This is a genomic window from Levilactobacillus spicheri DSM 15429 (assembly GCF_001435095.1).
GTDB classification, from domain to species: Bacteria; Bacillota; Bacilli; order Lactobacillales; family Lactobacillaceae; genus Levilactobacillus; species Levilactobacillus spicheri.
Genome location: NZ_AZFC01000015.1, coordinates 1 through 57,671, shown reverse-complemented (window position 1 = coordinate 57,671; position 57,671 = coordinate 1). Strand labels below are relative to the sequence as shown.

The following is a 57,671-nucleotide window of genomic DNA, read 5'->3' as shown; positions in this document are numbered from 1 at the left end:
CTTGCTAGGAATCGAGCCGAACAAGCGGCCATCGGAGCCCGCCTTGGCCGCGAGTTCCACGACCGTCTTCTTGTCTTCCAGACGGTCCTTCAAGGCCTTGGCGGCTGCCAATTCCTCGGCGTCCCGCTTGGCTTCGGCCTTGCGTTCGGCGTTGAGTTGACTCATCGCTGCCTGGTTCGCGGCCTTGGCTAAGCCCCGCTTGATCAGGTAGTTTTGCGCGTACCCGTCTGGCACGTTCTTGATTTCGCCGCGCTTACCCTTGCCACGAACATCTTTGATAAAGATCACTTTCACGTCGTTCACTCCTCAGTTGTTTCATTATTAATTTAATCGTACGTCAAAACGCCCCATGACGCAATTAACTTTCTAGCGGCCATCCCGCAAAACGTGCGCGACCACCACCCGGCGCTTATTCGGTGACGGGGTCCTGCTTGTGGTTCAGGATATCCAGCAGTTGCTGCTTGACCTCGGCCACCGTCTTGTCGCTGATCTGGGTCGCCGCGTTGGAGAGGTGGCCCCCACCGCCCATGGCTTCCATGGTCAGTTGGACGTTGATCCGCCCCAACGACCGGGCGGAGATGCCGACCCGGCCGTCCGCCCGGCGCGTGATGACGAACGACGCGTCGACGCCGGACATGTTCAGCAAGTCGTCGGCCGCCTGGGCCGCGGTGACGGGATCGTAGGTCTGGTCATCCTCACCGGCGACCAGCGCGATGTCCTCGTTGACGAACTCGACCAGTTCAATCAGATGATTGCGTTGCAGGTAACTGTCGACGTTTTCCTTCATGTACTGCTGCATCTTGATGGCGTCCGCCCCGGCCGACCGCAGGTAACTCGCGGCGTCAAAGGTCCGGGTCCCGGTCCGTAACGAGAAGTGCTTGGTGTCAACGAAGATCCCCGTCAGCATGGCTGTCGCCTCGACCTTATTGATCGGTTCGCTCTCCTGGGACTGGTACTCGAACATTTCGGTGATCAGTTCACAGGTCGAGCTGGCGTACGGTTCGATGTAGACCAGTAATGGGTTCTCGGGGAACTCCTCGCCCCGCCGGTGATGGTCGATGATCATGACCCGGTTCTCCAGGCGGTGGTACAGGTCCGACGAGATGCTGATCGACGCCTTGGAGTGGTCGACCATCAGCAGCATGCTTTGGTCGGTGGCCAGCTCCAGCGCCCGTTTCGGGGAAATGATGGCGTCCACGATATCCGGATAATCCTGCAGGTCATCCAGCAAGCGCTGCACGTCGGAATGGACCGTCTCCTGGTCCAACACGATCCAGCAGGTCTTGTGGTTCATCTTGGCGATCCGGCGAATCCCCAGGCAGGCCCCCAGCGAATCCATGTCCGGCTGGGTGTGGCCCTGAACGAAGATCTGGTCGGACTCGTTCATCAGTTCCTGTAAGGCCTGTGAAATCATCCGCGCCCGGACCCGCGTCCGTTTCTCCATCGGGTTGGTCTTCCCACCGTAGTAGCGGGCCTCTTGGTCGGCCGCCTTGACCACGACCTGGTCGCCCCCCCGACCTAACGCGAGGTCGAGGTTGCTTTGAGCCTGGTCCGCCAACTTGTTTAAGTTCGGGTCGCCGTACGCGATCCCGATACTCAGGGTCAACGGGAAGTTTTGCTTCGAGGTGGTCTCCCGGATGGTGTCCAGAATCTTGAATTTATCGGCTTCGATGGCCGCCAACGACTTGGCGTAGGCCAGGATGAAGTAGTGGTCATCGTCCAGCTGCTTCAGGTACATGTCGAACTGTTGGACCCACGAGGAAAGCTCGTTGGTCACGTAATTCCGCAGGTTCGAGATGTCTTGGTCGGTCATGGACTGGGTGATCTCATCGTAGTTATCCAGGAAAATCTGGCCGATGGCGATTTTTTCGTTATCGTACTGTTCCTGAATCAGCTGGTAATGGGTCACGTCGTAGAGGTACACCGCGTGAAAGTCCGGCTGGACGTACAGGGTGAACCGGTAGTCGCGCCACTTGACCGTAGTCAACGTCTTGGGCGCCGTGGCCGTCACCAACTGGGACAGCTCGGGATCCACGTCCGCCAGGGGCCGGCCGAGGATGTTTTGGTCCTCGAAGTAGTGTTGCAGGTAGGGATTTAACCATTCGACCTGGTCACTATCGCCTAAGATCATGACACCGGGCGGCATCCGGATCAGGGCTTCCTGGCCCCCCTGCTGAATCCGAAACGATAAATCGGAAATGTATTGTGTGGTGTCGGCACCGATCTCAGCCATGGTGTTGAACACGCCGAGAGTGGCGAGGCCGACTAAGACTAAAACAACGATACCAAAGATCCAATTAAGTAAGAACGACAGGACTATCCCGAGAATGGCCAAGCCAGCCGTCATAAGCGCGATTCCCCGGAGGCGTCGGTTCTGTAAGAACTCGGACACCGCGAATCGCGAAAATAGTTTGTTCATTACTTTCTCCTCATCTGATTCGTGCAAAAAGTCTGTTGGCGTGGTGCTCAACCGGTGCCATACCGGTCGGTTCCAACCGCTTCCAATAATACTCCTATTTTATCACAGTCCGGGGTAATCACAAAATCTCCTTCTCAACGAAAGCCCGGTCTGACGGGCCTGCGCTGGATTTTGGACGCCCTTAACTCCGGGCTTGACCTTGACGCAACGACAAGCCGTATAGTAGGTTACAAGCAATCAGGAAGGAGACGTACCATGACCACCTATGCCATTCAAGCACTGGCCCAGCTCGCCGGGCTCAGTACCCGCACGCTGCGATACTACGACCAGATCGGCCTCTTGGTCGCACACCGCAATCCACTGAACGGGTACCGCGAATACGACGCCCAAGCGGTCGACCGCCTACAGCGGATCCGCTACTGGCAGGCCTTCGGGTTCACCCTCAGCGAGATCCGGGCGCTGCTGGCCCAGACGCCCGCGCAACAGGACGCGGCCCTGCGCCATCAGCGCGACCAGCTGCGGCAGGAACAGGAACGGCTGACCCGGTTGCTCACCAGTCTGGACCGCACCCTCGCGGCCCATCAAGGAGGAGATTCCATGACCGATACCGAAAAATTCGCCGCTTTTAAGCAGGACCAGGTGGCCGCCAACGACCGCCAATACGGTGCCGAGGCCCGGCAGCGCTACGGCAACGCCGCCGTCACCAGTAGTCAACAGAAATTCGCTCAGCTCAGCGCGGCCGACTACCAGGCCATGCAGGCCGTCGAAGCCGACCTGCTGACCCAACTGACCCAGGTCACCCAGACCCAGGACCTGACCTCGCCCGCCGCCAAACGGGTCTTCCAGCTCCATCGACAGTGGCTGTGTTTCACGTGGAACAATTACACGCCGGCCCAACACAGGGGATTGGCCCAGCTCTACCTGGCGGACGACCGTTTCCAGGACTATTACCGCCAAAAGACCGGCCAGGAAGCCGCCGGCCGGACGTTGGCCGCCATCATCGACCAGTTCATCCCCGCTTAAGGCGGGACCAAAAGCGTCTAGGACCCTCGTCCTAGACGTTTTTCGTGAGCTCATTCAGTTCTAAAGTAGGCGTTGCTTGGCCGTTTTAGCCCTCATACTGGGCCATGAAGGCCTGTAAGACCTCCGGCGTATTCGCCGTGACCCCGGGGGCTAACCGGGCGCCGGCGTGCTGGACCAGCCGCTGGAGCGTCGCCTGGCTTTCGGCGATGGTGCTGCTGACGCTGGTCAGGAAGGGCACGATGGTCTTACCCCGGAGGTCGGTCGTCCGCAGGAACTGGTCGATCACCAGCGGCGGCTGGGCCCACCAGCTGGGGAACCCGAGGAAGACGGTGTCCACGTCGTCCAGACTGGCCGTCAACGGCATCAGCGTAGGCAACACTTGGGCTTCCCGCTCCTGTTGGGCCACCGTGACCAGTTGCGCATAGTCTTCGGGGTAGGCCGGTTGCCGGTGGATCTCGATCAGCGGTCCCCCGACTATCCGGTGAATCTCATTCGCGGCGTGGGCCGTCGTCCCGGTTTGCGAAAAGTACACTACTGCTGCGCGTTGCATGTCACTGACCCCTCCTCAATCATCAATACATCTAGAATACACTTTTTTGGAACCGGTATGGGCCAATTTGCTTACCCAATTTCTCCGGTTTGGGTCCTCCGGTTCCCGAGACATCCGCCTTGTATCCGATTCCATAAGGCTCTAAAATGATGATATACCTACTTAATGATTCGGAAAGGAAGAATCCCTATGTCAGACCAACCGCTTACCAGTCAACGTCACGCGACCCGGGCCTTTAGCGACCGCTCCGTGAACCACACCACCCTGCGCACCATCATCAAGGAGGCCCAGGCGGCCCCGTCGTGGGAGAACACCCAGCCGTGGAAGGCCTACCTCGCCACCGGCCAGGTCGCCAAGCATCTGCGGCAAAGCCACCTCGAGCGTAACCGCCAGGGTCAGAAGAGTTGGACCGAGGTCATGCCCCTGAAGAAGGACCAGTGGGCGGCCTTTCCCCAGGCCAACCTCGACGCTTGGCGGCAAAACATGCTGGCCTTCTACGGCGACGACGCCCCGAAGTTCGCGGCCGTGCAGCGGGACCTGTTCAACGCGCCCGTCCTGGCCTACCTGACGATGCCGAAGGACTCCTCCGCGTACTCCGCCTATGACCTGGGGGCCTTTGGCTACGGCATCCTCCTCGCGGCGCAGAACCACGGCCTGGGCGGCGTACCGGCCTACGAACTGGTCCGCTACCCCGAGGAGATTCACCAGGCCTTTGACATTCCGGACGACCAGGTGATCTTCATGGGGCTGGCGCTGGGATACCCCGCCGACAGCAAGCTCAATCAGCTGCGGACTACCCGGCGGCCGCTGGACGACATCCTCACCATCGCGGACTAACGATCCCTAAAAAGACGCGAATGCACCCTTGCGAACAACCAACCGTTGTCCGCAAGGGTGCTTTTTTACTCATTCGTCATGCTTCGCTTGGCTCCGCCGGTACAGCAGGTAGCCGTAGTACAGGCTGACCCCACCCAGTAGGCCGGCCGCCACCCAGATGGTCCGGGTCGTCCACAGCAGCTGGAGGAGCGCCGAGACCAACGCGCCGCCGGTGAAACACCCGACCAACTCGAAATAGACCCGGCTGGTCAGGAGCTGCTCGGGGTCACTGGTCAGGCTGTACGCCGCCAGCGCACTGGTCGCCTTTTTCAGGTTCCCGGTCGAGAACACATTGTTGTAGCCGTGGCCGACGATGGTCCCGAAGGTGGTGGTCTGCATCGCCATCACCAGCGCTAACGGCGGCACGACTACCAGGTTCGGCACCGCCGGGGGCAAGGCGCCGACCAGCAGGCACACCAGTAGGCCGCCCACCAGGCTCAGCAGGCGCCAATAGTGGGACCGGGGCTGGATGTGGTACTGCAGGACCCGGACCAGGGTCACGCCCAGCATGAAGCCCATGACCGTCGCCACCTTGGTCACCGCCCCGGGCAGGTTCCGCTGGGCGATGTCCACGCTCAAGAAGATCAGGTTACCGGTCTGCCCGGCCGCCAAGACGCCACCGCGTTGGACGAAGGTGTAGGCGTCGATGAACCCGCCGATGAAGGTCAGGGCGAGGCCAATCTCCCGACGTTGAAACAGGTGGGGATTCTGGATTTTCTGCATGAGGAGCCCTCCTTTAAGATGCTTTTAGCATAGGCGGGCGGGGGCCAAAACGCAAGTCGGCCCACAAAAAAAGACCCACCCCAAGAGGTCGGTCTCTTCACATTACTAGTCTTCGCTGACGAATGGCATTAAGCCCATGATCCGTGAACGCTTGATAGCAATCGTTAACTTACGTTGGTTCTTGGCACTCGTACCAGTTACCCGACGTGGTAAAATCTTACCCCGTTCGGAGATGAACCGACGTAATAAGTCAGTATCTTTGTAATCAATGTATTCGATGTGGTTGGCTGCGATGAAGTCAACCTTACGACGGCGACGGCCGCCACGACGTTGTCCTGCCATGGATAATTCCCTCCTCGTTTAGTGAGTTTTAGAACGGTAAATCATCGTCAGAAATGTCGATAGAATCGCCGGTGTTCGCAAACGGATCGTTGGTGTTGCCACCGTTGTTGCCGTTCGAGTTACCGGAATTCCCAGCCGGAGCGTTGTTGCTCGGGGCCGGATTCCCATTACCCTGTTGGGGACCATTGTTGGCACCGCTGGTGAATGGGTTGGCATTTTGACTCTGATTATTCTGAGGTGCGTTATTCGCAGGAGCGCCGTAATTGTTGCCCCCTTGGTTCGCGTTGCGTGAACGTGGTTCCAAGAAGGAAAAGTTTTCGACGACCACTTCGGTCACATAGACCCGTTGGCCCTGCTGATTTTCATAGTTTCGGGTCTGAACTCGGCCTTCAATGCCGACCAGAGAACCCTTGTGGAAAAAGTTAGCGAAATTCTCCGCGGACTTCCGCCAAATCACACAACTGATGAAATCAGCTTCCCGCTCACCTTGCTGGTTGGTGAACCGCCGATCAACGGCCAACGTAAAAGTGGCAACAGCAGCACCGCTTTGGGTGTATCGTAATTCGACATCCCGTGTCAGTCGGCCAGTAAGTACTACTCGGTTGATCATTGCTGAATAACTCCTCTCAAATTAAAAGTTAAAGTTAGAATTAGTCTTCGCGCTTAACGATCATATGACGTAAGATTTCGCCATTGATCTTGGCTAAACGGTCGAATTCGTTCAATGCTTCGTCATCGTTTGCGTTCAGCGTTACGACGTGGTAGATACCTTCGTTGTAACCACCAATTTCGTAAGCGAAACGACGCTTTGACCAGTCTTTTGAACTGATGATGTCTGCACCGTTATCCGTAACGATCTTGTCAAACCGTTCTACCAAGGCAGTCTTAGCAGCGTCGTCAAGATCTGGACGAATGATGTAGGTAATTTCGTATTTCGTAGTTTCCATGAATCGTACACCTCCTTATGGACTTCAGGCCCCCGCCAATTACGGGAGCAAGGAGAGTTGCTAGCGTTAGCCAGATACTCACAAGCTAGTAGTATAGCATAAAAATAGAATCGAGGCAAATCGGGGCCGACCGACTGGGGTGCCTGCTGTTACAAGGATAGTTCCGTAAACCGCCGCAGAAACTGTCGAAAAAGTTGAAAAAGGGTGGGGGGCTTCCTCGGGGACCAGTAAGATCGGTGGTAACGGTCGGTCGCTTGCTTCCGCTCAGCTGGGCCATGATGACCGTGGGCACGCTCTTGGCCCATCTGACACTCCAGCAATCTTGACGTTGGTGGTCATCCCGTTACCTTGGCTTAACTACCACCGTCCTCTGATCAACTGGCACGATGTATGACCGTGAATAGTTGTTTTTGAAAATGCCCGATAGTTGCTATTGGCGTCCTGCTTCGTTTGTGACGGTCATCATCTAGGTGAGCGGCACAGAGGCGACTTGCCGGCCGTGGTGAAATTGATGTAGGCTGGGGTTTTGTCCCAGCCTACATCAAGGCCGAGTTCTGGAGACCTGTGTGATTTTCACAGGGCTTCAGAATCGTGCCCACCTCGGCCGGCTTGCTCGCCGGCGTGAAGCGGCGGTCCTCATCAATCTCAAAAAAAGCGCCCCATCCATTCCGGATTAGGGCGCTTCGTATTCAATCGGTTAAACTTCGTGCGGTGTGTCGTCGTTATCTGGCGTCGCTGCGGTGTCGTCCGCGGCCGCTGGTGCGTCCGTGGCGGCATCGGCTGACTCGTCAGCACTCGGTGCGTCGTCTTCCTTGGCGACCTTGGCCATGGTGGCCACCTTGGCGTCGTCGTTCAGCCGGATCAAGTGAACCCCTAACGTGGCCCGCCCGGTCTCGGAGACGTCGGCGATGCTAAAGCGAATCATGACCCCCTTGTTGGTGATCAGCATGATGTCTTCATCGCCCGAAACGGTGGTCAAGCCCGCCAGCGGTCCGTTCTTCTCGGACACGTTCACGGTCTTGATCCCCTTACCACCACGCCCCTTGATTGGGTACTCGCTGGCCGGCGTTTGCTTCCCATAACCCTTTTCGGAAATGACAAACACCTTGCTGTCCGGCTTCAAGACACTGGCGCCGATGACGTAATCGTGGTCGCGCAGGCGAATCCCGCGGACCCCGGTTGCCGAACGACCCATCGACCGCACGTCGGCCGCCGCGAAGCTCACGGCATAGCCCAGGTGCGTCCCGATGATCACGTTGGCGTCTTCCTTGATGATTGCCACGTTCATCAGCTCATCGCCATCCTTCAGGTTCAGGGCCTTGAGCCCGTTGCTGCGGATGTTGGCGAATTCGTCGACGGGGGTCCGCTTGACCGTCCCCTGTACCGTGGTGAAGAACAGGTCGTCTTCGGTGTTCTCGCCCGGGTTGGCCACGTTGATGACCGCCTGGACGTGTTCGTCGGTGTTGATGCCCAGCAGGTTGATGACCGGAATCCCCTTGGCCGAGCGCCCGTATTCTGGGATCTCGTAGCCCTTCATCCGGTAGACCTTCCCGGTGTTGGTGAAGAACAGCAGCATGTCGTGCGTGGAGGTAGCAACTAGGTGTTCGATAAAGTCGTCCTCGTGCACGCCCATGCCCTGGATGCCCTTGCCACCCCGGTTTTGGGCCTTAAATTCGGTGGTTGGCAGCCGCTTGATGTACCCGTTGTGGGTCAGCGACACGACCACGTCCTCTTCGGCGATCAGGTCTTCGTCTTCCAAGCTCAGAACTTCGCCGACCATCAATTCGGTCCGGCGCTTGTCGCCAAACTTGTTTTGAATCTCCAAGAGTTCTTCGTAGATAATGCCCTGTTGGCGTTCCTTCGAGGCCAGGATCTCCTGGTAGTCCTTGATGGCCGCTTGCAGGTCCTTGTATTCCTTCTCGACCTTTTCCCGTTCCAGACCGGTCAACCGAACCAACCGCATGTCCAAGATGGCTTGCGATTGCTTGTCGGACAGGCTGAAGCGCGTCATCAACTCGTTCTTCGCCAGATCAGCGGTCTGCGACTGCCGAATGATGGTGATGATCTCGTCGATGTGGTCCAGCGCGATCCGCAACCCCTCGAGGATGTGGGCCCGCGCCTGGGCCTTCTTCAGGTCAAAGGCGGTCCGCCGCCGAATGACTTCCAGCTGGAAGTCCAGGTAGTACTGCAAAATGGCCTTTAAGCCCAGCACTTTCGGCGCGCCGTCCACGATGGCCAGCATGTTGATCCCGAACGAGGTCTGCATCAAGGTCATCTTGTACAGGTTGTTCAAGATGACCTCGGCGCTGGCGTCCCGCCGGACATCGACCACGATCCGCATCCCCGTCCGGTCGGACTCATCGTTGACATCGGTGATGCCCTCGATGCGCTTGTCCCGGGCCAGTTCAGCGATCCGTTCGATCAGCTTGGCCTTGTTGACCATGTACGGAATTTCCGTGGCCACGATCCGTTGCTTGCCGTTCTTTTCTTCTTCGATATCAACCTTGGCCCGCAGGGTAATGGTCCCCTTCCCGGTCTCGTAAGCCCGGCGAATGGCGGCCTTGCCCATCACGATCCCCCCGGTTGGGAAATCGGGACCCGGTAAGGCTTCCATTAAGTCAGCCAGCGTGGCATCGGGGTTCTTCATCAGAATGTGCAGCGCACTGATGACTTCCGTCAGGTTATGCGGCGGAATGTTGGTCGCCATCCCGACGGCGATCCCGGAGGCCCCGTTGACCAAAAGGTTCGGGAACCGTGACGGGAGCACGACGGGTTCGCGCTCACTGCCATCGTAGTTGTCTTGATAATCGATCGTATCTTTGTTGATGTCGCGCAGCATTTCCAGCGCAATCTTGCTCAACCGGGCTTCGGTATACCGCATAGCGGCGGCCCCGTCACCATCGACGGACCCGAAGTTCCCGTGCCCATCGACCAACATGTAGCGGTACGAGAAGTCCTGGGCCATCCGGACCATGGACTCGTAGACCGCCGTGTCACCGTGGGGGTGATACTTTCCGAGGACGTCCCCGACCACCCGGGCTGATTTCCGGAATGGCTTATCGGGGGTAATCCCCAGTTCGTGCATATCGTACAGGATCCGCCGGTGGACTGGCTTCAATCCATCCCGGACATCTGGTAACGCCCGTTGCACAATCACGCTCATCGCGTAGTCCAAGAAGGACGTCCGCATGGTCTGTGACAGGTCAACGTCGGTGATCCGTTTATTCTCAAAATCTTGATCAGCCAAAATTTACCCTCCGTTCCTACTTCCGCAAGCCACGCCCCGTTTTTTGTCAGCGGGGTCTTTCAAGTCTCCGGAACCGTCCTAGACGTCCAGATCGGCGAAGGTGGCGTTCTCTTCGATAAATTCACGCCGGGGAGCAACCTTGTCCCCCATCAGCATGCTAAAGACTTGGTCGGCGTTGATGGCGTCATCCGCATCAACCCGCAAGAGCCGCCGGTTGTCTGGGTTCATCGTGGTGTCCCAGAGTTGTTCGGCGTCCATTTCCCCAAGCCCCTTGTACCGTTGAATCTGTGGCTTTGGTGATGGGGATAATTGACCCAAGACTTCCTTCAGTTCGTCCTCGGAATCGATGTAGCGTTGGTACTTTCCTTGGCGAATCCGGTACAGTGGCGGCTGGGCGATGTAGACGAAGCCGGCATCCAGCAGCGGCCGCATGTAGCGGTAGATCAGCGTCAGCAGCAGGGTCCGGATGTGGGCCCCGTCGACATCGGCATCGGTCATAATGATTAATTTGTGATAGTTGGCTTTAGCGACGTCAAAGTCGTCCCCAAACCCGGTCCCCATGGCCGTGAACAGCGAGCGGATTTCTTCGTTCGCCAAGATCCGGTCCATCGAGGCCTTTTCCACGTTCAGGATCTTCCCCCGAATCGGCAGGATGGCCTGCGTCAGCCGCGAACGACCTTGCTTGGCCGACCCACCGGCGGAGTCCCCTTCGACGATGAACAGTTCGGAGATGTTCGGGTCCTTGGAGGTGTTGTCCGCCAGCTTCCCGGGCAGGTTGCTGATTTCCAGCCCGCTCTTCTTCCGGGTAACTTCCCGGGCCCGCTTAGCGGCGACCCGGGCCTTCGAGGCCAGACTCCCCTTGTCCACGATCTTGCGGGCCACGTCTGGGTGCTCCATCAAGAAGCGCATGAAGTGGTCGGCAAAGGTGTGGTCCACGGCCGTCCGCGCGTCGGAGTTCCCCAACTTGGTCTTGGTTTGCCCTTCGAATTGTGGGTCCGGGTGCTTGACGGAGACCACGGCGGTCAGGCCTTCCCGGACGTCATCCCCGGTCAGGTTCGGCTCGTTATCCTTCATCAGCTTGTTTTGCCGGGCGTAGTCGTTCACGACCCGGGTCAACGCCCGTTTGAACCCTTCTTCGTGGGTCCCACCTTCGTAGGTGTGGATGTTGTTGGTGAAGGTCAACAGATTGTTGTGGTAGTCGTCGGTATATTGCAGGGCGACTTCCACGGTGATGCCATTTTCCATCCCCTCGACGTAGATCGGTGGCTCGAACAGGGTGGTCTTGTTCTCGTTCAGGTAGTCGACGTAGTGGCGAATCCCACCTTCGTAGTGGAAGTCCTCTTCGGTCGGCTCCTCGGGCCGGTCATCGCGAATCGTGATGCGCAGACCCTTGTTCAAGAAGGCCAGCTCACGGATTCGCGTCGTCAGGGTCTTGATGTCGTACGTGGTGGTCTCCCGGAAGATGTCGGGATCCGGCAGGAAGTGGACCTTGGTGCCGTGGTCTTCTTCGGGCAGGCCGGTGGCCACGACGTGCATCGGTGTCTTAACGTGGCCGCGGGTGAAGTCCATCGCGTAGCGTTTGCCTTCCCGCGTGACTTCAACGTCCAGCTCGACGGACAGGGCGTTCACGACGGAAGCCCCGACCCCGTGGAGTCCCCCGGAGACCTTGTACCCGCCACCGCCGAATTTCCCACCGGCGTGCAGGATGGTGAAGACCGTTTCCAAAGCGGGCTTCCCGGTCTTCTTTTGCGTATCGACTGGGATTCCCCGCCCGTTATCGGTCACGGTGATGCTGTTATCCTTCTCCACCGTCACGTGGATCTCGTCGGCGAACCCGGCTAAGGCTTCATCGATCCCGTTGTCCACGATTTCCCAGACCAGGTGATGCAGGCCTTGTGAACTCGTGGTCCCGATGTACATCCCGGGACGTTTCCGAACCGCTTCCAGGCCTTCTAGGACCTGGATTTGGCTGGCGTCGTATTCACGGGCTTCTTCTTCTTTGGTTTCTTTTTCGTTTTCAGCCACTGTCTAATCCTCCTTACAGACTACTCGGTTGACGCGGAGTCAGCCGACGCATCGTCGGCCACCACGGTCCCGCCATTCACGTGAAAAATCGTCGGGTCCTTGATCAGCTGGCGGGTGATCCCGCTCAGGCTGGTGGTGGTAATAAACGTTTGGACTTTATCCTGAATCGCGGTCAGTAAGTGGGTCTGCCGCGCATCGTCCAGTTCGGACAGGACGTCATCCAGTAACAGGACCGGGTACTCCCCGGTCTCTTCTTTCATCAGGTCGATCTCGGCCAGCTTGACGCTTAAGGCCGTGGTCCGTTGCTGCCCCTGCGACCCGAACGTCTGCACGTTCTTGTCGTTGACCTGAAAATGCAGGTCGTCGCGGTGCGGACCAATCAGCGTGGTGCCCTGATACAGCTCCTTGTCGCGCTGCTTTTTATACAGGGCCGTGAGCGCCGCACAGATGGTCTTGGGGTCGCTCAGCTGGTCGGCCGCGACCTGGGTGGCGTAGTGAAACGCCAGGGTCTCGCGGTGCTGGGAGATCTCGGCGTGAATCGCCTGGGCCCAGTGCTCCAACTTCTTGAGCATCGTCAGGCGCTGGTAGATGATCTCCGCCCCGTAGGCCGCCAGCTGATCGGACAACACGCCTAAGAACAGCAGGTCGTGTTGCTTGTGGTGCTGCAGGTCCTTAAGGTACCGGTTGCGCTGCTTCAGCAGTGTCCGGTACTGACTCAGGTTGTACAGGTAGCGCGGGTTCATCTGGCCGAACTCCATGTCCATGAAGCGGCGCCGCACGGTGGGGGCACCCTTGACGATGGCCAGGTCTTCCGGCGCAAATAAAATCACGTTGAGCTGACCCACGTACTGGGATAATCGGGCCTGCTCAAGGTGATTGATTTTTGCACGTTTACCTTGTCGTGAAAAAGTCAGCTCCAACGGGGTCGTCCCGCTGGCCTTGACCACCCGACCGCGCAGTTGCGCCGTTTTGGCCTGCCAGTTGATCAAGTCGTGATCGTTCGCCGTCCGGTGGCTGCGGGTCAACGCCAACGCGTAGATGGCCTCCAGGAGGTTCGTCTTGCCCTGGGCGTTCTCGCCGAGGAGGACGTTAATCCCCCGCCCTAACTTAAGGTCGGCCGCCGAATAGTTTCGAAAATCGCGAAGCTGCAATTCTTGCAAATACATTATTCACCCTGCTTTGAGCGTATAAAAAATAATCCGGCATCGGGTACGTCAACGGAATCGCCAGGATAGAGCTTGCGGCCCCGCCGGTCGTCCGGCTCGTCATTGACCTTGACCGTGTTTTCCCGCAGGAACCACTTGGCCTGACCACCGGTACCGATGATGGATTCTTCTTTGAGCATCTGACCTAATGTGATGTAGGGCGTCTCAATGAAAACCTCTTTTTTCACAATTTCACCCCTTCGTTTTCTTTACTTATATTATACCCCTTTTATGGTAAAAGTACAGATTGACTACCCGATATTTGGCGTCTGAGGCCCCTTGCGTCCTTTTTGATGTTTTTGCCATAAATCGGGTAAATCTGCTCAGAATCAAAAATAGCGTGATTAGGGCCGTTTTTAGCCGTTTTTTGCCATTTCAACGCTTTCTTTCCACCCCACGGTCAGTTGTGAACGGCTAAACCGGTCGAACAGCCCCCGTTAATGCCCCAATTTAGGGAGTCAAAATTGCCGAAAATGGTTTTTGACAATCGCTCCCCTCCGCCGAGCAAGATGACCCGTAGTGGGCACGATTCCGAAGCCTAGAAGGGCACTAGTCTCCGGAACTCGACCTTGTTCTAAGCCGGGAAAGTCCCCCGGCTAAGAACAATTTCACTACGGGTCATCAAGTCGGCTCTGGTCCGCTAACATTGTGGAAACTGGCCACCAGAACAGAAGAAAGCAGCAACATCGTCAACTTCAGCAACACGATCGAAGCCATTAACGAGAATCTCGAGCCCATCAACGTGTCGTGATGTGATGGTCCAGCTGGGGGCGTTCCAAGCAACAATTGACGATAAAGTCCCCCCATTCTCTAGATTAATGGCGGACATAACACGTGAATTCACGTAAGGTGGTTAACCCGAAGCGACCTGTGGCGGTTGGCACGGATCCCGCTAGTCGTTGTGCCGAACGACTGGTTGCTTGAATGGATTGTCTCGTTAGGTAAGCATCCCCTTCAACGTGAGCGTAACAGAGGCGACTTGATGGCCGTGGTGAAATTGATGTTAGTCGGCGTTTTTTAGCCGGCTTACATCAAGGCCGAGCTCCGGAGACCTGCGCTTTTGGCAGGGCTTCGGAGTCGTGCCCACCACGGCCATCTTGCTCGCCGGCGTGAAGCGGCTGTCTTGATCCATCTCCATTTGCTGAACGCTTCAAAAATATGCGTAAAAAAGCGTGGCCCCCAAAGAGGGACCACGCTTCGTGAGATTGAGGATGATTCGTCGCCACTTGGACTTTGTGAAATTTCACAAAGTCCCCTAATCCGGACGAAATACCCGTTTTTAAGTCAAATTAGAACGTCCGCACCGGCGTGATCAATTGGATGAAGTTGCTGGTGTCTTCCGTTGGAACCAACGTGAACGGCCGCAATGCCGAGGTGAAGGCCACCCGGATCACGGTTTGGCCGAAGGAGCGCAGCGCGTCCTTCATGTAGTCGGGGTTGAAGGAAATCTCCAGGTCCGCTCCGTCCAAGGACTTCGGCGTCAGGGTTTCTTCGACGTTCCCGACATCCGGCGAGTTACTGAAGATGGTGACCTGGTTGTCACTCGGCTTCAGCGTCAGCTTGACCACGTTGTTCCGCGATTCATGGGACAACAGGGAGGCCCGTTCGACCGCCGCCAACAGTTCGGGTGCTTCGAATTCGACCGTGGTCGAGGCGTCCTTCGGAATCAACCGGGACGTGTCCGGGTAGTTCCCTTCCAACAACCGGGAGTAGAACGAGGTGTCACCCAATAAGAAGAGCACCTGGTTCTCGGAGAATTGCATCTTCACGTCACTATCGTCTTCGCCGATCATCCGGGACAATTCCGTCAGACTCTTTCCGGGGATGATGACGTCAAAGGCCGCGTCACTCGGCGTTGGCAGTTCGATCTGCCGTTGACTCAACCGGTGACTGTCCGTGGCGACCGCCAAGAATTGGTTATCGGCCAACACAAAGTGAACCCCGGTCAGGATCGGCCGACTCTCTTGGTTGGAAACGGCGATGACCGTTTGGCTGATCAGTTCCTTGAACACCGTGCCGGATAAGGTTACGGCGTCGCCGGCATCCACCTCGGGCAGGTGCGGATAGTTGTTCGCGTCCTGACCGTTGATGTTGAAGGCCGCGGGGCCAGATGTGATTTCGGTCTGGAAACCTTCCTTGACCGTGACCGTCATGGTCTTTTCGGGCAACTTCTTGACGATTTCACTGAAGAACCGGGCCGTTAAAACGATGGACCCGGGTTCGTCGATGGTCAGCCCAATGTCGGGATCGTCGGCGCGAATTAGAGTTTCAATGGAAATATCGGCGTTCGACCCGGTCAATAAGAGGCCGGCGTCACTGGCAACGATCTTGAGTCCCGTCAGAATGGGGATGGTGGTTTTAGATGAGATGGCCCGGGAGACGTTATTGAGTTCCTTAACGAATGCGGCCCGATTGATGGTAAATTGCATGAGTTGCAGCACTCCTTTTTTTCTGGTGACGTGGTTAACTTAATTAAAAGAAAAAACAGTAGCCGTAGTAGAGCGGTTGATTCTGTGGAAAAGGTTGCGAAACAGCCCGGGGCTTGAGTTATCCACCTGTGGATAAGTTGTGGATAACTTTAAAAAGCCGGCCGAGTTGTCCACACGCTCCGTGGTCCGCTGCCTCTATCATACACTAACGGGGCCCAAAAGAACCGGTGGGTGTCTGATTTCCCGCCGGCGTCGGTTCCGCCTGGTCTGATAAGCGTTAGGACAAAAGGTCTCAAACTTGTTTTTCGACCTTCTGGTGACGAAACGTGCGCCCAAAGGCAGCTGGTTCCGCTGAACATTGTCAGCTAACCGCCCTTTGTCCCATCTCTGATAAGGCTTAGCGTCGCAGTTCTTCCTTTAAATCGGCGATGTCTTTCTGAAGTTCGGTATCGGTCTTGAGTGACGCGGCGATCTTGTCGTAGGCGTGGATCACGGTGGTGTGGTCCTTGCCGCCGAACTCGTTACCGATGCGGGGCAACGAAGCGTCGGTCAACTCGCGGGACAGGTACATGGCGATCTGCCGCGGGATGACGATGGTCTTCTTGCGTTTCTTTCCCTTCAAGTCCTTGAGCGACACGTGGAAGTAGTCGGCCACGCGGTCCTGAATCACGGGAATCGTGATGGCGTCGCTAGCGTTCGCCAGGTTCAAGCCCTTGAGCGCTTCGGCGGCCAGGTCCGTGGTGATTGGCTGGTGCATCAGTTGATGGTAGGCCTGCACGCGGGCTAAGGCGCCCTCCAGTTCCCGGACGTTGGAGTCGATCTGCCCGGCGATGTAACTCAACGTGTCGTCGGGGATCTCGATATCGTCGGCGTCCGCTTTGTTGCGGAGAATGGCGATCCGGGTCTCCAGGTCCGGCGGCGTGATGTCCACGGACAACCCCCAGGCGAACCGCGAGACTAAGCGGTCCTGCAGCTTCGGAATCTCGTTGGGCAGCCGGTCGGACGTCAGCACGATCTGCTTGCCGTCGTCGTAGAGCGTATTAAAAGTATGGAAGAACTCCTCTTGGGTTCCTTCCTTATTAGCGAAGAATTGAATATCGTCAACCAATAGCAGATCGACGTTACGGTACTCCTGTCGGAACTCTTCCTGCGTGCGGGTCCGAATGGCGTTGATGAAGTCGTTGGTGAAAGCCTCACTGGTCACGTATTTGATCTTGGTGTCCGGGTGATCTTCTAACATCTTGTTCCCAATGGCGTGCATCAAGTGGGTCTTGCCCAGACCGACGCCCCCGTAGAAGAACAGCGGGTTGTACATGACGCCCGGTTCTTCGGAAACGACCAGCGCCGCGGCGTGCGCCATCTGATTGCCCTTGCCGATGACAAAGGTATCAAAGGTGTAGCGCGGGTTTAAGGCGGTTTCCTTCATAAAGGTCGGTGTGGTCTCGGTGGCGTCGGCCTGGTCGGCGTTGGCCCGAGAGACCTGGGGTTGCCGTTCATCTTCGAGAATCAAAACGGGTTGGATGTCCTGTTGGGTTGCTTCATAAGCGTATTCGACGAGTTGCTGGTCCAGGTGTTGGTGGGTCCAGTAATCGCGGTGCAGGGGTGACGGAAGTTCCAACGTCAACTTGTTTCCTTCTAAGGAAATGGGCTTAGCGGATTCGATCCAGGTCGCGTAAGCGGTCGAGGAACTGTTCTGCTTGAACAACTCTTCGATACTCGACCATAAAGTTGACATTTCTGGCACTGGTGTATCCCCCTATTCATTTTTTTTAAATGACCCTTTCGTCAGGTTCAAAATGCCCCCTGACGGAAAACGTAATTTCAGTGTAGCATGAAGAAAAAAAGTTTTCCACAGGGTGTTGATGGCCAGTTAGAATTGTTTCACAGCCAGTGAATTGAGTTATCCACAGGAACTTGAAAAAGTGTGGATAAAAATATTTAAATTTAGTTTTCCACACAGACATGTTCACGACAAACGTGATAGTATCAAGTGTTTCACAAGTTATCCACAGTTTCGACAGGATTTAAAAAATAAAAATTAACAGCCTGTGGAACGGTGGACAACTCGGTTCGCAACTCCGGAATAACTTTTTGGCTGGAATCGAGTTATCCACAGCCTTTGGGTATGAAACAAATTTAATTGGGGAGAAAAAAAGCGCTGAAATTCGAAGTTCTGGTTTTCATTGCGGCCGTTTTATGCTAATATGTTCTAGAAATGCATTTAGTCTGTCCGATTCACTCGGATAACCAAGTCAAATACCAATTTCTAAGGAGGTGTTTCCGACATGAAACGCACTTTCCAACCAAAGAAACGTCACCGTTCACGTGTACACGGTTTCCGCAAGCGCATGAGCACTAGCAATGGCCGTCAAGTATTAGCACGTCGTCGCCAAAAGGGACGTAAAGTCTTGTCTGCATAGGCCGCTGAAGCTTCAGTGGTCTTTTTATTTTATCTGAGTCGGTACTGGGACCCCAATGCCCCTCGGACTGTCGCGCCAGTCAACCGGCTGGTAGCCTTTGATCAATTCTGATCGTCAAATTTTGGAGATGCACCATGCGAAAATCTTACCGCATTAAGAAAGAAGCGGAATTTCAGCAGGTCTTTGAAACCAGAAATTCAGTCGCGAACCGGCAATTTGTGGTGTATTCAATGGAGAAGCCAGGGCAACCGCATTTTCGGGTCGGCATTTCCGTCGGCAAGAAGATCGGTAACGCGGTTCACCGGAATTGGGTGAAGCGCCGGATCCGGCAGAGCTTACTGGAGCTGAAGCCGGACCTGAAACAGGACGTGGACTTTCTGGTGATTGCCCGGCCGCGAGCGGATCAAATCTCGATGGCCGACGCCAAGCACAGTATGATTCATGTCCTGAAACTGGCAAAGTTGCTAGATTCCAACTATAGCGAGGAATAACCGTGAAAAAGTACAAACGTACCCTAATGATGTTGGGCATCGTGAGTTTGGTCTTTATCCTCTCCGCTTGTAGTAATAAACCAATCACGAATCAAAGTACCGGGATCTGGGACGGCCTGATCGTCCTGAACTTCTCGCGTGCGATCATCTGGTTGGCGCATTTCTTCGGCAACAGTTACGGTGCCGGGATCATCATGTTTACCATTATCATCCGGATTATCCTGATGCCGTTAATGATCTTCCAAACGCGCAGCATGCGGAAGACCCAAGAGGTTCAACCCCAACTCAAGGCCTTACAAAAGAAATACTCGTCCCGTGACCGCGAGACGATGCAGAAGTTACAAGCCGAACAGCAAAAGCTGTATTCGGAAGCCGGCATCAACCCCATGATGGGGTGCTTGCCAGCCGTCGTTCAATTGCCGATCATCTGGGCCCTGTACCAAGCCATCTGGCGGACAGCGGTCCTGCGGTCGGGCACGTTCCTGTGGCTGCAATTGGGCCACAAGGACCCGTACTTCGTGTTGCCGATCCTGGCGGCCGTGGCCACGATGGCCAGTTCCTGGCTGACGACCAAGTCCGCACCGGAGACCAGCTCGATGAACACGATGATGGTCTTCGGGATGCCGGTCGTGGTCTTCTTCACGGCCCTGAACGTGCCATCATCCCTGTCGCTGTACTGGACGGTCTCCTACGTGTTCCAAGTGGGGCAAACCCTCTTGATTCAAAACCCGTGGAAGATCAACGCCGAACGGGCAGCCAAGGAACGGGAAAAGGCCGATCACGACCGTTCCGTTCGCAAGGCCATCCGCAAGGCTAAGCAAAGTAAGCGCAAATAAGCGTCACTCATAAATGCATTTTATCAACCCGCTCCGGCTTCGGCCGGGCGGGTTTTTTCATGCAATGATTTTGACAGGCGATGATAGATGGGAAGGGCGCTTCACGCCGGCGAGCAGGCTGGCCACCATCGTCCGAGTCAGGCGCTTCCCTCCGCCGAGCAAGATGACCCGTAGTGGGCACGATTCCGAAGCCTCAAAACCCGAGTCTCCGGAACTCGAAATTGTTCTAAGCCGGGAAAGTTCCCCCGGCTTAGAACAATTTCACTACGGGTCATCAAGTCGGCTCCGGTCCGCTAACATCGCGGAAGATTGCCGCGGGGACGACGGGGATGGCCAACATTGGCGAAACTTTTCGGCACATTTTAGGTGAAAATTTCGAAAAGCGTCACGGTGTCGCGTTATTTCGGCTGAAGGGAAGGCAATGCTCTTGAACCATGACGAAAGTTCGTCTCCCTCCGTGACCGATGAGCTGAGCTGGTCTCCATGGTGATGGCGCCCGGTATGCGGATTCAGACTTTAGCGGCTGGTGGCCCGGATAGCCGGTTTAATGTCGATGATACCGTCCCGTTGGGTGGCCATGCCCCTCATCTTGCTCGCCGGCGTGAAGCGCCTGTTCTTATCTAACCCCACCAGGCGGGGATTTTTTCACGCCGGGGAAGGTGCATCATGGTATACTTACAATTGATTGAAAACGGAAACGGGAGGAATTGACATGACGATCTTTACGGGGAAAACGGAAGAAGCTGCGGTGGCCGCCGGTCTGGCGGCCCTCAACAGCACCCGCGACCAAGTCACCATTCGGGTGGTCGCAACGGCACGCAAAGGGTGGTTTGGCCTCGGTCAACGGGACGCCGCTGTTGACGTGGTCCTCCAACCGGTCAGTCAACCGACACCCGTCACGTCCGCCGCACCCGTGAGTGCGCCCGTCAGCGCCGCCGTTAGCTCGGCCGCACCCGTGGCGACCGCCGAACCGGCCCCCGCTCCGCAGACGAGTGCCGCTCCGGCCAGCGCACCGCAGCCCGAACGGACCCCGGCGGAGAACCGGGCGCACCGGCAGGCCGCCATCGAGGCCGTGCAGGACTACGTGCTCGACATCGTGAGTCAGCTGGGCATCGACGCCACCATTGAAGTGGCGCAGCAGGGTCACCGCCAGGTTCGCCTGGCGTTTGCGACCGAAAAGGAAGGCTTGCTGATCGGCAAGCACGGTCGGACCATCAACGCCCTGCAAAGCCTGGCGCAGCTCTTCTTGAACCACCACGGGGCCGCGCATGTCACGGTCGAACTGGACGTGGCCAACTACCGGGAACGCCGGCAGGCCACGCTGGCCCGCTTGGCGGACAACACGGCGCGCGAGGTCGTGGCGTCCGGGAAACCAATCTACCTGGACCCGATGCCGTCGTTCGAACGTAAGCAGATTCACGCGGCGTTGGCCCAGAACCGCTACGTGGCGACGTACTCGGCCGGCAAGGAGCCGCACCGGGCGGTCGTGATCGAACCGGCTTAGACCTGGGGTTTGACAAATGGCACTGAGCACCTTATAGTAAAGACAATCATTCTTATCAAGTTTACGATAAAGTAGTGAAAGTACTTTATCCGCGTCTGTTAGGTGGCGTGGAGTGGGTGCTTTTTTTTATGGCGTTAAATGACACGCCCGGGCAACTTTTGCCGGTAAACGTGGTGGGAATCTGGTAAAAATGCAACCTGTACGGAGAATAATCCTAAGGAGGATGGCTATGGCAACGACCACAGAGTTTGATACGATTGCGGCGATTTCGACCCCGCCTGGTGAGGGGGGCATCTCGATCATCCGGTTGAGCGGTGACGAGGTGTTTAGCGTCATTCAGAAGTTATTCAAGGGCCGGGACCTGACCAAGGTCGCCAGTCATACGATCAATTACGGCCACATCATCGACCCCGAAACGCACGAGGAGGTCGACGAGGTCATGGTGTCCGTGATGCGGGCGCCCAAGACCTACACCAAAGAAGACATCGTGGAGATCAACTGTCACGGGGGCATCGTGGCCACCAACCGCATTTTACAGCTGTGCCTGAGCTACGGCGCGCGGCTGGCCGAACCCGGTGAGTACACCAAGCGGGCCTTTCTGAACGGCCGAATCGACCTCTCGCAGGCCGAGGCCGTGATGGATCTGATCCGCGCCAAGACCGACAAGTCCATGAAGGTCGCCCTCGACCAGCTCGACGGGGACCTGTCCAAGCTGATTCGCCACCTGCGCCAGGACATCCTGGATGCGCTGGCCCAGGTCGAGGTCAACATCGACTACCCCGAGTACGACGACGTGGAGACCATGACCACCAAGATGTTGCTGGAGAAGGCCCAGGAGGTCAAACAACAGATCAAGACGCTCCTGGCCACGGCTAAGCAGGGGAAGGTCCTCCGTGACGGGCTCGCGACCGCCATCGTGGGCCGGCCCAACGTGGGCAAGAGCAGCCTGTTGAACCACCTGCTACACGAGGACAAGGCCATCGTGACCGACGTTGCCGGGACCACCCGGGACGTCATCGAGGAGTACGTCAACGTGAAGGGCGTGCCGCTGAAATTGATCGATACCGCCGGGATTCGCGACACCACCGACAAGGTCGAAAAAATCGGGGTCGAACGCTCGCGCAAGGCCATCAACACGGCCGACCTGGTCATGCTGGTGCTGAACGCCAGCGAACCGTTGACAGCGGAGGATCAGGCGCTGTTACAGGCCACGGCCAAGACGCAGCGGATCCTCATTTTAAATAAGACCGACCTGCCCCAAAAGCTCGACTTGGACAAGGTCAAGCAGGCGGCGGGCGACAGTCCGCTGATCGAGACGTCGATCCTGCAACAGACGGGGATGGACAAGCTGGAAGAGACGATTGCCCACCTGTTCTTCGACGAGGGCATCGAGTCCAGTCAGAACAACGTCATGGTCACCAACGCCCGGCACATCGGCCTATTGCACCAGGCCAGTGATGCGCTGGACGACGTGATGCAGGGCATCGCAAACGGGATGCCGGTGGACCTGGTCCAGATCGACATGACCCGCGCCTGGGACCTCTTAGGTGAGATCACCGGGGACAGCTACCAAGATGAGCTGCTGGACCAACTCTTCAGCCAGTTCTGTCTCGGCAAGTAGTTAAGCTGACCGTGGCCCGCGCCTACCGGTTGGCCCCAACTGGGCTGGAACGTGGTGGGCACGACTTTAAGCCTCCTAAACCGAGTCTTAAAGCTCGGCCTTTGGCTAAGCCGGGGAAATCGCCCGGCTAACCCAAACGACACCACTGAGCCCAGTTGGGGCCGCCCTCACGGCTGACAAGGTGTATCAATTGGACTGATTATGACCGGGTGGCGTGGACTATCCGGTGGACGGATGGGCGAGCGTAACTGAAGCGACTTGGTCAGTGACCACCGCGTTCAGTGAGATAGTTGCTCGCGAGCGGATGTTCCTGTCCAAGTCTGTGTGAGTGCAACAGAGGCGACTTGCTGGCCGTGGTGAAATTGGGGTGTCAGTTGAGGACGATGCAAGCTGACAACTCAGTAAAACTGATTAGTGGTTTTATGCGGCTGCTCGGGTGGTAGTGACTACCCGTGGACGGATGAGTGAACGTGCGCGTAACCGAGGCGGTTTGACGACGCGAAGGGTGGTCACGCAATACTGAATTAGAACGATCCATGGAGCTGGAGGGCCGGTAAAAATCGGCTCAGGGGTGAGGTTTGTCTTAGGCGGCGTTTCTTGCCGGCTTAGACAAAGGCCGGTCTTTGAGACCTGCACTACGGGCTCAAAGCTGTGCCCACCCCGTTCCAGCCAGATTTTTACCGGCCCGGAAGCGGCCAGTTTTATCTAAACATTTAAATTAAAACAATCAAGAACGCCAATGGTGGCGGCGAGGGCCGCTGCCAGGCATGGAGGGAAAGAACAGTATGACGGAAGTAAAGGAATACCCTGGCGACGACTACGACGTCATCGTCGTGGGGGCCGGCCATGCCGGTAGCGAAGCCGCTCTAGCGGCCGCCCGGATGGGCAACAAGACGTTACTCATGACGATCAACCTCGACATGGTCGCATTTATGCCATGTAACCCCTCCGTGGGGGGCCCCGCTAAGGGCATCGTGGTGCGCGAAATCGACGCACTGGGGGGCGAAATGGGCAAGAACATCGACAAGACCTACGTCCAGATGCGGATGCTGAACACCGGGAAGGGCCCGGCCGTCCGGGCCTTACGGGCGCAAGCCGATAAGCACGCCTACCACGCCGAGATGAAGCACACCATCGAAAAGGAACCCAACCTGACGTTACGGCAGGGCATCGTCGACGACCTGATTGTCGAGGGTGACGAGTGTCGCGGGGTCATCACCAACACCGGGGCCCGCTACCGGGCCAAGGCCGTGGTCATCGCCGCCGGGACCGCCGCGCGGGGCAAGATCATCATCGGGGAACTGATGTACTCGTCCGGTCCCAACAACTCCCAGCCGGCCAACAAGTTGACCGCCAACCTGCCCAAGTACGGGTTTGAGCTGGAACGCTTCAAGACCGGGACGCCGCCGCGGGTGGACGGCAACACCATCCACTACGACGAGACCGAGGAGCAGCCCGGGGATGAGAAGCCGAACCACTTTAGCTTCACCACGCCCGACAGCGCCTACCTCGACCTCAAGAACCAGCTCTCCTGCTGGTTGACCTACACCAACGCCAAGACCCACGAGATCATCAAGGCCAACCTCGACCGCGCGCCGATGTTTACCGGGGTGATCGAAGGGGTCGGCCCGCGGTACTGCCCATCCATCGAGGACAAGATCGTGCGGTTCGCCGACAAGCCGCGCCACCAGCTCTTCTTAGAGCCGGAAGGCCGCAACACCGACGAATGGTACGTCCAGGGTCTCTCGACGTCGATGCCCGAAGAAGTGCAACAGAAGATCCTGCACTCCATCCAAGGCCTCGAGGACGCCCAGATGATGCGGCCGGGCTACGCCATCGAATACGATGTCGTGGCGCCGTACCAGCTGCGGCCCACGTTGGAAACCAAGCTGTTGAAGAATCTCTTCACGGCGGGCCAGACCAACGGGACCTCCGGATACGAAGAAGCGGCTGGTCAGGGCCTTCTGGCCGGGATCAACGCCGGCTTGCGGGCCTTAGGGAAGCCGGGCTTTACCTTGAAGCGCTCCGACGCCTACATCGGGGTCATGGTCGATGACCTGGTCACCAAGGGCACCAAGGAACCGTACCGTTTGTTAACCAGCCGGGCCGAGTACCGTTTGATCCTGCGGCACGACAACGCCGACTTGCGGTTGACCGCCAAGGGCCACGAGCTGGGCCTGATCAGCGACGAGCGGTACCAAGCCTTCCTGGACAAGAAGGCGACCATCAAGGCCGAAATCGCGCGGTTAAACGACATTCGGATCAAGCCGAACGACGCCATCAACGCGTTTATCACCAGCCACGGCGACAAGCCGCTCCAGGATGGGCTCACCGCCGCGGTCTTCTTACGGCGGCCGTACGTGGATTATCAAACGCTGCTGGACTTCATTCCGGCCCCAGAACAGCCGCTGGACCGGCACATCATCGAGGAAATCGAGATTTCCCTGAAGTACGCCGGGTACATCAAGAAGGCGGAGGCCAACGTGGCCAAGCTCAAGCGGATGGAAGCTAAGGCGATCCCCGCTAAGATCGACTACGACGCCATCGACGGGCTGGCGACCGAGGCGCACCAGAAGTTGAAGAAGATTCAACCCGAGACGTTAGCGCAGGCGAGCCGGATCAGCGGGGTCAACCCCGCCGACATCGCCATTCTGAGCGTGTACATCGAGCAGGGCAAGATTGCCAAGACCAACTAGCGTTAAACCTAAAAAGCGTCGTTAAACAGCCACTCAGGGGTGTTTAACGGCGCTTTTCCTTTACAGTGACCTATGAATTGCGGTATAAAGGGATGAACGAGTTTAGAGAAAACGAGGTTAGTAAGATGCAACGAAAATATCGTGACTATTTTGCCTACTTGAAGTCGGTCAATCCCGACCCCGACGCGTCCCTGATCGCGGTCAGCCCGGCGAACGCCCAGCAGACCGACTCCGAGAAGTTCGCGTCCCTGACGGCCCGGGCCGGCCGCCGGTGGGGCGTCATCCTGTTCCACGCGCTCTACGGCAACAAGACCACCAAGAAGACCCACGTGCCGTACGCGGTGGTCCATGAGGACAGCTTCGCCCGCGACTGGGACAACACCGACCGGCAGGAATTCGACGATGACGTGGCCATCCTGGAACAGTGCGGGATGCTGCAGGTCAAGGAAGTCCAGGGCCTGACGCGGCTGATCATGCGCTACCCGGCGCCGCTCGACGGGTTAGCCGATCTGCGGATCAAGGGGATCGACCAGATTAATCCGGGTTAACAAGATATTTTAAGGCAAAAGGCCGCTGACGTTATTGTCGGCGGCCTTTTATTAATTATTAATAACTAATCTAGTATTAATAATTATTGTTTTTGCGGTGAAGGCGCCCCCTAACGCCAAAGAATATCAAATCTTTACACGTTCTTTGCAAAACCCTGACATGGAAACGGTAACCTAATCAGGTAGCGGGGAATTCTCCCCTATCCGCGGTCAACTACGGGGCGCATGACTTGGGGAAGTCTGCGGGTTGCACCAGATAGAACGGATAAAGCAGCTACATAGGCAACACCGGTCATCGGGGAGTGGGTGACCAAGGGCAGGCAACGGCGCATAGGGCGTTGCCTGCCTTTTTTGTGCAATCAAAAAGGTCCGGAACACGTGTCCCGGACCCTGACGGTCATGTCGTGCGTTAATCGGTTGGTCGTGGGTCCCGCCACTTGCCGATGCCCCAGCCGAGCAGGGCTCCCACGAGGGCGGGCACGACCCAGCTAAAGCCACCGGTCGCGAGTGGCAGGTGCGCGTTGGCCTGGATCACCGCCTGGAAGAAGCCGGTGTGCTGCCAACTGCTGGGCAGGCCACTGGCCGCGGAGCCAAAGGCCGGCAATAAGGTCAGGAGCACGGTCAGCCCGAACAGCCAGCGCGATGTCCCCAGCAACGGGGACAGGACCGCCAACAGAATCAAGACGATGGCCAACGGGTACAGGAACAGGAGAATCGGGTTCGAGTAAGCAATCAGCTTGGTCAAGCCGACGTTGGCGAATAGGCAGGGCAGGATCGCGGCGAAGGCCGTGACCGCCGCGTACGAGAAGCGCGGGAAGAGCACGCTCAGCGTGTCCCCGAAGGCCGAGATCAACCCGATCGCCGTTTTTAGGCAGGCGATGATCACCAGCAACGCCAGTAACAGGTTGCCCCAGATGCCGAAGTAGTAGTTGGCAATCTGGGCCAGCGTGATGCCCCCGTTCGCGGCCAGCTTGAAGTGGCCCAGGCTCATGGTCCCAATCAGGGCCAGGAGGGTGTAGATGACGGCCATCAACGACATGCTGATGGCACCGGCTTTAATGGTGTAGCGGGCGATGTGACTCGAATCGGTGACGCCCAGGTCCCGGATGCTATCGATGACCACGACCCCGAAGGCCAAGGCGGCCAGGGCATCCAGGGTGTTGTAGCCCTCGGTGAACCCGTTTAAAACGGGGTGTAAGGCGTACTCCCCGTGGCTCACGCCGCCGATGCTCCCCAGGGGATGCAGGAGGGCGGCGCCCATGATGATGGCTAAGAGGATCAGGAAGAACGGGGTCAGCCATTTGCCGATGTAGGTCATCAGCTTCCCCGGATGCCGGGCCAGTAGCCAGGCGACCAGGAAAAAGACGCCCGAGAAGCCGGCCAGCACGCCGGTCTGCAGCCCCGTGGGCACGAACGGTGCGACCCCGATCTGAAAGGAGGTCGTGGCCAGCCGGGGCAGTGCGGAGAAGGGTCCCAGGGTCAGGTAGAGCAGGACCGTGAAGGCGTAAGCGAAGGGGCGGTTGACCTTGCTGGCCAAGTCGAAGACCCCGGTGCTGCGGGTCAGCCCCATCCCGGTCACCCCGAGCAGCGGCAGGCCAATCCCGCTGATCAGCAGGCCCCCGATGGCCGCCCAGACGTGCCCGCCGGCCTGTTGCCCCAGGTAGATGGGGAAGATCAGGTTGCCGGCGCCGAAGAACAGGCCAAACAGCATGGTGCCGATAAAGAGCAGTTCCCGCCAAGTTAGACGCGTTTTCAAAATAATCGCAACTTTCTATTTAAATTTAAAAGAAACCAACAGCCCCCTCATCTTAGCAAAAAACGCCAGCCGTGAACATGACTAGCGCAAAAAAAGGGCTTATTTATCGGCCACCGTGAAACGCGTCTGGTGGTGTTGTGGGTGTTCTAGCTCGTCGAGGAGCGCGACGGCCATGGTGCCGGCTGAGGTCCCCGAGTCGCCCTGGGCGCTGACCAGCAGGTCGTCGGTTCCCAGTAGGGCGGGCACGGCCGGACCGGGATGGAAGTTCGCGGCGGGGGAAACGCCGACCCAGTTGACGTTGTCGACGTCGCGCAGGAAGGTCAGTTCCTTCAGCTGGTTTTGCGGGATGCTCAGGAAGCTGGCGGCCTGCGGGTCTTGCGCGATGTCGTTCACGAACAGGTGGTGGTCGTCACCGGTGTGCAGGCTCCCCGCACCGAGGATGAAGAGCAGCCGCGGCGTGGTGGTGGCCCGCAGCTCACTGACCAAGTGGGTGGCGAGGTCGACGTGCCGGTAGGCCTGGGCGGGTGCGGTGGCGAAGGCGTCGATCACCGCGTCGTAAGCGGTGAGGTCGGCACGCGTCAGGGCAAAGGCGTCCTGGGTCACGGTGGTCAACCGGTCGTTGTGGGGCAGGGCCGCCAATTTTTCGGCCGAGCGGGCCAGGGCGGTGACCTGATGACCCCGCTCTAAAGCGGTCGCGACGGCTGCGGACCCGGCCATTCCGGTGGCACCGATAATCAAAATCTTCATAAGAACAAACCTCCTCAATTTTTAGCTGGGATCAGTATAGGGATATTCCCCGCCGAATGCGACTATTTTGTTTCAGGGGTGCAAGTTGATGGGTAAGGGCTCCAATGGAGGAGGGATGGACGCTCCACGCCGGCGAGCAAGATGGTCGAGGTGGGCACGATTCTGAAGCCCTGTGAAGCCCACACAGGTCTCCAGAACTCGGCCTTGATGTAACCGGGCATAAAACACCCGGTTACATCAATTTCACCACGACCATCAAGTCGCCTCTGTTCCGCTGACCTAGTGACGCAGCCGCGGCATCCCCGACAGATATGGAGATTGTCGCCGTAGCTGGTTGCTTGGGGAGACCAGCTTTAACGATAAGCGTCTACCAATTGTTGTGACAGAGTTGTTGAGATGCGCCATGAATGAACAACGGCCAATGTTTGATGTCTGGCTTATTTCCCAATCAGAAGTTGGTGGCGATAATTTCAGCCGAGAGGGAGGTCAGAATGGGGATCAGTAGCCTCGTTTCTGTTATCCGGGTGGGCTGCCCGGATTACAGAAAGACCGAGCTTTTAGACTTAGGTGTTCTTCCTAAGGCTAAAAGTCGTGTCGGCTACGTTCCAGCCCCAGGCTGACCGACCGGTAGGCGACTGTCAGCGACCATCTTGCTCGCCGGCGTGAAGCGAATGATTTAGCCAGCCGTTTAGCTGACCATTTTGCCAGACAAAAACCGACCAATGTGTTTCACGTGAAACACACCGGTCGGTCTGGGTTAATCCACTGGCCACGGGAAGTGAAGCGAGACGTGGTCCAGCAGCTGCTTTTGTTCGTTGCGCGTGGTCTTGCGGGCCTCCGCCCGTTGGAGGTAGCCGGAACAGATGTAGCGTTGTTCGTCGGTCTGGGGCACCACGATGGGCAGCGGCGTCTCCCGTTTCTCCGCCGTGACGAAGGTGATGAAGGCGGTGAAACCGACGAAGCGTTTCCCGGTGTCGAGGTTCTCGCCGATGATCTTGGCGAAGACCTCCAGCGACCGGTGGCCGGTCCCGCTGACGTAGGCCTCCAGGCACATCGAATCGTTTAGGTGGAACGGGGCGATGAAGTTGATGTGGTCGAAGGTCGCGGTCACGACGGTACTCCGGGTCAGGCGCATGGCCGAAATTGAGGCGCTATCATCGACCAGCGACAGAATTTTCCCGCCGAAGACGGTCTGGTGTTCGTTGAGATCGGGTTGGAAGACCCGGTGATTGGCGACGATTAGGGTTTTGTTACAATTGATTGGTGTGGGTTCAGTAGACACGATAATCACCTCATTGGTTGAATACTCTGCCTCCATTCTACCAGAGGTCGGCGGTGAGGTTACAGGATTATTAATTTTTCACAATAACTCAGCGGCTTTAGGGGGAATTCCCCGGGGCCTTTGCTATACTGAGGGCAATGAAGAAATGTTGAGGGGTGATTGTGTGTATTATCGTGGTGAACCGTTGGACCTAGTCCCAACACTTAACTTAACCCGGATCCGGCCGTTACTGGAGTGCACCCTCAGCCTGACGCACCCCATCGACGTGGCCCGGCTGACGGCCGCCATCACAGCGACCCAGACGGTGGTGCCCCAGATCATGGGCCGCTACGATTACCGTCACAACCGCTTCGAGGTCGAGACGGCGACCGCCGCGGACGTGGTGGAGGAGTACACCGCCAGTCACGACCCGGGGCGGGTCCAGCTCGATGTTTTGGCAGGCCCCCAGCTGAAGGTTCAGGTCATTCACCATGCCGACTACGACCGCTTGCGCATCGCGATGGGCCGGTCGTTGACGGACGGGGAGGGCTTCAAGCACTACCTTTACCTGTTGGCGGCCGCGTACGACGGGCAGGACCTGACCAGCTTTACCAACGAGCGGAGTGGCCGCAAGATCTTAGCTTACTTGCGGCATCCCCACCGGCCGTTGCCGCAGCTCCAAGCCCTGCCGACCGACCCGCCGTTCCCCCAGTTACACGGCGACGTGCACCATCACCAGGGGGAAGCGGTGATCTCGCGGGCGGAGAGCCAGCGTCTTCAACGCCAGGCCAAGGCCCATGGGGTGACGTTAAACGCCGTCCTGCTGGCGGCCTATGCGCTGGCGCTGTGCACCCTGACCGGTAAGCAGCACCTGGTGATTCCCTGCCAGGTTGACCTGCGGCTGCACGGACCGGTCTCCGCGGCCAACGTGGTCCAGGTGGCCAATCTGACCAGCGAGATCCCGGTGCCCATCACGGTCCACGACTTCGATACGTTGGGCGACGTGGTTCAGCGCATCCAGGCGACCGTGACCCGCTTACACACGGATCTGGCCTACCTGACGCCGCTGGTGGAGATCAAGCGGATGAGCCGCGCGCTGCCCCCGCAGTGGGTCCGCCGGCTAGCGGCCAAGGATCACGCCACGGCAGCGGTGTCCTTCGCCAACTTTGGTCGGGTCGACCAGTCCCGCCTGCGATTCGACGGCAGCGCGGTGACCCAGGTGACCTTCGCCGGGGCCTACCACACCATGCCGTACTTCCAGCTGACGGTCAGCGGGTACCGCGAAGCCTGGACGCTGGCCTTCCGGATGCTGGGGTCCGAACCGGATTACCAGCTCGGGATTAAAATTTTAAAAAACGTCGTGACGCAACTGAACCAGTGGGGGCGCACGGCCTAAACGCAGAGGACGCTTTCGGTGACGGGAGCGTCCTTTTTGTGCTCTCTGACCTTGGATGGTGGCGACAGTGCTGACGATAAGTGTTAAAATTTCAATATCTAAATAAACAAAGGGGTAATATCATGAGTGACGGTAAGTTTTGTCCCCAGTGTGGGAATCAAGTGAAAGGCGATGCGCTCTTCTGTCCGCAATGTGGTCACCAGTTTACGACGACGCAGACACCGGATGCGCCGGATACGCCCCAACCCACGCGGGCATCCCGGCACGCGCCCCAGCAAGCGTCCACCCCTCAACCGACGGGTCACCATAACCGGTGGGTCGCTATCGTCCTGGGCGTGCTCGCCCTGGCCGCGGTGGTCGTGGTGACCAGTAACCTGATCATCCGCAACCAGGAGGCGGCTCACCAGCGGGCCCTCCAAGCCTCGGAATCACGGGTCCAGTCGTCCAAGCGGGCGAGTGAGTCGCGCCGGGAGGCCAAGGAGAAGAGCTTAGCGGCCACCGCGAAGAGCGTCGTGACGGACATCATTCAAAATGACGACGACCTGGACGCGCGGTGCACGGAAGTGACGATTGAGAGTCACGACGGGGGCAACCAGTACTCGGGCTATGCTGAGGTCGAGGATGACGATGACGACAGCACGACCATCGACATCACGATCACCGACGTGAAGTACGATGACAGCGTGAGCGTCCATATCGACGGGGACCAGGACGACAAGCTGAATGAAACGTTCTACTCGAACGATTAGGGCCAAATTGGCCGACAACAAGGCCCGGAATGGCGATTATTCCGGGCCTTTTCGTTTGGCTTCACTGTGGTTTCGGTGGGTCCCCCGCCAGCCGGGCGCGAATGCGGCTCAGCGAGACCGGCGTGATGCCCAGGTAGGTCGCAATCTCGTGGAGCGGAACCCGCTCGAGCACGGCCGGATTGTCGGCGATGAGAGCCTGATAACGGCCGGCCGGCGTGGTCTGGAGCTGGGTGTAGACTCGTTGGCGGTAGGCGATGAACCGGCGACACAGCCAGCGATTCAGGCTGACCTCGAAACCGGGCAGGGTCCGACAGAGCTGATCGAAGTCGGTCTTGCTGAGGGTCAGGAGGTCCGTGGGCTCCAGCGTTTCGATCGCCGAGTCGCTGGGCTGCCCCAGATAGAAGCTCTCAAACGACGCCACCGGTTGGTTTTCAAAGAAGAACTGGAGGGTGACGTCGCGTTGGTCGGTACTGTGCCACATCCGCAGGCTCCCGTGAATGACGAGGTACAGGGTGGTCGCCACCGCACCTTCGCTCAGCAGTTGCGTGTGGGCGGGGACGTGGCGGGCGTGAAAGTACCCGTGGAGCTGGCCCCAGTGGGCGGCCAGCTCGGGGAATTGTGCGCCGAGGTAGGGGGGTAATGGCAGGGACATGAAAAAATCTCCTTTCACTTAACAAAGGTTAAGGCGGGGGTGCGGGGGCCTTGCTAAACTGGGGTCATTCAAATCAAACGAAGAAGGCTGATTCCATGAAAACTGTGATTATTTTTGACCACCCCTACACCGCCGCCGCTTGGCAGGACGTCCCGCACCATCGGTCGTTTTTGGCCGCGCTGGCGCACCGCCTGCAGCAACAATTGGAGGACCAGCAACAGACCGTCGACCTGATCGACCTGCACGCCGACGGATTCGACCCCGTGATGTCCGCCGAGGAACTCCAGCGCTGGCGCCAGGGAAAGCCGGTCAACGACCAGGTCGCCGATTACCAGCGCCGGCTGAAGGCCGCCGACCGGATCATCCTGATGTTTCCCGTCTGGTGGGAGGTCATGCCGGCCATGACCAAGGGGTTCCTCGACAAGGTCTACGCCAAGGGCCAGTTGTACACGGCCGCGGACATGCGCACCACGCTGACCCGGGACCCGCAGATCCGGGTCATCACGACCATGAGCACGCCGGGCTGGGCTTACCGGTGGGTCTTTGGCGCGCCCCTATTGAAGGCCCTGCACCGGGGGACCTTCATGAAGACGCGGCTGCGGCACTTCAAGTGGCAAAACTTCGCCCAGGTCGAAAAGTTGGCCCCCGCTCAACGAACGGCGTTACTGACCAACTTTCGGTTGAAGTAGGGGAAGCCTTCAGATAATTTCTAATGTAGCACAGGGTCAGGGGGGTGTCGACGATGGCCTTCCGCTTCACGTAAAATAGCCGCGGCGAACCCCTGAATCAGCTCTGCTGGTTCAGATGGTTCGCCGCGGCTATTGCGTTAGGATGACGGGTGTGGCTGGGGCTAGTCGGTCTTTCCGATGATCAGGCCGTACCAGTTTCCCTTGAGACTGTTGCCAGCCTCATCGATCTTACCGCCCTTGACGTTGTTCAGGATGTAGATGCCCAGCTTGTAGTTGGTCAGCTTGGCGCGCTTGGCCTTGGTGTAGCCGGCCTGGTCCAATAGCTTCTCAACGCCCGCAAGCTTCTGGGCGTTGGTCTTGGTCTTGTTGGCCATTAAGTAGGTTGCGACCTTGGTGAACGGCACGATGTCCTTGTAGCCGGTCGTAGCGATCTCCTCGGGCGGGTCCTCCTCCCAGGTGTCGTTGGTGGCGAAATTATAGGCCGCAATCTGGGACAGGCCCAGGTCGACCGGGGTGTTCGGGAACAGCTTGATCAGCGACCGCGCCAGCTTCTGGTACTTGCTGTCGTTGAGGTACTGCAGGTAGTCCTTGGTGGCAACGAAGGCGTCCGGTTGCAGGATGTTTTGCCCCTGATGGTTGGTCGTCTTGCCGGCCGCCAAAGCGCTGCTGCGGACGTAGCCGTTGATAGTCTTCTTCTTGATGGTTACGCTCACGTAGGAGTACCAGTGAGACGTCCCCTGATGGGTGATCAGAACGGAGTGCCGGCGACTGTAATTTTGATTGGTGTAGTTCTTCAGGTTCGCCAGCTTCTTGGTGTGGGTCCAGTTCCACAGGTAGGCGTTTTTCTTGGTGCTCTTGACGTGGTAGATGCCCCCGGCGTAGGTCGGTTGCTTGTAGCTGCGCTTGGTCGGCTGATACCCCTTGGTGCTGAAGCCCTTGACCAACTGGGGACTGTAGATCCAGCCCCGCTTACTGTCGACGAAGTTGGTGACCTCGATCCAGTGGGAGTTGCCCTTGTAGGTGCCCGAGGCCAGCTTGAACCAGGTGTAGGTCGGGTAGGTCTTCAGGTTGTAGAGCTTCTTGGTGTGGGTGTCGTTCCAGATGTAGGCGTTCTTCTTGGTCGACTTCGCGTGATAGGCGATGTTGGTGAATTGGTTGTGGGAAAATGCGTCTTCGCTGTAGTGGATTTTCGTAAAGTTGGTCTTGATGGCCGCGTGACCGGTCACGGTGGGCAGACTCCCCAGGGTGACGGCCAGGCCGGCGATCAGGAGCCAGGTGGTTTTGGGTGACATCACGATTCCTCCTTGGTGTTGGCTTCATTATAGGGGGTGCCAGGGCCGTTGGCAACGGCCAATTGGCGCGCCCCATCCCGTTACCTGGCGGTTTAGTGGGGGGAAGGGTTGTTTCACGTGAAGCAGGGCTGACCAGGCTTGCCCGGACGCGGTTGGCCGCCAGCTCGGGCACGGGGTGAACAAAACGGCCAAAAAAGCCACAAAAAAACCACAACGCGGCAACGTTGTGGCATAGATAGGGGCTCCTCGGTAAATCTTTGGAATGAAGAAGCCCGTGAGAATCATTATAGCATACAAATGGCTGTGACCCACGCTTAATTTGCAATTCGACGCAATTAAGCTACTTTCCGGTCCGGGCCAGCTCTAACAAACGGTGCCGGAGCGCGTCGTCGTAGGCCGTCAGGTACAGGCCGTACTTGCCACGCTTCATCAGGACGTTCAAGACGTTGGCGATGAAGGCCTTGTACTCGTCACGGCTGAAGGTCCGGTCCTTGCGCTTCTTGAAGATCTCCTTGTGGGAGTACTTTTCGGGGATGATGGTCATGGTGTCGGTCGCGGGGTCGTAGCCAAACGACGGCCCGATGATCATGCCGACGTAGTTCAGGTCAAAGCCCTGCAGGGTGTAGATGGTCCCAACCTGGGTGATGGAGCCCTCCCGCTTGGCCCAGTGGGTCCGTTGCGGGTCCCATTCGTCCCACGGCAGGCTGAAGCTGTCCATCTCAACGTTGTGCCGCCCATCGATCCGGGGGAAGCCGGAGGTGGCGACGACTCGGCTCATGCCGACCTCCTTGTTGCGCTTCTTGATATCCTCGAACAGCGCGCCGGCGGTCTCGTACATTTTAAACTGGAAGTCGCTGTTGTCCGGGAACGGCCGCAGGGGTTTCTCGGCGGTCAGGTCGTCCATCCAGGCCACCTGTTCGTCGCTGGCGACCATCCGGTACTGGAAGTTCATGCTGAAGAGCTGGTGGGGATGGTTGCCGATGGTCTTGGTCAGGAGGGCCTTGTCCCAGTACATCTTGGACTGGAAGACCTGATCGAAGTCGTAGACGACCACGACGACCTTGGCCAGAGCCATCAGGTCGGTCAGCTGGTTCTGACCGCGGTAGTGGGCGTAGGGCTCCGACTTGGAGTACAGCAGGTGGGCCTCATCGACGAAGATGATGTCGTAGGTCTGGTGGTTCTTCTGCGCGTAGTTGATCAGCGACGTGGGCCGGCGAATCTCCTTGGCGTGCATGTTGGGGATCGACTCGGCCAGGTCACGGTAGGCCTTGTAGAGCTCGGGGTGGTTGACCACCAGCGAGGTCTTGTAGCGCTTGTCGGTCATGTACTTGCGGACCAGTTCCATCAGCACGACGGACTTCCCGGTCCCCGCGGCGCCTTCGATGATGGCGACGGACGATTGCTTGCCGGTCAGCCCCTGTTGGATGTAGGCGTTGATGTTGGTGATGACGGTCTTTTGGTCGGCGGAAAGGTCCTTGACGAAAAATTGTTCCTGTAAGATTTTATTCACAATCATTGCTCCTAATCTAGTCTCTCTGCTCTGTGCGGTTTTGGGCCGCAAAACTATTGTTATTATAGCAGTTAGCCGGAAACTTGGGGCTGGTTTTTGGTATCGGGAGGGGATCCGGGAAAATCGGGTGCGGAGCAGGATGCTCTACAGCGTACCCGGCTACCTTAATAGCGGCATTAACAACGGGAAATTTCCAATCAACGCTTGTGATAAGTGGGTAACCTGGGCTGTTTTCGGATTTAAGACAGTGAGTTAACGGGGGTGACCGCGGAATTTGGTATGATAGAGGTCAGGATAGCCGAGTATTGGCCGCGAACGGTGAGGGGGCTTAGAGGATGAAGGAACGAGAATTGATGGTCCGCCAAGCGGTGGCGAAAGTGTTGACGGGGCAACAACGGTTACTGGCGGTGACCCGAACGCGTAAAAGCGAATCGTTGTACGTCTGTGTGCTCAATGAACAGCGACAGTACGTGACGTTTCGGGTGAGCTTCCATGCCGCCAAAAGTGGGTTCTTGTCGGTGCCCACGTTTGTGACGGGGAATCCGGAGATCCTGGAACAGGCAGTCCGCGATTATCTGCCCAAGGCGACCTGGTTAACGCTGACTTATCGCGATTACTTTGTTCTTTCCGTGATCACGGTGAGCCACTTGCACCATATTCGGTTTCAAATTGATGACCTTTATAATATCTTCTCCGACGAAAAGGAGGCCATGATTTTTTACCAGGTTCGTGATTCGTACAAGAAGAAGCATATCATCGTGAACGGATTAGAAGAGGCGACCAATCAGGTTTTTCGTAAACTCTTCGCGAGTGGCCTCATTGCGAGCCATCAGCGGCCGGGAGATACGCCCGCCGTTTACGTTTCGGAGATGGGGATGCGATTATTGGATGACTTTGCGCTGCCGTTTGTCCAACGATTCATGACGGATTACGCCCAGTTGGATTGGAACAACATCACGCTACCCGAGGAAGCACGACTGGCTGAGGAGCAGGAATGACGCGAATCGGGCGTCGTAAGTGCCCAACGGTTGTTTCACGTGAAACAATCATTGGGGTATCAAGGTGCTCGTAAGAAACCCCGTCACCGGCAAAGCTACTGGTGGCGGGGTTATTTTACTTGGCAGATTCTTCGTGATAGGCAATGTTGTTTTCCTGGCACCAGTCACGGGCGATGGTGCGGTAGTGGTACCAGGTGTCTTCTAGGTCGAACCGCGGCAGGGTGTCCCGGAAAAAGCGGAAGGCACCCCGTCCCTGAATGCTGCGGTCGAGGGCGTTCTGGGCCTCGCCGGCGGGTAACTGGGCGATGAAGTCGGCCATGATTTGGTAGTCGTCAATGTCGAACTGTGAAGGCAACGCGACGTAACGGTCGTCGGCCTCGTCCCGGTCTTCGTCGTCCAAGAGGGCGTCTTCATCTAGATTTAGGTCGTCGGCACCTTGTAGCTGAACTTCTTGGGTTTGGCGATCGTAAATGTAGTGGATGTCATCGTCCATCAAGTCGAACGCTTCGGTGATGTCGGTTAAGTTGAGGGTCATTGTATCACGCCTTAATGAGGTACCTGGATTTAGTATATACGCCTTTAGGGCGTCGGTGGGGCTAAAATAAATGGGATAATTGTCGCATAACTTGTTGCTTAATTAAGTGAGATTACCAGCGGTTGCCATCGCTGACGGGAGCGCGTAGAATGACGACCATCGTTAAAGAATAAGAGGTGTAAAAAACGATGACCAAAACTAATATTGTCACGTATCCCGCTGTATTTGTTGCCAATGACGACGACAGCTACACGGTCACTTTCCCCGACGTGAACGCTGCGACCACGACCGGTCAAGATCTGGGCGAAAGCCTGATCAACGCCACGACCGTGCTAGGGCGCTACCTGCAGGACCACCAAAACAGCCTGCCGGACGCCACGACCATGACGCAGCTGCAGCATCAGTACCCGACCGACTTTATTCAATTCGTTGCCGTCGACCTGTGTGACGTCCCCCAACGCGCACTGCCCGAAGACGCCGACGTGAAAGCCGCTAGTTAATCCAGTATCATCCAACGCTAAAACACTCCCAGCCCGTGGTGGTTGGGGGTGTTTTAGCGTCTAGAAGTTGTTCAGGGAAGCTCCACAATAAAAAAGGCACCCGGTAAGAAACGAGTGGCCTATATTTAATAATCATTAGTTATTAATAACTAATCCAAGATTAATAATTAAAGTACTTCTTTCCGCACTCGCCAACGCAGCGTGGTCTTTCGTTTTTCCGGGGCGACCCGGCGGAAGTCGGACAGGTAGATTTCACGGTGCTGATACGCACCCATGGTCGGCACCGTGGTCAACCCGTGGGCGGTCAGGTACGCGCGCATCTGCGCGAACGTCTCGCCCTCGGTGTCGAAGGACCCCACGTGGGTGGCTTGAACGGCCGGTCCCGCGGTGTAGGTGGTCAGTTGCAGCTGCTCCAGGTAGGGACTGGGGTGCTTTCCGCGGGTCTGGTCCACCGCCCAGTGGAAGAGGCCGGGTGTGACCTGGTCCGGCTGGCGCAACATGATAGTGTAGGCCAGCGCCGCCTTATTGAGGGTCGCGTCGCGCGAGCCGTCCGTCGTGGTCCAGACGCCCTCCAGCGGGTACACCGTGTATTCGTAAGGGTCACCGACCTCACCGCGCTTCAGCGCCATCCGGATGGCGTAGGCCACGGGATACAGCGCCTGAATCTGCGCGCTAAAGGTCGGCGTGTTGGGGTCGCCCTGGCCCCGTAATGTCAGGTAGGTCATGGTCGGGACGTCGAGCTCCTGGACGCCCTTGGGCAGGTAGAGGGCCCGTTCGTGTTTACGCCATTCGTGTTTCATCAGCAAAACCGCCTTTCTCAGATAGGTCTAAGGTACCACAAAAATGATGCCTCCCCAACCGGGCGGCCAGCGTGTATAATCACCCACAAAGGGGGCAATCGTATGCCACAAGTCTATTTTTTGTGTACCGGCAATTCCTGTCGTAGCCAGATGGCGGAGGGGTGGGCGCGCCAGCTGCTGGGGCCCGACTGGCGCATCGCCAGCGCCGGCGTCGAGGTCCACGGCCTAAATCCCGTGGCCGTGCAGGTCATGGCCGAAGCGGGGGTCGATATTTCCCACCAAACGTCGACGCTGATCGACCCGGACTACCTGCGGACCTGTGACCTGGTGATCACCCTGTGCGGGGATGCGCGCGACCGGTGTCCGGTGACGCCGGCGACCGTTTCAAAACGCCACTGGCCGTTACCCGATCCCGCGCAGGCCACCGGGACGGCGGCCGACCGCTTGGCCGTCTTTCGCCAGGTGCGTGATGAGCTCCGCCGGCGGGTCGCCGCGCTGGCTCAGGAGGCCGCGCGCGGTTAGTTAGCGCATGAGGAGGGCGATGATGATGACGCCAATGACCAAGGCGATGCCGCCAATCAGTCCGCTGGGAAGGGTGATGCCGCCCCAGGCGGGCTTATTGGTGATGGCCCGTAGTTTGAAACTGATGGTGGCGAGGCTGACCAGAATGAAGCCAACGATAAAGAAACCAATGCCGATTAACATGAAAAACGTCCTCCGATTCGAATGATGATGGTTGAAAAGTTAGCTGAATGATACTAGAAATGACCCGCCAAAACAACAACTAAATGGGCAAACGAGAGTGGGGCAAAAGGTGGTTAGCTGGTGAGCATTAACGTCGTAAGACGGACAATCCTGAACTTGGATTGTTTGGCTTACGGGGTTAAGCGGAACCAGCTGCCTTTTGGCGCACATTTCGACACCAAATATTTGGAGACACTAACGAGCCTGGGACTTTTGTCTCCGGCTCGTTTTTTGGTGGTTACTCGGGAGTCCCGAGGTTGGCGCGCAACCGATGTAAGAAGAGCTGGGCCACCGGGGATAACGTCTGTTGGCGCGACCAGATCACGGTGATCGGTTCGGTCAGATCGGGGGCCAGGGGACGGAAGGTCAGGCGCGATTCTGGGCCGACATCCACCAAATGATCGAAGCTCAAGGCCCAACAGTGCCCCTGTTCTACCAGCAGCTGGGCGTTAAAGATGAGATTATAGGTGCCGCTGAGGGTCAGCTGGTCGGCCACGTTGCGCCACCAGTTGGCGAACCGGTCGGTGGTCGCCGCCTGCTGGGAGACGATGAGCGGGTGCCCCACGAGGTCCTGCGGGCGAATCGTGGTCTGTTGGGCCAGGGGCGCCGTCTTGGGCAGTAAGATACCCCACCGGTCGCGTTCCGGCAGTTGCAGCGCGTGGTAGTGCGTGAGGGGGCTATCCCCCATGATGACGCCAAAGTCGAGCGTTCCCGCCGTCAGTTGGGCCGCGACGGTGGCGGCGTCCCCGCTGTGGAGGTGCAGGGTCACGCCCGGGTAGTCGGCCTGCAGGCGGCTGATCAGGGCCATGAGCCGCTGCATCCCCCGACTTTCGCCGGCCCCGATGTCCAGGCTGCCCCGAATGATCGGCGCCGTCGTCTGGAGATTCTGGGCGGTCTTATCGACCAGGCGGGTGATGGTCGTGGCGCGTTCCTGAAGGTACCGGCCGGCCGCGGTCAGCGTGATCTCACGGGACCCCCGGGTAAAGAGCCGGACGCCCAGCTCGGCCTCGAGGTCGCTGAGTTGGCGCGACAGGGTGGGTTGCGAGAGGTGGAGGGTGGTGGCGGCCCTCGAGATGGTGCGTTCTTGGGCCACCGCCAGGAAGTAACGAAGAACCCGAATATCCATAAGCGACACTCCTTTATGCCTTTTTGCTATATAAAAGTATACAACATAGGTCTTTTACATACACGCAGACCGCCCCTATACTGGGAATCATTCATAAGGGAGGAATTACGTATGACTATGCTCACCACGGCCGCCATCGCGGCTGAACAGCCCCTGATCGATCAGAATCAACGGCTGGTCCAACACTTAAATACGGCACCCCATACCCCCGCGGAGATCCGCCAATTGGTGGGGGAGATCACCGGGCAGCCGCTCGATGCGTCCGTCGAGATCCGGCTGCCATTCTATACAGATTATGGGCGCAAGCTGACGATTGGAAAACGGGTGATGATCAACGACCAGGTCCAGCTAACGGATCTGGGGGGCATCACCCTGGAGGACGACGTGCTGCTGGGACCGGGCGCCGCGTTGATCTCGGTCAACCATCAGCTCGCCCCGGAACGGCGGCGGGCCCTCGACGTGCGACCCATCCACATTCGCCAAAATGCCTGGGTGGGGGCGAAAGCCATCATTTTACCGGGCGTCACGGTGGGGAAAAACGCCGTCGTAGCGGCCGGCGCGGTGGTGACCAAGGATGTGCCGGCAAACGCCGTGGTCGCCGGCGTGCCCGCGAAAGTCATTAAGATTATTTAACCCTGAAAGGAAGTTTTTAGTATGAGTATTGAGAATAAAGTAGTTGTTATCACGGGTGCTTCGAGCGGTATCGGCGCCGCCACCGCCCGGTTATTGGCGAGTCAGGGGGCCAAGGTCGTCCTCGGCGCCCGCCGGGAAGAACGGCTGGCTGACCTGGCCCAGGAGATTGGTGCCAACGCCATTTACCGCGTGACCGACGTGACCCAACGCGAAGAGGTCCACGCCCTGATCCAGCTGGCCGTGGAGACTTACGGCCGCGTGGACGTTCTCTACAACAATGCGGGGACCATGCCACAGGGCAACCTCAGTGAGCGCGACTACGCCAAGTGGCAGATGATGCTCGACGTCAACGTGATGGGTGTCCTGAACGGCATCGGCGAGGTCCTGCCAGTGATGCAGGCGCAGCACGACGGCCTCATCATCACGACCGATTCGGTGGCCGGCCACGTGGTCTACCCGGCGTCCGCGGTCTATAACGGGACGAAGTACGCCGTCCGGGCCATCATGGAGGGCCTGCGCCAGGAGGAAAAGGACCACGGCATTCGCTCGACCATCGTCTCGCCGGGGGCCGTTCGCACGGAACTCCTCAAGACGGTGGGCAACCTCGAGGTGAAGCAGGGACTGGATGAGATCTTCAATGGTGAAAATTCCCGGCAGACGGTGTTGGATCCGGAAGACGTCGCCAACGCCGTTCGGTTCGCCATCGACCAGCCCAAACACGTGGCCATCAGTGAAGTGCTGGTGCGGCCAGCCGGTCAGATCGTTTAGGCATGAGTCCTAAAAAACGAGCCTGAGACTTTTGTCTCAGGCTCGTTTTTCGAAGATAGGGTACCGAAACGTGCGTCAAAAGGCAGCTGGTTCCGCTTAACACCGTCAGTCATGCTCGCCAGCTAACCGCCTTTTGGCACTCTCTCTTTAGGTGCTGCGGATTACGTCCGCGCATCGAATGAGTGCCCGCACTTGGGGCAGGTGATGCGCACGTGGCCGTGGTGCCGCGGGATGCGGATGCGTTGGTGGCACTGGGCACAGTGAAAGAAGCGGTAGTGCCAGTGCTGGCTCAGGCTGTAGCCCAGCCGGCGCACCGGACGGGTCAGGGGCCGCCAGACCCGCTCGAAGCCGCGGTTGATGGCGACCTGGCGGTAGATCTTGTGCGAGAACAGTCGCCAGTAGTTGACGCCGATCAGCCCGATGGCGATCAGGATCAGCCACCCGCTGCGCAGGAAGATGCTGGCCAGCAGGAGCACCAGCGACAGGCCATTTAAGAAGCGGTTCAGCGAGTCGTTCTGGCCGTAACGGCCGACCATGAACGCCTGCAAGCGCCGGACCCATTTGGCAGTTGGTTTCATCATAAACGCCTCCGAATTAGATAATATCCCATCTTACCACAGGTTACCTGGTCTCGACAGTGAGTCGTCAGTGGTCGACCGCCGTTGAGACGGCTATACTAGACCTAATACCCGATATGAGGAGGTCCTATTCATCACCACCATTGCCAGTATCAAACAAGCCATCATCGCCGACCCGGCCAATGCGGCCTACACCGCACAGGGGTGGGAGCCGCTCTTTCACGTGCTCCCGTCGGCCACCATCCTGGTCATCAGCCAGGCGCCCGGCCGCATCGCCCAGAACACTAAGACCTACTTCAACGACGCCAGTGGGGACCGGTTGCGCGAGTGGATGGGCGTGACCCGCGAGGAATTCTACCACAGCGACAAGATCGCCGTGATGCCGCTGGACTTTTACTACCCTGGGAAGGGTAAGAGCGGCGACCTGCCACCCCGTAAGGGTTTCGCCGAGAAGTGGCACGCGCCGCTCTTGGCCCAGATGTCCAACGTCCAATTGACGCTGCTGGTCGGCCAGTACGCCATCAAGGCCTACCTGGGAAAACGCCGGGAGAAGACCCTGACGGCCACGGTCCAGCGGTACCAGGACTACCTGCCGGACTATTTCCCGCTGGTTCACCCGTCGCCGTTGAACTACGGCTGGCAGAAGCGTAACCCCTGGTTCCAAACGGACGTGGTGCCGGACCTGCAGGCGCGGGTGCGGGTGGCTCTGCAATGAAGGGAGTGGATGCCATGAAAATCACCGACGCAATGGCCGCCGACCTGCCGGCAATCCTGCGCATCGAGCGGCTGGGGTTCTCTGCCGAAGAGGCCGGGAGTGCGGCCCAATACCGCGACCGCCTCGAGAAGCTGACCGGGACCTTCCTGGTCGCCAAGGTGGCGGGCCAAGTCGTGGGATTCGTGGTCGGCCCGGCGACCACGGCCGCCTACGTAGCGGACTGGATGTACGAGCAGACGCCCCGGAACCTGCCAACGGGTGGCCACCAATTGATCTACTCCATCGCCATCGACCCGGCCTACCGGGGCGCCGGGCTGGGCAGTCGGCTCTTGGCCGCCATCAGTGAGCGCGCCCGAGCCGCGCACCGGGAGACGCTGAGCCTGACCAGCCTGGAACGCAACGTCCCGTTTTACGAGAAGAACGGCTTTATTAACCGCGGCGTGGCCATGTCCGACCACGCCGGGGAGACCTGGTACAACCTGGTCAAGCCCCTCTGAAGGGATGTTTCACATGAAACATCGGGCGAGTCCGAAAAAAACTGTGAGGAGGAATCACGATGGTGGAATTTACCACGGGTCTTGAGGTGCGACCCTTGATTGAGGCGGACCTCGCGGCGTACCAACGCTTGCTGGCTGATCCCCGGATGGCAGCGGCCAACGCCGCCCCGGGGAGCCTGGCGCCGGATCTCTTGGCGTACTGGTTCGAAAAGGACCGTCACGGGCCGTTCGCCCACGCGGTGATCGACCGGCGGCACGACCGGTTCGTCGGCGGCATCCTGTACTACGCCCACGCGGCGCCGGCACAGCACTACGACGTCGGCTACTTCCTCGATCCGCTGTTGTGGGGGCGGGGACTGATGCCCGCGGCGCTGCGGGCCAGCTTGCGGTTGGTTCGCCAAGCGCTGACGGGCCCCGTGACCGTCTGGGCCGACTGCCTGACCACGAACCAGCGCTCGCAACGGGTGCTGACTAAGCTGGGCTTCCAGCCGACCGCGGCCCCGGCGCACTCACCGCTCCTGCCGACCGCCGATGACGTGGTCTGGTTCCGGTGGGATTTACCGGCGGATGAAACTGTTATCTAACTTGACGTGTCAGCAGTCATCCGCTTCACGCCGGCGAGCAAGCCGGCCGAGGTGGGAACGACTCTGAAACCTCGCCCAAACCGCGAGTTTCCAGAGCTCGGCCTTGATGTAACCTGGCCCAAAACGCCAGGTAACATCAATTTCACCGCGGCCAGCAAGTCGCCTCTGTTGCGCTAAAATTGGTTCTAAATGGGACCTGCATCAGGTGACCGTAAAACGAAAGTTGCCCAAATAGGCTGTCCCCAATTGAGCGAGGGCAGCCTATTTTTATGGGGAAAATTAAATTGAGATAACGTCTACGCCGGCGTGGAGCGATCCCCCCCGCCGGTTACTCGGCCAGGGCCGCCTGGATGGCGTCCTCGAAGGACTCGGGCCGGGTGGTCGGGGCGAAGCGGTGGCGCACCGTGCCGTCCCGGCCAATCAGGAACTTGGTGAAGTTCCACTTGATCCGACCGTGCCCGGCCGCGGCCTTCAGGTAGGTGAACAGCGGGTCGGCGTCCGCGCCGTTGACCCGCACGCGTTGCGTCATCGGGAAGGTCACGCCGTAGTGGCGCTGGCAGTAGTCGTGGGTCGCGGCGTCGGTGGCCTTTTCCTGGAAGAACTGGTTCGACGGCAGGCCCAAGATGACCAGCCCCGCCGCGCGGTACTTCTGGTAGAGGGCCTCGAGCCCCTTGAACTGCGGGGCCAGGCCACAGTTGCTGGCGGTATTGACGATCAGCAGGACCTGGCCGCGGTACCGTGCCAGGTCGAGTTGCTCGCCGCTCATTTCGGTTTCACTGAAGTCATAGATGGATGTTGGCATGTGATCTCCTCCCTCGTTATCTTTCATTAAACCATCCTGCGCCCGATTTGCCACCGGATTTGCTTAGCCAATCGAGGGTCGCAGAAGATATACACCGTTTCTGAAAATCTATGCAATTTCAAGCGGATTTTCATAAGAAAAACCGCTTAGTGAAATTAAACACAATCCTTTCAAACACTTACGCGCCCTTACGTTTGTATTTCAAATGACCTTTTAAGAAAAGCGACGGGCTTCTCAAGAAGTTTTAATCAAAATTTTGTATAATTAAAGCGCTTACATTTACTAATTGCCCATAAAGGAGTGAGGAAGGATGCAAGAACCAGACGTTCAGCCAAAGGTCAAAAAGCGTTTCAAGATGCCTTCGGCGTATACCATTTTATTCTTTATCATTATTGTCCTTGCCATTTTAACCTGGATTATTCCAGCAGGCCAGTATTCGACGGATAAGGCCGGCAACATCATTGCCCACACGTATCGGTCGGTCAAGGCCAACCCCCAGGGGATCTGGGACGTCTTCATGGCGCCCATCATCGGGATGATCGGGAACGACAAGACCTCCGGTGCCATCGAGGTCTCGCTGTTCATCCTGGTCATCGGGGGCTTCCTGGGCGTGGTCAACCGCACCCGGGCCCTCGACGACGGCATCGCGGCCATCGTGCGGCGGTTCAAGGGGAAGGAAAAACGGTTGATCCTGATTCTGATGCTCCTGTTCGCGGCCGGTGGGTCGACTTACGGGATGGCCGAAGAAACCATTGCCTTTTACCCGCTGTTGATTCCGGTGATGATGGGGATCGGCTTCGACTCCATCGTGGCCGTGTCGATCGCGCTGATCGGGTCGCAGGTCGGGTGTCTGGCCTCGACCGTGAACCCGTTCGCCACCGGGGTTGCCTCGGCGACGCTGAACATCACGCCGGGGGACGGCATCGTGTCCCGGGTGGTCCTGTTGCTGATCACCATCGGAATTAGTATCTGGTACGTGTACCACTACGCGGCGAAGATCGAAAAGGACCCGACCAAGTCGTTAGTGTACGGCCAACGGGATGAAGACCGGAAACGGTTCCTGGTGGCGACCGACGCCGACCAGGGCCAGATGACCAAGCGTCAGCAGGCCGTCCTGTGGCTGTTCGCCGCGACGTTTGTCATCATGATCGTGGGCCTGATTCCGTGGGACCAGATCAACGCCAAGTGGACCTTCTTCACCAGCATGACCAAGTGGCTCCAGGGCATCCCGTTCCTGGGGAACCTGCTGGGTGGCGACATGACGCCGCTGGGGACCTGGTACTTCTCTGAAATCACCATGCTGTTTCTGTTCATGTCCGTGCTGATCATGTTCGTCTTCAAGATGGCCGAAAGTGACTTCATGGACGCCTTCATGAGCGGGATGAGCGACTTCTTGGGCGTGGCCATCGTGGTGGCGGTTGCCCGGGGGATCCAAGTCATCATGAACGACGGGAACATTTCCGCGACCGTCCTGCACTGGGGTGAAACCGGCCTGTCCAGCATGAGCTCCGCGCTGTTCATCATTTTGACCTACATCTTCTACATTCCGATGTCCTTCCTGATTCCGTCGACCTCCGGGTTAGCGGCGGCGACGATGGGCATCATCGGCCCGATTGGGAAGTTCGCCGGCGTGGCCCCGAGCCTCGTCGTGACGGCTTACCAGGCCGCTTCCGGTTGGGTCAACCTGATTACGCCAACGTCCGGGGTCATCATGGGCGCCATGGCCGTGGCCCACATCAACATCAGCATCTGGTGGAAATTCATGTTCAAGCTGATGATCTACTTGTTCATCGCCACCTGTGTCTTCCTGGGCGTCATGGCGGTCATATGATGACGCGTAACGGATAATTTCTGTTACGCGAAAAAGTCGCTTCCGGCCACGATAAATTCGGGCTGAACGGAGGAGGCGAAACTGGTCGTCCTCCGGCGCTCAGGGGCCGTGACGCCTGCGGGCACGACTTCGAGCTTTCCGCGAAAAGCACGCGTAAATCTCGAAGCTCGGCCTTATCCTAAGCCGGCTCAAAACGCCGACTAAGGATAATTTCGCTGGCTGAGCCCCTGATCGCCTCCGGACGGTAAATAGTCCGGGCCCACGGGGATTAGATTCATCTGGGTCGATGGTCAATAGTGATAATGACCATTGCTTATCGGCAAATTAATTTTCAAAATTTTGCTCATGATGAAGGTGTTCCCGACCATCAATATGGTTAAATTAGTGATTAAAACCAGCAAAGTGTTCTTTTAATGTTTTGATGGGTTATATAAGATATTAGTGCCTTGTCAGCGTAACAGAGGCAACTTGCTGGCCGTGGTGAAATTGATGTTGGCTGGGGTTCTGTCCCAGCCTACATCAAGGCCGAGCTTCGGAGACCCGTGTATTTCGGGGCTTCGAAGTCGTGCCCACCTCAGCCGGCTTGCTCGCCGGCGTGGAACGGTGGTTCCCGTGTTTACTAATTGTCTTGGAATAGAAGCATCTAAGGAGGAATTCAGTTATGGAAAAAATCGTTACTGACGTCGAAGAACAAGCGGCCGTGGCCGCCCTCAAACGCATGATCAGTCACCCGTCCTACACCCAGGACGCCGCCAGCGGGGCCCCGTTCGGCCGCGACATTCGCTTGGCCCTCGACGAGATCGTCGCCATCTGTCAAGAACTGGGCTACCACACCTATGAAGACCCGGACGGCTACTACGCCTACGCCGAGACCGGGGCGGGGGACGAGACCTTTGGCATCATCGGCCACGTGGACGTGGTGCCCGCCGGCGACCCGGCCGACTGGGACACCGACCCGTACACCGGCACGGTCAAGGACGGCGTCATCTACGGCCGGGGCTCGCAGGACGACAAGGGCCCGACCATGGCCGCGCTCTTTGCCGTCAAGGCCCTGGAGAACCGCGGGTACCACTTCAATAAGAAGATCCGGTTCATCTTCGGGACCGACGAGGAGACGCTCTGGCGCGGGATCGCCAAGTACAACGAAAAAGAAGACCCGATCGACCTGGGGATCGCCCCCGACGCCGAGTTTCCACTGATCTACGCGGAAAAGGGTCTACAACAATCCTACCTGGTGGGCCCGGGGAGCACGGAACTGGCCCTTGACCTGCAGAACGCCTTCAACGCCGTTCCGGGGAAGGCGACCTACAACGGGCCGCGGCAGGCGGACGTCAAGGCGGCCCTCGACCGGCACCATTTCGCCTATCAAGAAACGGCCGACGGATTGGTGGTCACCGGGAAATCGGTCCACGCGATGCTGGCCCCGACCGGCGTCAACGCGGTCCTGCGCCTGGCCATCGCCCTGGACGACGTGTTCCCGATGCCGGTCCTCGACTTTATCGGCCAGTGCTTCAAGGAGGACGCGACCGGGACCAACCTGTTAGGTGACGTGGCGGATGAACAGTCCGGCCACCTGACCGTCAACATTTCCAGCCTGACCATCACGCCCGAAGAATCGCGGATGCAGATCGACATGCGGATCCCGGTCACGGTCGACCATGACGACCTGATCAGCCGGTTGGAAACGGCCGTGCAGCCGTACCAGCTGACCTACGAGCACTTCGATTACCTGGCGCCGCTCTACGTGCCGACCGACAGCGCGCTGGTCAAGACGCTGATGAGCACCTACCAGGACATGACCGGCGACGATACCCAGCCGCAGATCTCCGGCGGGGCGACCTACGCGCGGACCATGCACAACTGCGTGGCCTACGGGGCGATGCTGCCGGGCACGCCAGACTTCATGCACCAGGTCAACGAAAACTGGGAGCTTTCCCGGATGAACAAGGCCATGGCGATTTACGCGGAGGCGATTCGGCGGCTCTGCTGTGACGAAAAATAGCTAAAAACGACTTGAACGGGCCCCACCGGCGGATTAGTGCTGGTGGGGCCCGTTTGACTGTGGCATAATACGACTAAACGTAGGAGATGAGCACGATGGAAAAAACACGAGAAACGGCGCGGTTACGGCTCCGGCCACTGGTCGCCAGCGACCTGGCGGCCTACCAGCGCTTGCTGGCCCTGCCCCCGATGGCCGCCGCGAACGGCTCCCCGGCCGACGCCTCGCCGGAACTGATGGCTCGCTGGTTTGAGGCCGACCGGCAGAGCCCCTTTGCCTTTGCGGTGGTCGACCGGACGACCGACCGGTTCATGGGCACGATCCTGTACTACCAGCACGACGAGTCGGGGGAGGCGCCGCACGAGTACGACCTGGGCTACTTCCTGGACCCAATGGACTGGGGGCAAGGACTGATGCCCGAGGCCCTGCGCGCCAGCCTGACGCTGGTCGGCCAGGCGATACCGGCTGCTCAGACGGTTTGGGCGGCCTGCCTGCCGACCAATCAGCGCTCGCAGCGGGTCTTAGAGAAGCTGGGTTTCCAGCTGGTGACGACCGCATTGCCGACGCCCCAGCACCCGGCGTTGTTTAAATTAGTGGTCACCGGTGAAAAGAAGGACGCGGCCACGGACGATTAGGCGCGTCAGCTGCGGGCCCTGTTGGCCTCCGAAAAAAGGCCCCCGCACACGGTTAGCACGTGGCGGGGGCCTTTAGCGTTCATTGACAGGGATGATTCAGGGGATTAGTGAAACTTGCGGGTGAGGGCTTTGCCGCCCAGACCCAGTAAGGCCAGCAGGCCCAGTAACGTGGCCAGTGGTGCGGCTTTTTCGCCGGTTTGGGGCAAGGTGTCCGCGGTGTCGCGTTCGACGGGGAGGTCGGTCACGGTGCTGGTCAGCGGCAGGGCGTCTTGGCCAAAGGCGGCCGGCGCCGGTTGTGGCGCGGCGTCCCAAACGGTGTTGTCCGGTAAGGCCGCCGGTTGGGTCAGGTCGGGCAGCGGCTGGGTCACGACCGGTTGCTCGTCGTGGGCCTCGCCGGGTTCCGGGGTGCCGCCAGCATCAGCGTCGGACTGCGGCGTGGTTGGGGCGGGTTCCGGGTGAGTGCCCGGCGTCGATGTGTCAGGCGCCGGTGTGCCCGGATGAGTTTCCGGGTCGTTCGGATCCGTGGGCGTTGTGGGTTCGGGAGTCCCTGGATTGGGCTTGCCGGGTTCCGTCGGCGTCGTAGGTCCCGGATTAGGTTTGCCGGGCTCCGTGGGCGTAGTTGGTTCGGGTCCCGGTTTACCGGGTTCCGTCGGTGTCGTGGGCCCCGGACTGGGTTCACCCGGTTCCGTGGGCGTAGTTGGTTCGGGCCCGGGTTTGCCGGGTTCGGTCGGTGTCGTGGGTCCCGGAGTAGGTTCACCCGGTTCCGTGGGCGTGGTTGGTTCGGGTCCGGGTTTGCCGGGTTCGGTCGGCGTTGTGGGCCCCGGATTAGGTTCGCCCGGTTCGGTCGGTGTGGTTGGTCCCGGCCCCGGTTTTCCCGGTTCGGTTGGTTCCGTGGGCCCCGGTGTCGGCTTCTCTGGTTCGGTCGGATTGGTCGGCCCGGGTGCCGGGGTTTCCGGCTCGGTGGGTGGGGTGATGGGTTCCGGCCCCGGCGTGACCGGTTCCGTATAGTCGTCGTCCTCCTCTTCCTCTCCCGGATCAACGTCGGGCTCTTCCGGGTCCACGATGGAGGTGGCCCCCATCACGTCCAGGGTGATGAACCCCTTGCGGTTAAAGGAATTACTGTTGAGTTTGTTCAGCGTCACGGTCCCGGTATGGGAGCCCGCGGCGATGAAGAAATTGCCGATGGGCGCACCGCCCCAGGTGTTTTTCATGACGAAGGCGTCGTCCTTGGGAATCCGCACGTTGGCGGGGACCGTGACGGTCATGGTGTCGCCGGCCTCGAGCGGCGTGTAGGATGGCAAGGACCACTTGTAGTTGACGGTGTAGGGTTCGTCTTCCGGCAATTCCGCCGTGTGGGACATGACCTTGCCGCGCTTGTTCTTGATCACGGCGCTGTCGGCGTCGAGGCCGGTCGCGTTCAGTTCACGGGCGTGGCCGGTCACCGGCGGGCTTAGCAGTAGGGCGGCGGCCAGGCCGAGTAATAAACAGCCGACCAGGCGCCGCGGGTTGAGTCGTTTCAAAAGGGATTCTCCTCCAATTTTTAAGTTCACAATGATTTTGCGTGACGTCTTTCACGAGAACTAAATTAGCATATTTTTTGAGCCGGTCGGGGATTGACGCAAATACAAAATCATTGGGTGATTAATTATGAAATTAATTATGGCGGATTCCACACCGAGCAACCGGGTCAAATCCCTGATATAACAACGAATTGATGCTTAATATAATTAAAATAATGACTAAAGCTGGTTTCGATAACCAGTAAAGAAAGTCTTGACAATTCGCAGCTTCTTTGAAAGCCGGGACGGGTGATGACCGGTTCCTTAACGGTGAACGTGAATAAATGAATTAATCATTTTTGCGCGATCCGGCGGAGAAACTGGAGTGGCTGTCATGAAATGACGTAAAAAAAGCGCGGTTGCTCGCAGGCAATCGCGTTTCTTTTAGCAATTTAATCGGTTAAGCCAAGTGCCGTAACAGGCCGTAAGCGCCCAGGCTGATCAAAGCGACCAGACCCAAGACGGTGGCGATGACAGCTGGCCGGTCACCCGTTTGAGGCAACTTGCCGGTCGTTGCAGCGCCGTTAGCTGCCGCAGAGTACTGCGGTGCGCTAGTGGCAGGGTTCCCGTTAGCCGGTTCACCGGCTAACGACCCGTTGTCGGCCGCCGCGCCATTGGCTGGCGTCCCAGTCGTGGCCCCGCTCTGTGCAGGTGCCGTCGTGGTTGGCGTGCCGGTCGTCGACCCGTTTTGCGCGGGAGCGGTCGGCGCACCGGTCACAGGATTAGTGCTCCCGGGCGTCGTTGGTGTTGGCGTGGTGGAACCAGTCGCTGGCGTGTCGTTGTTACCGGACTCACTAGGCGTGGTGCTCCCTGGTGTGGTAACGCTCGGCGTCGTGGAGCCGGTGTTCGAACCAGTTCCTGGGAACGGATCGGTCCCTGGATTTGGATCAGGAACGACCGCACCGGTTTGTGGATTCTCGACGTCGACTTCACCGGAGCCGCCAGCGTCGCCAGGCGTGGTGACACCGGTATCGTTGGAGTCGCCGGGTTCAGAAGTCCCAGGCTCGGTCGTGCCAGGTTCAGTAGTCCCTGGTTCAGAAGTTCCAGGTTCTGTGGTTCCGGGTTCGGTAGTCCCTGGTTCAGAAGTTCCAGGTTCCGTGGTTCCGGGCTCAGTCGTGCCAGGTTCGGTCGTGCCAGGTTCAGAAGTTCCAGGTTCCGTGGTCCCAGGCTCAGTTGTGCCAGGTTCCGTAGTCCCGGGTTCGGTCGTGCCCGGTTCAGAAGTCCCAGGTTCCGTAGTCCCGGGTTCGGTCGTGCCCGGTTCAGAAGTCCCAGGTTCCGTGGTCCCAGGCTCGGTAGTCCCCGGTTCAGAAGTCCCGGGTTCCGTGGTCCCAGGCTCAGTCGTCCCCGGTTCACCAGGGCCGCCACCGAAGCCAGGGTCGGTTGGATACGATGGATCAGTTGGGTCAACTGGGTTGACTCCTAAGCCACCGTCGCCGCCTTCTTCGCCGTCGCCGCCGTTTTCATCGACGCCGCCACCGGCACCATCCGTGGCCCCGGCACCGACGACGTCCAAGAAGAGATAGCCGTGACGGTTAAACGTGCTCGTTGAGATCTTGTTCAACGTCACAGTCCCGGTGTGAGCGCCTTTAGCAATGGTAAACGTTCCGATAGGCGCGCTGCCCAGCATGTTCGTGACCGAACCGCTTTCGTCTTGCGGAACGTAGACGTTGTCTGGAATCCCCACGATAAAGTAATCACCCTTGTTAATCGTGGTAAAGGAAGGCAACCGCCAGTCCCAGGTCACCTTAAAGTACTGTGTCCGCGGTAAGATCGCAGAGTGGGACATGACTTTGCCCGCCTTGTTTTTAATCACCGCATCGTTCGCAGTGACCCCGCTCGCGGTGACCATGGTTGCGGCATGGCTCACGACGGGTGGGCTGAACACGATTGCGAATAACCCAACAATTGTGATGACAATCATCTGCCAGAATTTACGCATATTTTGTATTCCCCCTAACACCTCTAAGTTAGCACGCCTAGACGGGCTCTCGATAGTGAACCGATTGTTTGGTAAACATAACAACGTTTGCCGGGGAACCGCTAAGTCGGCAAGCTACCGGCCCTGTAAAATAGTGGGGGGTTGGTCCATCCGCTGACCCTTTCTGACGGTGGGTGGTTGCGGGAAATGACGGGGAAGGGGATAATTTAGGGTAACCATTCTCGAGAGGAGCCTTCATATGGAAATCACCTTCAACAGCAGCTTCGCGGACACGCTCCAGCGCGGCCTCCACCTGGCGACGCTGGGCTTGCCCCTGCAGCTTCAACTGGGCGACCTGCGGCGGTTAAACGACCCGGAAAACGCCTTTTGGACCCGGCAGGCGACCTACCAACCAGTGGACGACCCGGATACGACCTACCCGCGGGTGCTGGCGCAGATCGCCCGCTTGCGGACGGCGGTCGCCGCCAACGAGCCGCTGCGGGTCTGGTGGAGCGACCAGCCCGACGACCGGTTGGGGATGATGTGGCTGTGTGCGGTGCTCCAGGGCGTCGCCATCCCGCTGACCCAGATCCGGGTGCCCCTGATGCAGCCGACGTCGGAGGGCAACCGGCAGGAGCGGACCGACCTGAGTGAGGTCGCGCCCGGCGAGCTGGCGACCTACCTGTCGTTGGACTGCCCCATGACGGACGGTCAGCGCCAGGCGGCGACGTACGGGTGGCGCAGTCAGCTCGCAGCCAACGCCGAGTTGCGGGTCAACTTGAACGGCCACATCCTGGGGGTTCCCGCGAACTTTTACGATGATTTCTTGAAGACGCAGTGGTCGCCGACCGCGGAGGCCACTGCGGTGATCGGCGAGACGCTGGGCCGTTTCCCGGTGGGCGTGCCCGAGTGGTGGTACCGGTACCGCTTGGCGACGCTGCGGCAGGCGGGCGACCTGGCCTGACAAACGGGTGATTGCGTTTCCCGGGAATCTGTGGTAGCCTGTGGTTATCTGAATAGGCCTAAAAACTGTAGAAAAAGACGAGTACGGTTGGATCAGGGTGGTCTAGCGAGTCGGGGAGAGTGCAAGCCCGGTCAGCCCCCAACCGAAAAACACCTTTTCTGTTGCCACCTGAAATGCCTCGCAGAGTAGGGTGCGCCGTAACCGACACGTTAACGTTCGGCGCGCATGTTCGTGCGCGAGTAAGAGTTGGTTTAGCAATAGACAAATTGGGTGGTACCGCGGAAGAATCTTTCGTCCCTATATCAAGGGATGATGGATTCTTTTTTTATGGTTGCGACACACTCGAAGGGAGAGTAATACAGATGACAGAAGTTTTAGTGAAAGATTTATTCGGCGATCAACAGATCGCTGAAGACGCCGAGATCACACTGCACGGCTGGGTCCGGACGATTCGGAGCTCCAAAAAGATCGGGTTCATCGAATTAAACGATGGCTCGACCATCAAGAACGCCCAAATCGTGATGAAGGCCGCCGACGTCGAGAACTACGCCGACGTGGCCAAGTTCCCGATCAGCTCGACAATCGCCGTTACGGGGACGGTCGTTTACACGCCGGACGCCAAGCAGCCCTTGGAAGTCCACGCGGCCAAGATCGTTTTAGAGGGGGCTTCCGACAGCGACTATCCGCTGCAAAAGAAGGCCCACACCTACGAGTACCTGCGGACAATCGCTCACTTGCGGCCCCGGACCAACACCTTCTACGCGGTGTTCCGGATTCGCTCATTGGCGGCCTTTGCGGTGCACCAATACCTGCAAGAACACGGGTTTAACTACCTGAACACGCCGATCATCACCGGAAGTGACGCCGAAGGGGCCGGGCAGATGTTCCGGGCCACGACGCTGGACTTGAACCACCTGCCGCTGACCGAGGATGGCCAGGTCGACAACACCAAGGACTTCTTCCGCAAGGAGACCAACCTGACGGTGAGTGGCCAACTGGAAGCCGAAGCCTTTGCCTTGGCGCTGCGGAAGGTCTACACCTTCGGCCCGACCTTCCGGGCAGAAAACTCCCACACCCAACGGCACGCGTCCGAGTTCTGGATGATCGAACCCGAAATGGCTTTCGAAGACCTGGATGACGACATCGTGACCATCGAAGCACTGATCAAGGCCGTGGTGAGCTACGTGCTGGACCACGCCCAAGACGAATTGGCCTTCCTGAACGACAACGTCGACGAGCACCTGATCGAGCGGTTGGAAAAGACCCGCGACGAGAAGTTCGCCCGGTTGACCTACACGGAAGCCATCGAGGAACTGAAGAACGCCGACGTCGATTTCGACGTGCCCGTCTACTGGGGTCTCGACCTGGAAGCGGAACACGAACGCTACCTGTGTGAGCACATCTACAACAAGCCGGTCTTCTTAACGGACTACCCGAAGGAGATCAAGGCCTTCTACATGCGGGCCAACGACGACGGCAAGACCGTGGCCGCGGTCGACCTGCTGGTCCCAGAGATCGGGGAACTGGTCGGGGGCAGTCAGCGTGAGGAACGTCTCGACGTCCTCAAGCAGAAGATCGCCGACAACCAGATGCCGGAAGACGAGTACGACTGGTACGAAGACCTCCGGAAGTACGGGGAGACCGTCCACTCCGGTTTCGGGATCGGGTTCGAACGGTTAGTGATGTACGTCACCGGGATGGAAAACATCCGCGACGTGATCCCTTACCCACGGACGCCAGGGAACGCCGACTTCTAATCAAGTTATTGAAGAGACATTAAAAAACGGGTGCCTGATCTGTCACGTTGCGTGAGAGATTGGGCACCCGTTTTTGGTGTGGCCAGGTCTGGTTAGATAGTGGTTAACAGCGCTTCACGCCGGCGAGCAAGCGGGTCGAGGTGGGCACGACCCGCAAGTCGCCTCTGTGGCGCTCACGTAGCGGGGGCCCGGCACCACATAGCCAGGCCGCAGTGGCATGGGTTGGGTGGACGCAGCCAACCGGGGGTAAAACGACGGCATCGCTCCTGCTACGTCAGTGTGAATAACTGACTCCGGCGTGTAGCGGCGGTCACATCGCTGTCTTAATTGAGCGCACAAAAAAACGATTCCGCGTTCTATTCGGAATCGTTTGTGGTGAGGTGCGGCGACCTTCGGAACGCTTGCGCGCCGATCGCGTACCCCCACCGTGGTTTGGCACCATCCAGTAGTATCGCACGGGGCGCCGGTCAAGTCAACCTAAATCCCTGACGGCCTACTTGCGGGGCTGAACGGGTTGGCCCGGTTCTCGGTTGTCTCCGCGCTAGGGCCTCCTATACTAGAGGTGCCGGGGGGCGAGTTGTGATGATGGAAAAGTGGTTGAAGGTGGTCGTAATTGGCCTGGCCATCGTGGTGGCCGGATACCTGGTGGTCGTGGCCGCCAGTCTCTTATTGCTCTTTTGGGGCATGCGTTAAGGCCGGTGAATGGTCAGGCGCTTGAGCATGATATCTGCGCTGAACGTCCGGGACTGTTTCACGTGAAACAGTCCCGCGTTACTTTTACGAAGAAGTATGGTAAGTTGAGGCTAAACACTTTTAATGGGGGCTTGGCTGATGAAAATGTACCATAAAGTGATTCTGATAACGCTGGGCCTGTGTGGTCTGGTGGGGCTGCTGGCCTGGTTATGGCTGGACTACCGGACCGTGATCCTGACGTTTTGGCACCAGGCCTTTGACCGGCAACGGCTGATCGACCTGCTGCGCAATCAGGGCAAGCATAACGCCATCCTGTTCATGGCGGTGATTGCGCTGGGCTCGGCGATTCCCGGGATGCCGATCGCGGCGGTGGCCATTCTGGCCGGAGTCTGCTTCGGGCGCTGGCCCGGGTTCGCCATCAACGTGGCCGGCATCGTCATCGGCAACCTGCTAGCCATCGGCATCCTGGATCGTTTTCCCCACAAGCCGCAACCCGGCAAGCTCCGGGCGTTGACCGACCGGCTGAAGGCGATGCGCCATCCGCGCGTCGGCCTGAGCATCGGGTACGCGGTGCCGATGCTGCCCACGCTATTGGTCAACTACGCCGCGATGGAGCTGCGGATGTCCTGGTGGAACACCGCGGGCTGTATCCTGATTGGGTCGTTGCCGGTCTCGTTTCTCTACGCCTTTGGCGGCAACGAGTTGCTCTTCGGCAATACCAAGACCGCCGTGGCGGCTATCGCGCTGGTCCTGCTCCTGCTGGGGCTGTACCGGGTCATCCAGCGCGATCAACGCCGCAAGGGCGCCCCGGTCGAGAAAGCGACGACTGAAGAAAATTGAGGCGGGCTGATGACGTTCTGCGCAACGAACGGCCGTTAAATTCACCGGGAGATAGAAATTGTCCTCACTTTGGCGCTACATTTACATGCTTAGTTTGTCACCAAGATGCCCTTGACTGGTTACAACAACTATTAAAAAACAGGCAGAAAATTCTCGTTTGTAAAGTGAACCCCCTGAGTTGGAGCAAATCCAAACTCAGGGGGTTTTACTATGTTTACAGCTAAGATTAAGCAACAAGTAT

53 protein-coding genes (1 of these 53 running past the window's edge) are annotated in these 57,671 nt (G+C 58.4%); 26 read left to right on the top strand and 27 right to left on the bottom strand.

The genetic code is table 11. The features are described from left to right. Window positions 1–294: the 5' portion of a 50S ribosomal protein L9 gene (rplI, locus tag FD37_RS04125; protein ID WP_045807728.1), read on the bottom strand. 159 nt of this gene lie to the left of the window's left edge; 294 of the gene's 453 nt are visible here — the first part of the coding sequence; the start codon lies at window positions 292–294; its stop codon lies off the left edge, out of view. Between the two features lie 115 nt (window positions 295–409). Beyond that, entirely contained in the window at window positions 410–2,419 is a 2,010-nt protein-coding gene (locus FD37_RS04120) for a DHH family phosphoesterase (protein ID WP_082605115.1), read from the bottom strand. Window positions 2,420–2,674: 255 nt separating this feature from the next. On the opposite strand from FD37_RS04120, the gene FD37_RS04115 reads away from it, so the two are divergent. Continuing rightward, complete coding sequence (locus tag FD37_RS04115; protein WP_056963654.1) at window positions 2,675–3,442, top strand: MerR family transcriptional regulator; 768 nt, start codon at window positions 2,675–2,677, stop codon at window positions 3,440–3,442. An 85-nt stretch (window positions 3,443–3,527) separates the two neighbouring features. Here FD37_RS04115 and FD37_RS04110 read toward each other — a convergent pair whose 3' ends face one another. Continuing rightward, window positions 3,528–3,992, bottom strand: coding sequence for a flavodoxin (locus FD37_RS04110; protein WP_082605114.1), 465 nt, complete (start codon window positions 3,990–3,992; stop codon window positions 3,528–3,530). A gap of 189 nt (window positions 3,993–4,181) precedes the next feature. Between FD37_RS04110 and FD37_RS04105 the strand changes: the two genes are divergently transcribed. Next, window positions 4,182–4,829, top strand: coding sequence for a nitroreductase (locus FD37_RS04105; RefSeq protein WP_056963650.1), 648 nt, complete (start codon window positions 4,182–4,184; stop codon window positions 4,827–4,829). A 69-nt stretch (window positions 4,830–4,898) separates the two neighbouring features. Here the strand turns inward: FD37_RS04105 and FD37_RS04100 are convergent, their stop codons facing one another. From FD37_RS04100 to dnaA, 10 genes are all read right to left on the bottom strand, one after another. Further along, entirely contained in the window at window positions 4,899–5,591 is a 693-nt protein-coding gene (locus tag FD37_RS04100) for a YoaK family protein (protein WP_056963648.1), read from the bottom strand. A 105-nt stretch (window positions 5,592–5,696) separates the two neighbouring features. After that, a complete protein-coding gene (gene rpsR / locus FD37_RS04095) occupies window positions 5,697–5,933 on the bottom strand; it encodes a 30S ribosomal protein S18 (protein WP_045807732.1) in 237 nt (78 codons plus the stop codon). 28 nt (window positions 5,934–5,961) lie between these two features. After that, window positions 5,962–6,543 carry a single-stranded DNA-binding protein gene (ssb, locus tag FD37_RS04090; RefSeq protein ID WP_056963645.1) on the bottom strand — a complete coding sequence of 194 codons (582 nt, stop codon included), beginning with the start codon at window positions 6,541–6,543 and terminating at the stop codon, window positions 5,962–5,964. Between the two features lie 40 nt (window positions 6,544–6,583). Further along, on the bottom strand, window positions 6,584–6,880 hold the full coding sequence (rpsF, locus tag FD37_RS04085) for a 30S ribosomal protein S6 (protein WP_045807734.1): 297 nt from the start codon (window positions 6,878–6,880) through the stop codon (window positions 6,584–6,586). Between the two features lie 697 nt (window positions 6,881–7,577). Continuing rightward, window positions 7,578–10,127: a DNA gyrase subunit A gene (gene gyrA / locus FD37_RS04080; protein ID WP_056963643.1), complete on the bottom strand. Its 2,550-nt coding sequence runs from the start codon at window positions 10,125–10,127 to the stop codon at window positions 7,578–7,580. 78 nt (window positions 10,128–10,205) lie between these two features. Beyond that, window positions 10,206–12,152: a DNA topoisomerase (ATP-hydrolyzing) subunit B gene (gene gyrB, locus FD37_RS04075; RefSeq protein ID WP_045807736.1), complete on the bottom strand. Its 1,947-nt coding sequence runs from the start codon at window positions 12,150–12,152 to the stop codon at window positions 10,206–10,208. Window positions 12,153–12,172: 20 nt separating this feature from the next. Further along, entirely contained in the window at window positions 12,173–13,318 is a 1,146-nt protein-coding gene (recF, locus tag FD37_RS04070) for a DNA replication/repair protein RecF (protein ID WP_056963641.1), read from the bottom strand. Next, window positions 13,318–13,545, bottom strand: coding sequence for a S4 domain-containing protein YaaA (gene yaaA, locus FD37_RS04065; RefSeq protein ID WP_045807738.1), 228 nt, complete (start codon window positions 13,543–13,545; stop codon window positions 13,318–13,320). The genes recF and yaaA overlap by 1 nt, the downstream gene beginning before the upstream one ends. A 1,101-nt stretch (window positions 13,546–14,646) precedes the next feature. Further along, entirely contained in the window at window positions 14,647–15,786 is a 1,140-nt protein-coding gene (dnaN, locus tag FD37_RS04060; protein WP_056963639.1) for a DNA polymerase III subunit beta, read from the bottom strand. 397 nt (window positions 15,787–16,183) lie between these two features. Next, on the bottom strand, window positions 16,184–17,530 hold the full coding sequence (gene dnaA, locus FD37_RS04055) for a chromosomal replication initiator protein DnaA (RefSeq protein ID WP_045807740.1): 1,347 nt from the start codon (window positions 17,528–17,530) through the stop codon (window positions 16,184–16,186). Window positions 17,531–18,071: 541 nt separating this feature from the next. Here dnaA and rpmH point away from each other — a divergent pair. The 7 genes from rpmH (at window position 18,072) to FD37_RS04025 (ending at window position 25,902) form a co-directional block, all read left to right on the top strand. Next, the gene (rpmH, locus tag FD37_RS12575) at window positions 18,072–18,206 is read left to right on the top strand and encodes a 50S ribosomal protein L34 (RefSeq protein WP_081624573.1); all 135 of its coding nucleotides are present in this window, start codon (window positions 18,072–18,074) and stop codon (window positions 18,204–18,206) included. Between the two features lie 134 nt (window positions 18,207–18,340). Continuing rightward, complete coding sequence (gene rnpA, locus FD37_RS04050; RefSeq protein ID WP_045807741.1) at window positions 18,341–18,697, top strand: ribonuclease P protein component; 357 nt, start codon at window positions 18,341–18,343, stop codon at window positions 18,695–18,697. 2 nt (window positions 18,698–18,699) lie between these two features. Beyond that, window positions 18,700–19,533 carry a membrane protein insertase YidC gene (yidC, locus tag FD37_RS04045; RefSeq protein WP_147007779.1) on the top strand — a complete coding sequence of 278 codons (834 nt, stop codon included), beginning with the start codon at window positions 18,700–18,702 and terminating at the stop codon, window positions 19,531–19,533. 712 nt (window positions 19,534–20,245) lie between these two features. Continuing rightward, entirely contained in the window at window positions 20,246–21,037 is a 792-nt protein-coding gene (jag, locus tag FD37_RS04040) for an RNA-binding cell elongation regulator Jag/EloR (protein WP_045807742.1), read from the top strand. Window positions 21,038–21,266: 229 nt separating this feature from the next. Then, a complete protein-coding gene (gene mnmE / locus FD37_RS04035; RefSeq protein WP_147007778.1) occupies window positions 21,267–22,658 on the top strand; it encodes a tRNA uridine-5-carboxymethylaminomethyl(34) synthesis GTPase MnmE in 1,392 nt (463 codons plus the stop codon). Between the two features lie 785 nt (window positions 22,659–23,443). Then, entirely contained in the window at window positions 23,444–25,354 is a 1,911-nt protein-coding gene (gene mnmG, locus FD37_RS04030) for a tRNA uridine-5-carboxymethylaminomethyl(34) synthesis enzyme MnmG (protein WP_045807744.1), read from the top strand. Window positions 25,355–25,479: 125 nt separating this feature from the next. Next, a complete protein-coding gene (locus FD37_RS04025) occupies window positions 25,480–25,902 on the top strand; it encodes a hypothetical protein (RefSeq protein WP_056963637.1) in 423 nt (140 codons plus the stop codon). A gap of 409 nt (window positions 25,903–26,311) precedes the next feature. On the opposite strand, the gene brnQ is transcribed toward FD37_RS04025, so the two are convergent. The 3 genes from brnQ to FD37_RS04010 all read right to left on the bottom strand — a co-directional run bounded on the left by brnQ (window position 26,312) and on the right by FD37_RS04010 (window position 29,723). Further along, window positions 26,312–27,658 carry a branched-chain amino acid transport system II carrier protein gene (gene brnQ, locus FD37_RS04020; protein ID WP_147007777.1) on the bottom strand — a complete coding sequence of 449 codons (1,347 nt, stop codon included), beginning with the start codon at window positions 27,656–27,658 and terminating at the stop codon, window positions 26,312–26,314. A gap of 99 nt (window positions 27,659–27,757) precedes the next feature. Next, window positions 27,758–28,405, bottom strand: a complete 648-nt coding sequence (locus FD37_RS04015; protein ID WP_056963635.1) for an NAD(P)-dependent oxidoreductase — start codon at window positions 28,403–28,405, stop codon at window positions 27,758–27,760. Between the two features lie 757 nt (window positions 28,406–29,162). Beyond that, the gene (locus tag FD37_RS04010; RefSeq protein WP_045807748.1) at window positions 29,163–29,723 is read right to left on the bottom strand and encodes an acyl-CoA thioesterase; all 561 of its coding nucleotides are present in this window, start codon (window positions 29,721–29,723) and stop codon (window positions 29,163–29,165) included. 127 nt (window positions 29,724–29,850) lie between these two features. On the opposite strand from FD37_RS04010, the gene FD37_RS04005 reads away from it, so the two are divergent. Continuing rightward, entirely contained in the window at window positions 29,851–31,062 is a 1,212-nt protein-coding gene (locus FD37_RS04005) for a condensation domain-containing protein (RefSeq protein ID WP_056963633.1), read from the top strand. Window positions 31,063–31,184: 122 nt separating this feature from the next. Continuing rightward, entirely contained in the window at window positions 31,185–31,811 is a 627-nt protein-coding gene (locus FD37_RS04000) for a zinc-ribbon domain-containing protein (RefSeq protein WP_056963632.1), read from the top strand. A 61-nt stretch (window positions 31,812–31,872) separates the two neighbouring features. On the opposite strand, the gene FD37_RS03995 is transcribed toward FD37_RS04000, so the two are convergent. Then, window positions 31,873–32,463, bottom strand: coding sequence for a Crp/Fnr family transcriptional regulator (locus FD37_RS03995; RefSeq protein WP_056963630.1), 591 nt, complete (start codon window positions 32,461–32,463; stop codon window positions 31,873–31,875). Window positions 32,464–32,558: 95 nt separating this feature from the next. Here FD37_RS03995 and FD37_RS03990 point away from each other — a divergent pair, with 95 nt between their 5' ends. Then, entirely contained in the window at window positions 32,559–33,152 is a 594-nt protein-coding gene (locus tag FD37_RS03990) for an NAD(P)H-dependent oxidoreductase (RefSeq protein WP_056963628.1), read from the top strand. Between the two features lie 161 nt (window positions 33,153–33,313). Here the strand turns inward: FD37_RS03990 and FD37_RS03985 are convergent, their stop codons facing one another. Both FD37_RS03985 and FD37_RS03980 read right to left on the bottom strand, forming a co-directional pair. Further along, a complete protein-coding gene (locus tag FD37_RS03985; RefSeq protein ID WP_056963626.1) occupies window positions 33,314–34,444 on the bottom strand; it encodes a hypothetical protein in 1,131 nt (376 codons plus the stop codon). 340 nt (window positions 34,445–34,784) lie between these two features. Continuing rightward, window positions 34,785–35,954 carry a DUF2075 domain-containing protein gene (locus tag FD37_RS03980; RefSeq protein ID WP_045806479.1) on the bottom strand — a complete coding sequence of 390 codons (1,170 nt, stop codon included), beginning with the start codon at window positions 35,952–35,954 and terminating at the stop codon, window positions 34,785–34,787. Between the two features lie 335 nt (window positions 35,955–36,289). Here FD37_RS03980 and FD37_RS03975 point away from each other — a divergent pair, with 335 nt between their 5' ends. Then, window positions 36,290–36,952: a hypothetical protein gene (locus FD37_RS03975; RefSeq protein ID WP_056963624.1), complete on the top strand. Its 663-nt coding sequence runs from the start codon at window positions 36,290–36,292 to the stop codon at window positions 36,950–36,952. 115 nt (window positions 36,953–37,067) lie between these two features. Here FD37_RS03975 and FD37_RS03970 read toward each other — a convergent pair whose 3' ends face one another. Then, window positions 37,068–37,487: a UPF0158 family protein gene (locus FD37_RS03970; protein ID WP_056963622.1), complete on the bottom strand. Its 420-nt coding sequence runs from the start codon at window positions 37,485–37,487 to the stop codon at window positions 37,068–37,070. A 188-nt stretch (window positions 37,488–37,675) separates the two neighbouring features. Here FD37_RS03970 and FD37_RS03965 point away from each other — a divergent pair, with 188 nt between their 5' ends. Further along, entirely contained in the window at window positions 37,676–37,987 is a 312-nt protein-coding gene (locus FD37_RS03965; protein WP_045806434.1) for a type II toxin-antitoxin system HicB family antitoxin, read from the top strand. A 167-nt stretch (window positions 37,988–38,154) separates the two neighbouring features. Here FD37_RS03965 and FD37_RS03960 read toward each other — a convergent pair whose 3' ends face one another. Further along, window positions 38,155–38,787: a GyrI-like domain-containing protein gene (locus FD37_RS03960; RefSeq protein WP_056963620.1), complete on the bottom strand. Its 633-nt coding sequence runs from the start codon at window positions 38,785–38,787 to the stop codon at window positions 38,155–38,157. Window positions 38,788–38,889: 102 nt separating this feature from the next. Here FD37_RS03960 and arsC point away from each other — a divergent pair, with 102 nt between their 5' ends. Beyond that, window positions 38,890–39,309 (top strand): arsenate reductase (thioredoxin), encoded by a 420-nt coding sequence (arsC, locus tag FD37_RS03955; RefSeq protein WP_056963618.1) that lies wholly within the window; start codon window positions 38,890–38,892, stop codon window positions 39,307–39,309. On the opposite strand, the gene FD37_RS03950 is transcribed toward arsC, so the two are convergent. Then, window positions 39,310–39,492 (bottom strand): hypothetical protein, encoded by a 183-nt coding sequence (locus FD37_RS03950; RefSeq protein WP_045806436.1) that lies wholly within the window; start codon window positions 39,490–39,492, stop codon window positions 39,310–39,312. A 277-nt stretch (window positions 39,493–39,769) separates the two neighbouring features. After that, on the bottom strand, window positions 39,770–40,657 hold the full coding sequence (locus FD37_RS03945; protein ID WP_056963616.1) for a LysR family transcriptional regulator: 888 nt from the start codon (window positions 40,655–40,657) through the stop codon (window positions 39,770–39,772). Between the two features lie 111 nt (window positions 40,658–40,768). Between FD37_RS03945 and FD37_RS03940 the strand changes: the two genes are divergently transcribed. Then, the gene (locus FD37_RS03940) at window positions 40,769–41,290 is read left to right on the top strand and encodes a DapH/DapD/GlmU-related protein (protein ID WP_147007776.1); all 522 of its coding nucleotides are present in this window, start codon (window positions 40,769–40,771) and stop codon (window positions 41,288–41,290) included. Window positions 41,291–41,311: 21 nt separating this feature from the next. Beyond that, a complete protein-coding gene (locus FD37_RS03935; protein WP_056963614.1) occupies window positions 41,312–42,058 on the top strand; it encodes an SDR family oxidoreductase in 747 nt (248 codons plus the stop codon). Window positions 42,059–42,219: 161 nt separating this feature from the next. Here the strand turns inward: FD37_RS03935 and FD37_RS03930 are convergent, their stop codons facing one another. After that, window positions 42,220–42,639, bottom strand: a complete 420-nt coding sequence (locus FD37_RS03930) for a Zn-Finger Containing protein (protein ID WP_225436338.1) — start codon at window positions 42,637–42,639, stop codon at window positions 42,220–42,222. Between the two features lie 130 nt (window positions 42,640–42,769). Between FD37_RS03930 and FD37_RS03925 the strand changes: the two genes are divergently transcribed. From FD37_RS03925 to FD37_RS03915, 3 genes are read left to right on the top strand one after another with little or no spacing between them, the layout of a single operon-like run. After that, window positions 42,770–43,351 carry a uracil-DNA glycosylase family protein gene (locus FD37_RS03925; protein WP_056963610.1) on the top strand — a complete coding sequence of 194 codons (582 nt, stop codon included), beginning with the start codon at window positions 42,770–42,772 and terminating at the stop codon, window positions 43,349–43,351. Window positions 43,352–43,365: 14 nt separating this feature from the next. After that, window positions 43,366–43,848: a GNAT family N-acetyltransferase gene (locus FD37_RS03920; RefSeq protein WP_056963608.1), complete on the top strand. Its 483-nt coding sequence runs from the start codon at window positions 43,366–43,368 to the stop codon at window positions 43,846–43,848. Window positions 43,849–43,907: 59 nt separating this feature from the next. Continuing rightward, window positions 43,908–44,432, top strand: coding sequence for a GNAT family N-acetyltransferase (locus FD37_RS03915; protein WP_056963605.1), 525 nt, complete (start codon window positions 43,908–43,910; stop codon window positions 44,430–44,432). A 328-nt stretch (window positions 44,433–44,760) separates the two neighbouring features. Here FD37_RS03915 and FD37_RS03910 read toward each other — a convergent pair whose 3' ends face one another. Beyond that, window positions 44,761–45,234 carry a glutathione peroxidase gene (locus FD37_RS03910; RefSeq protein WP_056963604.1) on the bottom strand — a complete coding sequence of 158 codons (474 nt, stop codon included), beginning with the start codon at window positions 45,232–45,234 and terminating at the stop codon, window positions 44,761–44,763. Between the two features lie 310 nt (window positions 45,235–45,544). On the opposite strand from FD37_RS03910, the gene FD37_RS03905 reads away from it, so the two are divergent. From FD37_RS03905 to FD37_RS03895, 3 genes are all read left to right on the top strand, one after another. Further along, complete coding sequence (locus FD37_RS03905) at window positions 45,545–47,065, top strand: YfcC family protein (protein WP_056963602.1); 1,521 nt, start codon at window positions 45,545–45,547, stop codon at window positions 47,063–47,065. 661 nt (window positions 47,066–47,726) lie between these two features. Next, window positions 47,727–49,067 (top strand): dipeptidase, encoded by a 1,341-nt coding sequence (locus FD37_RS03900; RefSeq protein ID WP_045806446.1) that lies wholly within the window; start codon window positions 47,727–47,729, stop codon window positions 49,065–49,067. A gap of 95 nt (window positions 49,068–49,162) precedes the next feature. Continuing rightward, window positions 49,163–49,699 (top strand): GNAT family N-acetyltransferase, encoded by a 537-nt coding sequence (locus FD37_RS03895; protein WP_056963600.1) that lies wholly within the window; start codon window positions 49,163–49,165, stop codon window positions 49,697–49,699. A 104-nt stretch (window positions 49,700–49,803) separates the two neighbouring features. Here the strand turns inward: FD37_RS03895 and FD37_RS03890 are convergent, their stop codons facing one another. Both FD37_RS03890 and FD37_RS13200 read right to left on the bottom strand, forming a co-directional pair. Then, on the bottom strand, window positions 49,804–51,219 hold the full coding sequence (locus FD37_RS03890; RefSeq protein WP_056963597.1) for an Ig-like domain-containing protein: 1,416 nt from the start codon (window positions 51,217–51,219) through the stop codon (window positions 49,804–49,806). Between the two features lie 439 nt (window positions 51,220–51,658). Beyond that, window positions 51,659–53,197 carry an Ig-like domain-containing protein gene (locus tag FD37_RS13200; protein ID WP_056963595.1) on the bottom strand — a complete coding sequence of 513 codons (1,539 nt, stop codon included), beginning with the start codon at window positions 53,195–53,197 and terminating at the stop codon, window positions 51,659–51,661. A 238-nt stretch (window positions 53,198–53,435) separates the two neighbouring features. Between FD37_RS13200 and FD37_RS03880 the strand changes: the two genes are divergently transcribed. From FD37_RS03880 to FD37_RS03870, 3 genes are all read left to right on the top strand, one after another. Then, complete coding sequence (locus FD37_RS03880) at window positions 53,436–54,140, top strand: DUF3658 domain-containing protein (protein WP_056963593.1); 705 nt, start codon at window positions 53,436–53,438, stop codon at window positions 54,138–54,140. A gap of 362 nt (window positions 54,141–54,502) precedes the next feature. Beyond that, a complete protein-coding gene (asnS, locus tag FD37_RS03875) occupies window positions 54,503–55,897 on the top strand; it encodes an asparagine--tRNA ligase (protein ID WP_045806448.1) in 1,395 nt (464 codons plus the stop codon). Window positions 55,898–56,728: 831 nt separating this feature from the next. Further along, complete coding sequence (locus FD37_RS03870; protein ID WP_056963590.1) at window positions 56,729–57,430, top strand: TVP38/TMEM64 family protein; 702 nt, start codon at window positions 56,729–56,731, stop codon at window positions 57,428–57,430. Window positions 57,431–57,671 lie beyond the last annotated feature (241 nt).

Bases quoted from the DNA above. Each gene is read 5' to 3' on its own strand.
- FD37_RS03900 (WP_045806446.1), top strand. From the start codon at position 47,727: ATGGAAAAAATCGTTACTGACGTCGAAGAACAAGCGGCCGTGGCCGCC.
- rpsF (WP_045807734.1), bottom strand. From the start codon at position 6,880: ATGGAAACTACGAAATACGAAATTACCTACATCATTCGTCCAGATCTT.
- FD37_RS03995 (WP_056963630.1), bottom strand. From the start codon at position 32,463: ATGTCCCTGCCATTACCCCCCTACCTCGGCGCACAATTCCCCGAGCTG.
- FD37_RS03965 (WP_045806434.1), top strand. From the start codon at position 37,676: ATGACCAAAACTAATATTGTCACGTATCCCGCTGTATTTGTTGCCAAT.
- FD37_RS03960 (WP_056963620.1), bottom strand. From the start codon at position 38,787: ATGAAACACGAATGGCGTAAACACGAACGGGCCCTCTACCTGCCCAAG.
- recF (WP_056963641.1), bottom strand. From the start codon at position 13,318: ATGTATTTGCAAGAATTGCAGCTTCGCGATTTTCGAAACTATTCGGCG.
- FD37_RS04115 (WP_056963654.1), top strand. From the start codon at position 2,675: ATGACCACCTATGCCATTCAAGCACTGGCCCAGCTCGCCGGGCTCAGT.
- ssb (WP_056963645.1), bottom strand. From the start codon at position 6,543: ATGATCAACCGAGTAGTACTTACTGGCCGACTGACACGGGATGTCGAA.
- FD37_RS03935 (WP_056963614.1), top strand. From the start codon at position 41,312: ATGAGTATTGAGAATAAAGTAGTTGTTATCACGGGTGCTTCGAGCGGT.
- FD37_RS03990 (WP_056963628.1), top strand. From the start codon at position 32,559: ATGAAAACTGTGATTATTTTTGACCACCCCTACACCGCCGCCGCTTGG.
- mnmE (WP_147007778.1), top strand. From the start codon at position 21,267: ATGGCAACGACCACAGAGTTTGATACGATTGCGGCGATTTCGACCCCG.
- FD37_RS04000 (WP_056963632.1), top strand. From the start codon at position 31,185: ATGAGTGACGGTAAGTTTTGTCCCCAGTGTGGGAATCAAGTGAAAGGC.
- FD37_RS04010 (WP_045807748.1), bottom strand. From the start codon at position 29,723: ATGGAGGCAGAGTATTCAACCAATGAGGTGATTATCGTGTCTACTGAA.
- dnaN (WP_056963639.1), bottom strand. From the start codon at position 15,786: ATGCAATTTACCATCAATCGGGCCGCATTCGTTAAGGAACTCAATAAC.
- rpmH (WP_081624573.1), top strand. From the start codon at position 18,072: ATGAAACGCACTTTCCAACCAAAGAAACGTCACCGTTCACGTGTACAC.
- FD37_RS03880 (WP_056963593.1), top strand. From the start codon at position 53,436: ATGGAAATCACCTTCAACAGCAGCTTCGCGGACACGCTCCAGCGCGGC.
- FD37_RS13200 (WP_056963595.1), bottom strand. From the start codon at position 53,197: ATGCGTAAATTCTGGCAGATGATTGTCATCACAATTGTTGGGTTATTC.
- FD37_RS03930 (WP_225436338.1), bottom strand. From the start codon at position 42,639: ATGATGAAACCAACTGCCAAATGGGTCCGGCGCTTGCAGGCGTTCATG.
- FD37_RS04025 (WP_056963637.1), top strand. From the start codon at position 25,480: ATGCAACGAAAATATCGTGACTATTTTGCCTACTTGAAGTCGGTCAAT.
- FD37_RS04110 (WP_082605114.1), bottom strand. From the start codon at position 3,992: ATGCAACGCGCAGCAGTAGTGTACTTTTCGCAAACCGGGACGACGGCC.
- FD37_RS03940 (WP_147007776.1), top strand. From the start codon at position 40,769: ATGACTATGCTCACCACGGCCGCCATCGCGGCTGAACAGCCCCTGATC.
- FD37_RS03950 (WP_045806436.1), bottom strand. From the start codon at position 39,492: ATGTTAATCGGCATTGGTTTCTTTATCGTTGGCTTCATTCTGGTCAGC.
- rpsR (WP_045807732.1), bottom strand. From the start codon at position 5,933: ATGGCAGGACAACGTCGTGGCGGCCGTCGCCGTCGTAAGGTTGACTTC.
- asnS (WP_045806448.1), top strand. From the start codon at position 54,503: ATGACAGAAGTTTTAGTGAAAGATTTATTCGGCGATCAACAGATCGCT.
- FD37_RS03970 (WP_056963622.1), bottom strand. From the start codon at position 37,487: ATGACCCTCAACTTAACCGACATCACCGAAGCGTTCGACTTGATGGAC.
- FD37_RS03870 (WP_056963590.1), top strand. From the start codon at position 56,729: ATGAAAATGTACCATAAAGTGATTCTGATAACGCTGGGCCTGTGTGGT.
- FD37_RS04105 (WP_056963650.1), top strand. From the start codon at position 4,182: ATGTCAGACCAACCGCTTACCAGTCAACGTCACGCGACCCGGGCCTTT.
- rnpA (WP_045807741.1), top strand. From the start codon at position 18,341: ATGCGAAAATCTTACCGCATTAAGAAAGAAGCGGAATTTCAGCAGGTC.
- FD37_RS04015 (WP_056963635.1), bottom strand. From the start codon at position 28,405: ATGAAGATTTTGATTATCGGTGCCACCGGAATGGCCGGGTCCGCAGCC.
- FD37_RS03895 (WP_056963600.1), top strand. From the start codon at position 49,163: ATGGAAAAAACACGAGAAACGGCGCGGTTACGGCTCCGGCCACTGGTC.
- FD37_RS03910 (WP_056963604.1), bottom strand. From the start codon at position 45,234: ATGCCAACATCCATCTATGACTTCAGTGAAACCGAAATGAGCGGCGAG.
- arsC (WP_056963618.1), top strand. From the start codon at position 38,890: ATGCCACAAGTCTATTTTTTGTGTACCGGCAATTCCTGTCGTAGCCAG.
- FD37_RS04100 (WP_056963648.1), bottom strand. From the start codon at position 5,591: ATGCAGAAAATCCAGAATCCCCACCTGTTTCAACGTCGGGAGATTGGC.
- FD37_RS03945 (WP_056963616.1), bottom strand. From the start codon at position 40,657: ATGGATATTCGGGTTCTTCGTTACTTCCTGGCGGTGGCCCAAGAACGC.
- FD37_RS03920 (WP_056963608.1), top strand. From the start codon at position 43,366: ATGAAAATCACCGACGCAATGGCCGCCGACCTGCCGGCAATCCTGCGC.
- FD37_RS03975 (WP_056963624.1), top strand. From the start codon at position 36,290: ATGAAGGAACGAGAATTGATGGTCCGCCAAGCGGTGGCGAAAGTGTTG.
- FD37_RS04120 (WP_082605115.1), bottom strand. From the start codon at position 2,419: ATGAACAAACTATTTTCGCGATTCGCGGTGTCCGAGTTCTTACAGAAC.
- FD37_RS03915 (WP_056963605.1), top strand. From the start codon at position 43,908: ATGGTGGAATTTACCACGGGTCTTGAGGTGCGACCCTTGATTGAGGCG.
- jag (WP_045807742.1), top strand. From the start codon at position 20,246: ATGACGATCTTTACGGGGAAAACGGAAGAAGCTGCGGTGGCCGCCGGT.
- mnmG (WP_045807744.1), top strand. From the start codon at position 23,444: ATGACGGAAGTAAAGGAATACCCTGGCGACGACTACGACGTCATCGTC.
- FD37_RS03905 (WP_056963602.1), top strand. From the start codon at position 45,545: ATGCAAGAACCAGACGTTCAGCCAAAGGTCAAAAAGCGTTTCAAGATG.
- FD37_RS03985 (WP_056963626.1), bottom strand. From the start codon at position 34,444: ATGTCACCCAAAACCACCTGGCTCCTGATCGCCGGCCTGGCCGTCACC.